The 57,671-nt window shown below is 47.9% G+C and carries 55 protein-coding genes and 1 tRNA gene (2 of these 56 cut by a window edge); 13 read left to right on the top strand and 43 right to left on the bottom strand.

All coding sequences use genetic code 11. The features are described 5' to 3' along the window. Positions 1-2,965 carry the final stretch of an alpha-2-macroglobulin family protein gene (locus IC229_RS17935; protein WP_190888383.1) on the top strand. Its footprint begins 3,095 nt before the window's first position, so the window shows 2,965 of its 6,060 coding nt (coding positions 3,096-6,060); the start codon falls outside the window, past its left edge; the stop codon is at positions 2,963-2,965. Positions 2,966-3,007: 42 nt separating this feature from the next. Here the strand turns inward: IC229_RS17935 and IC229_RS17930 are convergent, their stop codons facing one another. From IC229_RS17930 to IC229_RS17860, 15 genes are all read right to left on the bottom strand, one after another. Next, a complete protein-coding gene (locus IC229_RS17930; protein ID WP_190888382.1) occupies positions 3,008-3,385 on the bottom strand; it encodes a Rid family detoxifying hydrolase in 378 nt (125 codons plus the stop codon). 75 nt (positions 3,386-3,460) lie between these two features. After that, on the bottom strand, positions 3,461-3,796 hold the full coding sequence (locus tag IC229_RS17925) for a phage holin family protein (protein ID WP_190888381.1): 336 nt from the start codon (positions 3,794-3,796) through the stop codon (positions 3,461-3,463). A gap of 96 nt (positions 3,797-3,892) precedes the next feature. Beyond that, positions 3,893-4,510 carry a bifunctional phosphoribosyl-AMP cyclohydrolase/phosphoribosyl-ATP diphosphatase HisIE gene (gene hisIE / locus IC229_RS17920; RefSeq protein ID WP_190888380.1) on the bottom strand — a complete coding sequence of 206 codons (618 nt, stop codon included), beginning with the start codon at positions 4,508-4,510 and terminating at the stop codon, positions 3,893-3,895. Positions 4,511-4,527: 17 nt separating this feature from the next. After that, complete coding sequence (gene trpA, locus IC229_RS17915) at positions 4,528-5,334, bottom strand: tryptophan synthase subunit alpha (protein ID WP_190888379.1); 807 nt, start codon at positions 5,332-5,334, stop codon at positions 4,528-4,530. 68 nt (positions 5,335-5,402) lie between these two features. Further along, positions 5,403-6,602 (bottom strand): tryptophan synthase subunit beta, encoded by a 1,200-nt coding sequence (trpB, locus tag IC229_RS17910; protein ID WP_190888378.1) that lies wholly within the window; start codon positions 6,600-6,602, stop codon positions 5,403-5,405. A gap of 5 nt (positions 6,603-6,607) precedes the next feature. After that, positions 6,608-7,000, bottom strand: coding sequence for a PIN domain-containing protein (locus tag IC229_RS17905; RefSeq protein ID WP_190888377.1), 393 nt, complete (start codon positions 6,998-7,000; stop codon positions 6,608-6,610). Beyond that, positions 6,997-7,203 (bottom strand): hypothetical protein, encoded by a 207-nt coding sequence (locus IC229_RS17900; protein WP_190888376.1) that lies wholly within the window; start codon positions 7,201-7,203, stop codon positions 6,997-6,999. The genes IC229_RS17905 and IC229_RS17900 overlap by 4 nt, the downstream gene beginning before the upstream one ends. A gap of 49 nt (positions 7,204-7,252) precedes the next feature. After that, on the bottom strand, positions 7,253-7,897 hold the full coding sequence (locus IC229_RS17895) for a phosphoribosylanthranilate isomerase (protein ID WP_190888375.1): 645 nt from the start codon (positions 7,895-7,897) through the stop codon (positions 7,253-7,255). A gap of 12 nt (positions 7,898-7,909) precedes the next feature. After that, complete coding sequence (trpC, locus tag IC229_RS17890; RefSeq protein ID WP_190888374.1) at positions 7,910-8,719, bottom strand: indole-3-glycerol phosphate synthase TrpC; 810 nt, start codon at positions 8,717-8,719, stop codon at positions 7,910-7,912. Positions 8,720-8,835: 116 nt separating this feature from the next. Continuing rightward, positions 8,836-9,822 (bottom strand): anthranilate phosphoribosyltransferase, encoded by a 987-nt coding sequence (gene trpD / locus IC229_RS17885; protein ID WP_190888373.1) that lies wholly within the window; start codon positions 9,820-9,822, stop codon positions 8,836-8,838. 38 nt (positions 9,823-9,860) lie between these two features. Further along, entirely contained in the window at positions 9,861-10,427 is a 567-nt protein-coding gene (locus IC229_RS17880; protein ID WP_190888372.1) for an anthranilate synthase component II, read from the bottom strand. Between the two features lie 83 nt (positions 10,428-10,510). Continuing rightward, entirely contained in the window at positions 10,511-11,962 is a 1,452-nt protein-coding gene (locus IC229_RS17875) for an anthranilate synthase component I family protein (protein WP_190888371.1), read from the bottom strand. A gap of 267 nt (positions 11,963-12,229) precedes the next feature. Beyond that, positions 12,230-12,306 (bottom strand) — tRNA-Pro (locus tag IC229_RS17870). A gap of 68 nt (positions 12,307-12,374) precedes the next feature. Continuing rightward, positions 12,375-12,827, bottom strand: coding sequence for a DUF2141 domain-containing protein (locus tag IC229_RS17865; RefSeq protein ID WP_190888370.1), 453 nt, complete (start codon positions 12,825-12,827; stop codon positions 12,375-12,377). A gap of 156 nt (positions 12,828-12,983) precedes the next feature. Next, a complete protein-coding gene (locus tag IC229_RS17860; protein WP_190888369.1) occupies positions 12,984-14,897 on the bottom strand; it encodes a RecQ family ATP-dependent DNA helicase in 1,914 nt (637 codons plus the stop codon). A 176-nt stretch (positions 14,898-15,073) separates the two neighbouring features. Between IC229_RS17860 and msrB the strand changes: the two genes are divergently transcribed. From msrB to IC229_RS17845, 3 genes are all read left to right on the top strand, one after another. Then, entirely contained in the window at positions 15,074-15,481 is a 408-nt protein-coding gene (gene msrB, locus IC229_RS17855) for a peptide-methionine (R)-S-oxide reductase MsrB (RefSeq protein ID WP_190888440.1), read from the top strand. Between the two features lie 195 nt (positions 15,482-15,676). After that, on the top strand, positions 15,677-18,277 hold the full coding sequence (locus IC229_RS17850; protein WP_190888368.1) for a T9SS type A sorting domain-containing protein: 2,601 nt from the start codon (positions 15,677-15,679) through the stop codon (positions 18,275-18,277). 6 nt (positions 18,278-18,283) lie between these two features. Next, positions 18,284-19,573 carry a D-alanyl-D-alanine carboxypeptidase gene (locus IC229_RS17845; protein ID WP_190888367.1) on the top strand — a complete coding sequence of 430 codons (1,290 nt, stop codon included), beginning with the start codon at positions 18,284-18,286 and terminating at the stop codon, positions 19,571-19,573. Between the two features lie 5 nt (positions 19,574-19,578). On the opposite strand, the gene porZ is transcribed toward IC229_RS17845, so the two are convergent. After that, a complete protein-coding gene (gene porZ / locus IC229_RS17840) occupies positions 19,579-21,825 on the bottom strand; it encodes a type IX secretion system anionic LPS delivery protein PorZ (RefSeq protein ID WP_190888366.1) in 2,247 nt (748 codons plus the stop codon). A 3-nt stretch (positions 21,826-21,828) separates the two neighbouring features. Continuing rightward, on the bottom strand, positions 21,829-22,458 hold the full coding sequence (locus IC229_RS17835) for a thymidine kinase (RefSeq protein ID WP_190888365.1): 630 nt from the start codon (positions 22,456-22,458) through the stop codon (positions 21,829-21,831). A 206-nt stretch (positions 22,459-22,664) separates the two neighbouring features. Here IC229_RS17835 and IC229_RS17830 point away from each other — a divergent pair, with 206 nt between their 5' ends. Next, positions 22,665-23,984: a hypothetical protein gene (locus tag IC229_RS17830; protein WP_190888439.1), complete on the top strand. Its 1,320-nt coding sequence runs from the start codon at positions 22,665-22,667 to the stop codon at positions 23,982-23,984. Positions 23,985-24,177: 193 nt separating this feature from the next. Then, positions 24,178-26,262, top strand: coding sequence for a ComEA family DNA-binding protein (locus IC229_RS17825; protein ID WP_223834063.1), 2,085 nt, complete (start codon positions 24,178-24,180; stop codon positions 26,260-26,262). A gap of 15 nt (positions 26,263-26,277) precedes the next feature. Here IC229_RS17825 and IC229_RS17820 read toward each other — a convergent pair whose 3' ends face one another. Together IC229_RS17820 and IC229_RS17815 are read right to left on the bottom strand one after the other, a co-directional pair. Continuing rightward, the gene (locus IC229_RS17820) at positions 26,278-27,024 is read right to left on the bottom strand and encodes an ABC transporter ATP-binding protein (RefSeq protein WP_190888364.1); all 747 of its coding nucleotides are present in this window, start codon (positions 27,022-27,024) and stop codon (positions 26,278-26,280) included. Positions 27,025-27,122: 98 nt separating this feature from the next. Continuing rightward, positions 27,123-27,854, bottom strand: coding sequence for an MlaE family ABC transporter permease (locus tag IC229_RS17815; RefSeq protein WP_190888363.1), 732 nt, complete (start codon positions 27,852-27,854; stop codon positions 27,123-27,125). A 275-nt stretch (positions 27,855-28,129) separates the two neighbouring features. On the opposite strand from IC229_RS17815, the gene IC229_RS17810 reads away from it, so the two are divergent. Further along, the gene (locus IC229_RS17810; RefSeq protein ID WP_190888362.1) at positions 28,130-28,804 is read left to right on the top strand and encodes an SDR family oxidoreductase; all 675 of its coding nucleotides are present in this window, start codon (positions 28,130-28,132) and stop codon (positions 28,802-28,804) included. A gap of 112 nt (positions 28,805-28,916) precedes the next feature. Continuing rightward, a complete protein-coding gene (locus IC229_RS17805) occupies positions 28,917-29,831 on the top strand; it encodes an ROK family protein (RefSeq protein WP_190888361.1) in 915 nt (304 codons plus the stop codon). 27 nt (positions 29,832-29,858) lie between these two features. Here the strand turns inward: IC229_RS17805 and murB are convergent, their stop codons facing one another. Then, the gene (murB, locus tag IC229_RS17800) at positions 29,859-30,884 is read right to left on the bottom strand and encodes a UDP-N-acetylmuramate dehydrogenase (protein ID WP_190888360.1); all 1,026 of its coding nucleotides are present in this window, start codon (positions 30,882-30,884) and stop codon (positions 29,859-29,861) included. A 121-nt stretch (positions 30,885-31,005) separates the two neighbouring features. On the opposite strand from murB, the gene IC229_RS17795 reads away from it, so the two are divergent. Continuing rightward, the gene (locus tag IC229_RS17795; RefSeq protein ID WP_190888359.1) at positions 31,006-31,593 is read left to right on the top strand and encodes an SPOR domain-containing protein; all 588 of its coding nucleotides are present in this window, start codon (positions 31,006-31,008) and stop codon (positions 31,591-31,593) included. Between the two features lie 82 nt (positions 31,594-31,675). Next, on the top strand, positions 31,676-32,788 hold the full coding sequence (gene gmd / locus IC229_RS17790) for a GDP-mannose 4,6-dehydratase (protein WP_190888358.1): 1,113 nt from the start codon (positions 31,676-31,678) through the stop codon (positions 32,786-32,788). A 143-nt stretch (positions 32,789-32,931) separates the two neighbouring features. On the opposite strand, the gene IC229_RS17785 is transcribed toward gmd, so the two are convergent. The 4 genes from IC229_RS17785 to IC229_RS17770 all read right to left on the bottom strand — a co-directional run bounded on the left by IC229_RS17785 (position 32,932) and on the right by IC229_RS17770 (position 37,202). Then, the gene (locus IC229_RS17785; RefSeq protein WP_190888357.1) at positions 32,932-34,455 is read right to left on the bottom strand and encodes a Do family serine endopeptidase; all 1,524 of its coding nucleotides are present in this window, start codon (positions 34,453-34,455) and stop codon (positions 32,932-32,934) included. 398 nt (positions 34,456-34,853) lie between these two features. Continuing rightward, positions 34,854-35,615 carry a ribonuclease III gene (gene rnc, locus IC229_RS17780; protein WP_190888356.1) on the bottom strand — a complete coding sequence of 254 codons (762 nt, stop codon included), beginning with the start codon at positions 35,613-35,615 and terminating at the stop codon, positions 34,854-34,856. A 3-nt stretch (positions 35,616-35,618) separates the two neighbouring features. Further along, positions 35,619-36,869, bottom strand: coding sequence for a beta-ketoacyl-ACP synthase II (fabF, locus tag IC229_RS17775; RefSeq protein WP_190888355.1), 1,251 nt, complete (start codon positions 36,867-36,869; stop codon positions 35,619-35,621). A gap of 93 nt (positions 36,870-36,962) precedes the next feature. Further along, positions 36,963-37,202, bottom strand: a complete 240-nt coding sequence (locus IC229_RS17770; RefSeq protein WP_190888354.1) for an acyl carrier protein — start codon at positions 37,200-37,202, stop codon at positions 36,963-36,965. Positions 37,203-37,439: 237 nt separating this feature from the next. Between IC229_RS17770 and kdsA the strand changes: the two genes are divergently transcribed. Continuing rightward, positions 37,440-38,249 carry a 3-deoxy-8-phosphooctulonate synthase gene (gene kdsA / locus IC229_RS17765; RefSeq protein WP_190888353.1) on the top strand — a complete coding sequence of 270 codons (810 nt, stop codon included), beginning with the start codon at positions 37,440-37,442 and terminating at the stop codon, positions 38,247-38,249. Positions 38,250-38,278: 29 nt separating this feature from the next. Here the strand turns inward: kdsA and IC229_RS17760 are convergent, their stop codons facing one another. From IC229_RS17760 to nadA, 13 genes are all read right to left on the bottom strand, one after another. Then, positions 38,279-39,127: a TIGR01459 family HAD-type hydrolase gene (locus IC229_RS17760; protein WP_190888352.1), complete on the bottom strand. Its 849-nt coding sequence runs from the start codon at positions 39,125-39,127 to the stop codon at positions 38,279-38,281. Positions 39,128-39,203: 76 nt separating this feature from the next. Continuing rightward, positions 39,204-39,884, bottom strand: coding sequence for an SCO family protein (locus IC229_RS17755; protein ID WP_190888351.1), 681 nt, complete (start codon positions 39,882-39,884; stop codon positions 39,204-39,206). After that, on the bottom strand, positions 39,853-40,470 hold the full coding sequence (locus IC229_RS17750) for a toxin-antitoxin system YwqK family antitoxin (RefSeq protein WP_223834062.1): 618 nt from the start codon (positions 40,468-40,470) through the stop codon (positions 39,853-39,855). Before IC229_RS17750 ends, IC229_RS17755 begins: the two co-directional genes overlap by 32 nt. Beyond that, positions 40,427-41,275, bottom strand: a complete 849-nt coding sequence (locus IC229_RS17745) for a YHYH protein (protein WP_190888350.1) — start codon at positions 41,273-41,275, stop codon at positions 40,427-40,429. Before IC229_RS17745 ends, IC229_RS17750 begins: the two co-directional genes overlap by 44 nt. 49 nt (positions 41,276-41,324) lie before the next feature. Continuing rightward, complete coding sequence (locus tag IC229_RS17740) at positions 41,325-41,870, bottom strand: periplasmic heavy metal sensor (protein ID WP_190888349.1); 546 nt, start codon at positions 41,868-41,870, stop codon at positions 41,325-41,327. Beyond that, positions 41,849-42,172 carry a hypothetical protein gene (locus tag IC229_RS17735; RefSeq protein ID WP_190888348.1) on the bottom strand — a complete coding sequence of 108 codons (324 nt, stop codon included), beginning with the start codon at positions 42,170-42,172 and terminating at the stop codon, positions 41,849-41,851. The genes IC229_RS17740 and IC229_RS17735 overlap by 22 nt, the downstream gene beginning before the upstream one ends. A gap of 131 nt (positions 42,173-42,303) precedes the next feature. Further along, complete coding sequence (locus IC229_RS17730) at positions 42,304-42,915, bottom strand: RNA polymerase sigma factor (protein ID WP_223834061.1); 612 nt, start codon at positions 42,913-42,915, stop codon at positions 42,304-42,306. Further along, positions 42,915-43,958, bottom strand: coding sequence for an aminoglycoside phosphotransferase/kinase family protein (locus IC229_RS17725; RefSeq protein ID WP_190888347.1), 1,044 nt, complete (start codon positions 43,956-43,958; stop codon positions 42,915-42,917). The genes IC229_RS17730 and IC229_RS17725 overlap by 1 nt, the downstream gene beginning before the upstream one ends. Before the next feature lie 129 nt (positions 43,959-44,087). Beyond that, the gene (locus tag IC229_RS17720; RefSeq protein ID WP_190888346.1) at positions 44,088-45,461 is read right to left on the bottom strand and encodes a glutamine synthetase family protein; all 1,374 of its coding nucleotides are present in this window, start codon (positions 45,459-45,461) and stop codon (positions 44,088-44,090) included. A gap of 189 nt (positions 45,462-45,650) precedes the next feature. Beyond that, positions 45,651-47,243: an L-aspartate oxidase gene (nadB, locus tag IC229_RS17715; RefSeq protein ID WP_190888345.1), complete on the bottom strand. Its 1,593-nt coding sequence runs from the start codon at positions 47,241-47,243 to the stop codon at positions 45,651-45,653. A gap of 8 nt (positions 47,244-47,251) precedes the next feature. After that, complete coding sequence (locus tag IC229_RS17710; protein WP_223834060.1) at positions 47,252-47,530, bottom strand: type II toxin-antitoxin system RelE/ParE family toxin; 279 nt, start codon at positions 47,528-47,530, stop codon at positions 47,252-47,254. A 40-nt stretch (positions 47,531-47,570) separates the two neighbouring features. Further along, positions 47,571-47,795, bottom strand: a complete 225-nt coding sequence (locus IC229_RS17705; RefSeq protein ID WP_190888343.1) for a hypothetical protein — start codon at positions 47,793-47,795, stop codon at positions 47,571-47,573. Between the two features lie 15 nt (positions 47,796-47,810). Continuing rightward, on the bottom strand, positions 47,811-48,800 hold the full coding sequence (nadA, locus tag IC229_RS17700) for a quinolinate synthase NadA (protein WP_190888342.1): 990 nt from the start codon (positions 48,798-48,800) through the stop codon (positions 47,811-47,813). A gap of 180 nt (positions 48,801-48,980) precedes the next feature. Here nadA and IC229_RS17695 point away from each other — a divergent pair, with 180 nt between their 5' ends. Next, positions 48,981-50,021: a ferredoxin--NADP reductase gene (locus tag IC229_RS17695; RefSeq protein WP_190888341.1), complete on the top strand. Its 1,041-nt coding sequence runs from the start codon at positions 48,981-48,983 to the stop codon at positions 50,019-50,021. Between the two features lie 4 nt (positions 50,022-50,025). Here IC229_RS17695 and udk read toward each other — a convergent pair whose 3' ends face one another. The 4 genes from udk to atpD form a co-directional block, all read right to left on the bottom strand. Continuing rightward, positions 50,026-50,646: a uridine kinase gene (udk, locus tag IC229_RS17690; RefSeq protein WP_190888340.1), complete on the bottom strand. Its 621-nt coding sequence runs from the start codon at positions 50,644-50,646 to the stop codon at positions 50,026-50,028. 123 nt (positions 50,647-50,769) lie between these two features. Continuing rightward, entirely contained in the window at positions 50,770-51,015 is a 246-nt protein-coding gene (gene atpC, locus IC229_RS17685) for an ATP synthase F1 subunit epsilon (RefSeq protein ID WP_190888339.1), read from the bottom strand. An 85-nt stretch (positions 51,016-51,100) separates the two neighbouring features. Beyond that, positions 51,101-51,790: a hypothetical protein gene (locus tag IC229_RS17680; RefSeq protein ID WP_223834059.1), complete on the bottom strand. Its 690-nt coding sequence runs from the start codon at positions 51,788-51,790 to the stop codon at positions 51,101-51,103. Between the two features lie 99 nt (positions 51,791-51,889). Next, positions 51,890-53,416, bottom strand: a complete 1,527-nt coding sequence (atpD, locus tag IC229_RS17675; protein WP_190888338.1) for a F0F1 ATP synthase subunit beta — start codon at positions 53,414-53,416, stop codon at positions 51,890-51,892. A 287-nt stretch (positions 53,417-53,703) separates the two neighbouring features. Between atpD and malQ the strand changes: the two genes are divergently transcribed. After that, the gene (gene malQ / locus IC229_RS17670) at positions 53,704-55,287 is read left to right on the top strand and encodes a 4-alpha-glucanotransferase (RefSeq protein WP_190888337.1); all 1,584 of its coding nucleotides are present in this window, start codon (positions 53,704-53,706) and stop codon (positions 55,285-55,287) included. A 63-nt stretch (positions 55,288-55,350) separates the two neighbouring features. On the opposite strand, the gene IC229_RS17665 is transcribed toward malQ, so the two are convergent. Together IC229_RS17665 and IC229_RS17660 are read right to left on the bottom strand one after the other, a co-directional pair. Beyond that, on the bottom strand, positions 55,351-56,832 hold the full coding sequence (locus IC229_RS17665) for a RagB/SusD family nutrient uptake outer membrane protein (protein ID WP_190888336.1): 1,482 nt from the start codon (positions 56,830-56,832) through the stop codon (positions 55,351-55,353). 130 nt (positions 56,833-56,962) lie between these two features. Further along, positions 56,963-57,671, bottom strand: partial view of a SusC/RagA family TonB-linked outer membrane protein gene (locus IC229_RS17660; protein ID WP_190888335.1) — the 3' portion only. The gene runs 2,429 nt beyond the window's last position; only the last 709 of its 3,138 coding nucleotides appear in the window; its start codon lies off the right edge, out of view; the stop codon is at positions 56,963-56,965.

The raw sequence follows: 57,671 nt of genomic DNA, 5'->3' as shown, positions 1-57,671 counted from the left end.
GCGCGTTACGTTGCCGGTCAGTGAGAAACAGCGGGGGGGCTTTGCCGTTCATTTCGCGATGGTTCAGAACGGGCGACTTTATCAGAAATCGCAAACCATTACGGTGCCGTTCACCAACAAGCAGCTTACGATCGACACCAAAACATTCCGCAGTAAACTTAAACCCGGTGATCGCGAAGAATGGACGTTAACCGTAAAAGGACTGGATAAAACGTCCGCCGAACTGGTTACTACAATGTACGATGCGTCGCTGGATGCTTTTACGGAACTGAACTGGCCTACGTCATTTTATACTACGTATTCGCCATTTTTCTACGGCTGGCGTTCGGGTGGTTTTGGTATACAGTCGGGTAATTCTTTGTTTTATCGGTATCAGCCGGAACCTTCTGTTCCGGTACGTCAATACGACCAGTTAGCCGTAAACGCCAATGGCTCGGGAATAAGGATTCGCGGACGAGGTGCACCCAGAGCAGTGACCGGTGGTGTAGCTAAAAAGGGTCGGGGGAACTATGCGGCAGATGGAGATATGGCTCCGGGGATGGCAATGGCAGCAGCTCCAGAGGCTCAATTGCGTGTCGCGTACACGTCGGAGCCTTACAACAACTCATCGACAAAGCCTGAGCCAGCTATAAATCCGCGCCGAAATTTCAACGAAACCGCGTTTTTCTTCCCGCAACTCCAGACCGACACGCAGGGTAATGTAGTACTTAAATTCACGATGCCCGAAGCCCTCACTCGCTGGCGTCTGCTGACGTTCGCACACACGAAAGACCTGAAAACCGGTACGTTAGAGCGCGAAATCATTACGCAGAAAGAGTTGATGATTACCGCTAACGCGCCCCGTTTCTTACGTGAGGGTGATACTATTCGCGTAACGGCCCGCGTCAATAACTTGAGCGAAAAAACACTGCCGGTCACGGCAAGTCTTACGTTGCTGGACGCTTTAACCGGCGAGCCGATCAGCCAGAAATTGGGCCTGTCGGTGCTTCAAACGAACGTAACAGTTGCGGCTGGACAGGGGCAGGCGGTTGGCTGGACGTTGATTGTTCCGGCTGGGTTGGATGCTGTTACGTGTCGGTTAACGGCGCAATCGGGCAATTTTACGGATGGCGAAGAGTTCTCAGTGCCTGTTCTGCCCAATCGGATGCTCGTAACTGATTCGCAGCCGTTCTGGGTGAATGGAAAGGAAAAGAAAGAATTCCGGCTGAAACCGCTGACCAATCTCAGCCCGGAGTTGCCCGCTAAGCACGAACGACTGACCGTTGAAGTGACGAGTAATCCGGCCTGGTACGCGCTGCAATCGTTACCATATTTGATGGAATATCGCTACGAATGCGCGGAACAGCTATTTAGTCGGCTGTATGCTAATAGTCTGGCGGCTCATATTGTAGGCCGTAAACCCGCGTTTCGAGAGGTAATTGCTACGTGGCAGAAAACACCGCCTAAAAGCCCGTTAGAGGCTAATCAGGAATTAAAAGCCGTTACATTGGAAAACTCCCCGTGGCTGGCCGATGCCCGTTCAGAAACCGAACGGACGGCGAAATTAGGCCAATTACTGGATGCCAATCGGATGGAAAGCGAACAGTTTCAGGCATTCGAAAAGCTGAAACAGTTGCAGACCGAAAGCGGTGGATTCCGCTGGTTTGGCGGTATGCAGCCCAATTTATCGATAACGTTGCACATTCTGAGTGGCCTCGGGCATTTGCAGAAATTGAAGGTAGATTTTCCAGACGCGCTGGAATCGAAAGTGGAGGAAATGCGCGTTAAGGGCGTGCTGTACGCCGATAATGAAATGAAGCAGTGGGTGGAAGAACAGAAGAGACTAGATCAGCAAAAGAAAACGAAGGCCATCGGTAGCTGGTACTTCTCAGCCGCTCAGTTTCTGTACGCCCGGAGTTTCTACCTCGATACGTTCATCGATAAAAATATGCTGGCTTACCTGAAACAACGTATAGCCGACGAGTGGACGAAACAAAGTCTGCAAGGACAGGCGCTTTCGGCTATGGCGTTGTATCGTTTCGGCGATGTCAAAACGGCGGAGGGTATCCTGCGTTCGCTCCGTGAGCGGGCACGGGAATCGGAAGAATTGGGTATGTACTGGCCCGATAACACAAGCGGCTTGTACTGGTATCAGACGCCTATCGAAACGCAGTCGTACATTATTGAGGCTTTTGAAGAAATCAGGCCCGACCACAAAGCTACTGATGATATGAAACGCTGGCTGCTACGTCAGAAACAAACGCAGTCGTGGTCATCGACCAAAGCGACTACCGAGGCTATTTACGCGATTCTGCTACGTGGCAGCGATTGGCTAAATACGGGTGTTACGACGCAGGTTAGTCTGGGCGGGCAATCCATTGAAAGCCGGGTAACGAAATCGGATGCCGTAACTGGTTATCAGAAAGTAACCTACGCAGCCGCCGAGATTAAACCCGAAATGGGCGTAATTCAGCTTTCAAAAACGAACGATGGACCGGCTTGGGGAGCGCTTTACTGGCAACATTTCGAGCCGTTGGATCGAGTGATGCCGGGGAGTGCTGGGTTGTCGGTTCAGAAAACACTCTACGTGCAAAAGGATTCACCGAAAGGGCCAGTCATTACGTCGGTTACACCAAAAACGTCCTTGAAACCGGGTGATCTCATCAAGGTACGGCTCGTTTTAAAAACCGACCGCGTGATGGAGTACGTGCATCTGAAAGACAGTCGGGCGTCAGGTTTTGAACCTGTGGCAGTATTGTCGGGCTATAAATTTCAGAATGGGTTAGGCTATTACGAATCGCCCCGTGACGCCAGCACCGATTTCTTTATGAGCTACTTACCCGTTGGTACGCATGTGTTTGAGTACGAATTACGCGTAGCCCAAACCGGCGATTTCTCAACGGGAGTTGCTACGGTACAATGTTTCTACGCGCCCGAATTTGCGGCCCATTCGGCTGGTGAGCGCGTACGGGTAAGTGCGAAGTAGAGTTGTCGACAAACGGCTTTCTTCGTTGAGTATGGCTATCATTCACATTAAGATAGCGACGGCCTCCAGTTCAATGCCAAAGCCATAATGTAAAGGAGAGCAAGGAACTACGGAGCGGGCTGGCCGGTGTTCGCCAAAAAACTGTGCGTAAAGTCGGTTCACTTCGCTCCAGTGTTCAATATCAGCAATAAACACAGAGGTTTTCAATACGTTCTCCCGTTTACTATCTGAAGCTGTCAGAATTGCATCGAGATTAGCCAGTATCTGTTCTGTTTGCTCGGCAACAGTAGCGTCGTTTAACTTTCGTCCGTCGGGCGTGATGGGTAAAATACCGGAGATGAATATCAGCCCATTATGAATGACAGCCTGCGAATAGTGACCGCCGGGTTTGGGTGCGTCAGGTGTTTCAATAAAGGTCATAGTAGGTAGGATGGTTCAAAACAACAAACGCCATATCGGCGACATGGCGTTTGTTGTTTACTATTGATTAAGATATTAAACAATTGCGTCGATAAGGGCTGTAATTATCGATACCACAATACTGAACAATAGCGCAGCAATAAAGCCTGTTACGTGAAAATTAGGGACTAAGTAGGAGGTCAAATAAACCATCAATACGTTAAGCACCAGCAAAAATAACCCTAACGTAACAATGGTGATCGGAATAGTTAGCACCGTCAGCACGGGCTTAATGAAAGCATTCAGAAAGCCGAGTACGATGGCCACGATCAGATACGTACCCATGCCCCCCGTTACGGAGACGCCTGGAATAAAATAAGCCGCGATCCAGACGGCCACGGCGCTGATTAGAATTCGAATGATTAATCCCATGTAGTGAATGATTTAAATGGTTAGCATTTCCAGAAACAGGTGGCCCGTCAAGCGAAAGGCTTACGTTTCTAGAAATGACAAACTTAACAAAGACCGCTATTGTTTCGCGTGGCGACGCTCTAATACGGCGATAATGTCGTCTAAATCAATATTTTTCTGTTCGAGCAGCACGAGGAAGTGAAAGAGCAGGTCGGCTGCTTCGCCTTTGAACAGATCGTCGTTCGAATCTTTAGCCTCAATAACTAATTCGACGGCTTCTTCACCGACCTTTTGCGCAATCTTGTTGACGCCCCGGTTGAATAACGTAGTAGTATACGATTTCTCGGACGGGTTCACTTTTCGGTCGTGAATGATACTCTGAAGGTAATTCAGAAACTGACCTTTGCCTGCGGTATTTTGATTGACTTCATCAAAACACGTATCAGCGCCAGTGTGACAAACCGGACCGGCGGGATTGGCTTTGATGAGCAACGTATCACCATCGCAATCGACCCGGATATCCTGAACGTGCAGAAAATTAGTGGACGTTTCGCCTTTGGTCCAGAGTCGTTGTTTGCTACGGCTAAAAAACGTCACTACGTTCTCGGCAACCGTTTTATCATAAGCCGACCGATTCATGTACCCAAGCATCAGCACCTTGCCCGTTTGAGCATCCTGAATCACAGCGGGAATAAGCCCATCGGGCGATTTATCGAAATTTATATCGGAATTCATGACGCAAAGGTAATCCACTACGCCCGAATCGACTGCACAAACTCGCGAATGCTCTCGGCAGACGTACCATTTTCCGTTAAATGCCGGATGAAAGCAGTTCCTATAAAGGCTCCGTTTGAATACTGGCTAGCTGTATCGAATGTTTGATGGTCCTTAATTCCAAAGCCAATCAGGTGTGGGTTACGCAGGTTCATGGCTTGAATACGTTCGAAATAATCGCGCATGGAATCGCTTACTCCCTTTGTCGAGCCGGTAATACTGGCCGAGGAAACCATGTAAATAAATCCATCAGACTCTTCGTCAATTTTGCGAATGCGGCTTTCGGACGTTTGGGGGGTAATGAGGTTCACATTTATAATGCCATATTCCCGGAACGTAGCGGCATAGTCGGACAAATACAAATCAAGCGGCAGATCAGGGATAATAACACCATCGACGCCCACTTCCTGACATTTCCGGCAGAAGTTTTCAACCCCAAACTGAAGCACCGGATTGATATAACCCATCAGCAGAACCGGCATCCGAACCGGATCGCTGGACCGTTCCTCCCGGAAGCCTTCCAACTGCGCAAACAGCGTCTTCAGCGACATGCCGTTTTCCAGCGCTTTACCATTGCTTTGCTGAATGATTTCGCCATCAGCAACCGGGTCGGAATAGGGCATACCGATTTCTACAAAATCAACCCCGGCGGCCTGTAAACTACGTAGTATGGATAACGTATCGTTAAGATTGGGAAATCCGGCCGTGAAGTAAATGCTTAATAGCCGTTCGCTTTTTTGTGCGAATAAATCGGTAATGCGATTTTGAGTAAGTTCCTGAGTCATGATGTAACGCGGACATCTTGTCCGCATAGTCATAGTAGCTACAGTGCGGACAAGATGTCCGCGCTACCCTAGAGATGTTTTGAATATGTAGCTAAATCCTTGTCGCCACGCCCTGACAGACAAACCACCACTACGTCTTCTGGCTTGAGATTCATCTTCGATAAAGCGGCCAGTGCGTGGGCCGATTCCAGCGCCGGAATAATGCCTTCGAGTTTGCTCAACTGAAAACCAGCCTGTAAAGCGTCGTCGTCGGTAATGGCGTAAAAATCACCACGGCCTGAGTCGAACAGGTACGCATGTAGCGGACCAATACCCGGATAATCCAGGCCGGCAGAAATGGAGTAGGGCTCAATAACCTGTCCGTCTTCGGTCTGCATCAGAATAGTGCGGCTGCCGTGCAGGACACCGGGTTTACCCAGCGCCGTTGTAGCCGCCGAGTGTCCCGACGTAACACCCTGACCCGCAGCCTCCGCTGCCACTAGACGTACCGAGGGCTCATGTAAATAATGGAAAAAAGCGCCAGCTGCATTACTGCCCCCGCCTACACAGGCCACTACGTAGTCAGGATTCTCGCGACCCGTTTTGGCAAGAAGTTGCTTCTTAATTTCCTCGGAGATAACCGACTGGAAACGGGCAACCATGTCAGGGTAGGGGTGAGGCCCAACCACCGAACCGATGATGTAGTGCGTGTCGACAGGATTGTTGATCCAGTGGCGCATGGCTTCATTGGTAGCATCTTTAAGCGTCTGGCTTCCGGAGGTAGCAGGAACAACCGTAGCGCCAAGCATCCGCATCCGGTCAACATTGGGTTTCTGACGTTCCATATCGATGCTACCCATGTAGACGATGCACTCCAGCCCCATCAGCGCACACACGGTTGCCGTAGCCACGCCATGCTGACCGGCGCCGGTTTCGGCCACGATCCGTTTTTTACCGAGTCGTTGAGCCACCAGAATCTGTCCAATCGTATTATTGACTTTATGCGCACCTGTATGACACAAATCCTCGCGCTTAAGATAAACCGTCGCGCCAACCTGTTCCGAAAGTCGTTTGGCCAGAAACAAAGGGGTTGGCCGACCAACGTAATCCTCCAGCAACTGCCAAAATTCGGCCTGAAATTCGGGATCGGCGATGATGTTGAGGTAGTTCTGCCGTAATTCTTCTACGTTTGGGTACAGCATTTCGGGAATAAACGCGCCACCGAAATGTCCGTAAAATCCTTTATCAGATACCTCAAATGAGGTTTGGGGTTCGAGCGTGGTTTGCATAATTATCAGTGCTTAACTAAGCGTAATCCTAACGTTGGGAGATGATCGAAGTCGTTATCGGTGGTGTGGAGTTCCATATCCAGGTACAAAGCCGTCGCTGGTATCCAAATATCGTTTTTGCCCATGTTTCGGGCGGAGGTTCCTAGTGAATACCCTTGTAGCTTCCCTTGGCTATACGCATCTATTTCGGCATAATACCTTATTAAGTCATTTGTTATGTCGACAGGTGGATATTGCTCGACCATATCGCGCATAAAATCTAGCTTTTGTGCGCCCCAGTCTGCTTTGAGCGCAAAGGCTTCCAGTTCACCAATGACAACAATAGCCAATATTGTTCTGGCTGGTGGTAGCGTTTTTTGCCGAATGTGCCGTATTAATAAATTAGTCTCGTAAATCATGCACCCCGGTCACTTTCAGCCAGGAGTTCATCCATCCGCCGATTCTCTTCTTCTGTAAAATCTGGAAATTGGCGAGTAAATGGAGTCTTTGGTATAACTGCTTCGAAGAAACGCTCAACACCCCATCGTTTGATATCTCCAGGTTTATAGCTCTGCCCTCTCCTTAATGGAGGAATTTCATCAAGTTTCTTTCTCGTTTCCATCAGCGTTGTTGTTTAGTTGGTTAACAAGACTAGCGTGGCAAAAAGTTGATTACACCGTTTCTTCCTCCTCAATCGGACGAACCCGGTTAATCAGTTCTTTCACTTTTGCTACGTCTTTCACGCCTGGCGCCGTTTCTACCTGACTGTTTACGTCGACGCCGTAGAGTTTCATGCCTTTCAACGTATCAAGCTGGCTTAGGTTATCCAGGCCGATGCCTCCGCTGATGAAAAACGGCTTTTCGTTATCGTAGCGGTTCAGGATGTTCCAGTCAAACGTAACGCCGTTGCCGCCAGGTTGGTCGCCTTTAGCGTCGAACAGGAAAAAGTCGCACTGGGCTTTAAAGTTGTTCAGCATCGAAAAGTTAAACGATTCATCGACCCGAAACGCTTTGATGATATTGATGCCCCGGTTGCGCAGGCTGCGGCAATACTCCGGCGTTTCGGTACCATGCAACTGAACGTACTGAAAATCATATTTCTTAACGGTGCGCAGAATATAGTCGGGACTAGCGTTTACAAACACGCCAACTTTCCGAATCGATCGGGGTAGGGCCTTAACAACGGCTTCGTCTAACTCCTCGCCAACAAAGCGCGGTGACTGGTCATAGAAGATAAATCCAACAAAGTCAGGACCAAGGGCGGCAATCTCTTTCAGGTTGTCAGCATCACGCAGACCGCACACTTTGATTTTCATGGCTCGTACAAGTTAAATTGACAAAGTATTGTTTAGGTTAAATTCGGAAACCAATTTCGCCAATGCCTGAGCTGGATCGTCGGTTTTCATGAATGCTTCACCAATCAGAAAACCATCGAAACCGGCTCGGAACAACGTGCGCATGGTTTCGGCATCGTGCAACCCGCTTTCACTGATTTTGGCAAACGTATCGGGAATGCGCTCAACCAGACGTAACGACGTATCAATAGACGTAGTAAATGTCTTCAGGTTACGGTTATTCACACCTACTAAATCAATATTTGGGGTAATGCTACGTTCCAGTTCTTCTTCATCGTGAACCTCCAGCAGCACCTGCAAGCTCAAATCATGCGCCTGCATGCTTAACTCTGCTACTTCCTCGGGCGTCAGGCAGGCAGCAATGAGGAGCACTACGTCGGCACCCCAGGCTTTGGCTTCCAGAAGCTGGTAACGGTCAATAATGAAATCCTTACGTAGTATGGGCGTTTCTGGATTGGCGATTCGGGCTGCCTGTAAATCAGCGGGTGTACCGCCAAAAAAAGGCTCATCGGTAAGTATTGATAACACGGCCGCGCCAGAACGAACGTATCCCTGCGTGGTTTCCGCTACGTCGGCCCGATCGTTAATAATGCCTTTTGAGGGAGACTGGCGTTTGAATTCCGCAATGATACCCGTTGAGCGAAAACTCTGAACGGCGTCGCGTGCCGATAGGCAATGCCGCATAAAGTGAGGCATTTGCTCCAGGGCGGTTATTGGCGTGGCTTCCCTGCGCTGAGCTACTTCGATTCGTTTCTGGGCAATAATTCGATCAAGAATCGTCATTTTTTAGATGAATGAATAATGAATAATGTCTAATGAATATTGAATTCTCAGCAAACCTTGTTACTAGAGAAGTCAATTTCAGTATGCATTATTCATTACCCATTTTGCATTATTCATTATCCGATCAGTTTCTTAAAACTTGCCAATGCCCGGCCACTTTCCAGCGACTCTCGGGCTACATGTACAGCTTCTTCCCGAGTAGAGGCTTTCCCGGCTGCCAGCAACGCCATTGCCGAGTTGGCTAAAACGGCTTGTTTCTGGGCAGGGGTTGCTTCGTCGTTCAATACGTTCATGAATATCTGGGCTGATTCATCGAGTGTATGACCACCTGCCAATGCGTCTGCTTCCAGCGTAGTCATTCCTAATTCGCTCGGTTCCAGAATCTGCTCGGTCTGATTGCTGATGACTTTAAACGGACCCGTCAGCGAGATCTCGTCGTAGCCGTCCAGCGTATGCAGAATCATGAAACGTTTGTCGGTTTGCTGATAAAGGTACGCATATAATCGCGCCAATTCAAGGCTGAACACCCCAACGAGCTGTTTTTGAGGCTTTGCCGGATTGATCATCGGCCCTAATACGTTGAAAAATGTCTTTACGCCAAGATCCTTCCGAATCGGTGCTACGTTCTTCATGGCCGGATGAAACAGGGGTGCATGGAGAAAACAAATACCCGCCGTTTCCATTTTACGCTGTAACTCGCCCACATCATTAGTGAACTTGTAGCCAAGCCGTTCCATGACAGTCGACGAGCCCACCAGCGACGATACGCCGTGATTGCCATGTTTGGCAACGTGTTGGCCAGCCCCGGCTACCACAAAAGACGACAGCGTTGAGATGTTAAACGTGTCTTTCCCATCGCCCCCGGTGCCACAGAGGTCCATCGGATCATAAGCAGACAAGTCGACGGGCAGGCAGAGTTCAAGCATGGCGTCGCGGAAGCCTTCGAGTTCTTCCAATCGCAGGCTTCGCATCATGTAAACGGTTAGAAACGAAGCGATTTGGGCCGCGTTGTATTCGCCACGACCAATGCCAAGCAGCACTTCGCGCGCCTGATCTTTAGTAAGATATTTGTATTCAAAAAGATGATTTAAGATTGCTTTCATGGGTGTTTGATTGTGTAGAGACAAGGCATGCCTTGTCTCTACAGGGCTAACCAATTCTGAATCATTTTCACGCCGTTTTCGGTCAGCACCGATTCGGGGTGGAATTGTAGCCCCCGCACATCATAACGGGTATGTGCCAGACCCATAACTCGACCCTGTTCGTCGATGGCCGTGATACGTAGCTCATCGGGAATTGAGTCGGGAACGACGGTCCAGGAGTGATAGCGACCCACGGTTAGCTCGTCGGGAATGTCGGAAAAAAGCTTTTCAGACCGATCGGTGATACTGGCTTTGTGGGCAACGCCATGCAATACGTCACCGAGGTTTTCCAGACGAGCGCCGTACACTTCACCGATGCCCTGATGACCGAGACAAATTCCCAAAATACTTTTCGTAGGACCGTATTCACGTACCAAATCCTGCATGATACCTGCTTCGGATGGAATACCCGGCCCCGGCGAAAGCATGATTTTGTCGTATTGCCCAACATCTTCAATCGCTATTTTGTTGTTCCGAATCACATCCGGTTTCTGCCCCAACTCGCGCAGTATATACACCAGATTATATGTGAACGAATCGTAATTATCTAAGACTAAAAGTTTCATTTTTTGAATGTAAAATGGTCAATGTTAAATGAATAATGGCTAGCGATGGACTTAAGTATGCATTAACCATTATACATTATTCATCAAATAGATTTCGCCTGTTCGAGAGCCGTTCGAAGAGCGGCCAGTTTATTATGCACTTCCTGTAATTCGCTTTCCACCACCGACTTCGCCACGATACCGGCGCCAGCCTGATAATACAACGTATTGTCTTTGCTCATAAACGTCCGAATCATGATGGCGTGATTAAACTCGCCGTCGAAACCCATGTAACCAATGCTGCCCGAGTAAAAACTGCGGCTTATATTTTCATAACGGTCTATCAACTGCATGGCCATGTGTTTGGGTGCTCCTGATAACGTACCGGCCGGGAAAGTTTCGGCTACAATTTGCAGTGGATCAGCGTTTTCTGTCAAATCGCCGACTACTTTCGAAACGAGGTGAATGACGTGCGAATAGTATTGTACTTCCTTAAACGTCTCGACATTCACTACGTCGCAGTTGCGGCTGAGGTCGTTACGTGCCAGGTCAACCAGCATTACGTGCTCGGCCGATTCTTTCGGATCATCATAGAGTTTTTGTGCTAACTCGGCATCGTGAACGTCGTCGCCCGTGCGCCTGAACGTACCAGCGATAGGGTAAATAGTTGCCTGTCGATTTTTGATGACAATCTGCGATTCGGGTGATGAACCGAATAATTTATAGTTGCCGTAATCGAAATAAAACAGATATGGCGATGGATTCAGCGAACGTAGCGCCCGATATACATTGAATTCGTCGCCCTGAAACGGCGTCGAAAACCGGCGCGACAGGACAATCTGGAACACATCGCCCCGTTGACAGTGGTCTTTTCCTTTCTGAATAATAGCCCGAAATTCATCGTCGGTAAAGTTCGACTGTTCGGGTCCGGCTGGGCTGAACGAATACGTTGGATAGTTTCGGCTCGTAATCAGGTCGCTGATGTAATCGAGTCCATCCGCCGTTTCGGCATTTTCGGATTCCGTTACGTTATCTGGCAGATAGCTGTGCTCGAAAAGATGAAGCTCGTCTTTGAAGTGATTGATTGCCAGAACGTAACGATAAACGGTAAAAACAGCCGCCGGAATCTGGTTCTCAGTCGGAATGGTAGCCTGTAACGTAATATCCTCGAAGCCCTGCACCGACGGATAGCCGAAATAGCCAAACAAGCCGTTGGTGATAAACGAAAACGGCGATTTCTCGTGCTTGAAACTATCCTTAAACGTCTGCAACGCTTCCCGCATGGCCTGTACGGGTAGTTCACGCGTTTGTTCAGGCTGGCCCGGTAATTGAGTGGTTAGCTGACCTCTATCGTAAGAAAACCGCGCTACCGGATCGAAAGCGATGTAAGAAAAACTATTGTCGTTGCCGTGATAATCCGAGCTTTCGAGCAGGATGCTGTTCAGGAAACGGTCGCGGATGCGCAGGTAGATGCTTACGGGCGTGATGATGTCGGCCAGCATCCGTTTGTGGCGGCTGATAACGCTGTAGGTGGGAGTTTTTAAGTCGATAGTCATAAGATTATAGTCAATTAGGCCCCAACAGGCTCCGGCTGTCGGTTTAGTTACTGAGTAAATCGCTATAGCGATTCCGACAGCCGGAGCCTGTCGGGGCCAAACCAAAAAAATAAGGCTCACCGGGATGACGGTGAGCCTTAGGAAATTGTGTTGGTAAACAACAATAGCGGCAACCCTCATCCCAACGTAGGAGAGTGCCACCACCAAATCATGTTTACCGTATTATTCATGTCTTTCGTTTGCTATATCTGGTATCAAAACCTTCTTTGGTCGGGGTGGCGGGATTCGAACCCACGACCTCTACGTCCCGAACGTAGCACGCTACCAGGCTGCGCTACACCCCGCATTGAGGCCACAAATATAAAGCGTTTGTTTTATTCCGAACAAGAGCCGCCAATTTTTTCTATAGAAATTACATTTCCAGCATACCAATGCGAATGCTTTTATTCTCGTTCAACTCGAATGACGATTGGTCGAAATCAGGCGGGCCCATGAGCATCGTTATGTTCGAAAAACCAAATGGTTCGGCGGGGATCTGTCCTGAAAAATCCAGTTTGTTGTTTGCGTTTAAATCCTGATATAATCGAACGGCATAGCGACCGGGAGCTAACCCTTCGAAGACAACGCTGATTTCGCCTGATGGTGTTACGTCGACTGTTTTTGTTTGTTTGGATTCGCCCCGGAAGCTAGCTGGGTCGACGGCTAAACCGATATATAATTTCCCAGTCCGATTGTTCACATTGTGGATAACCATCGTTAGTGAATAGGCTTTAGTTGCGGTAGCTGACGTAGCAGGCGTAGTTTGTTGAGCGATAGTCAGATTTGAAAAAAATACCAGTAAGCCGAGGGCGATAAGCGTTTTCATTGTTTGCGTTGTTTTTGGTTCGACAGCACAAACTTATAGCGTTCAAAAATGAGCCAGCAACCTTAAGGGACAAACAGCAAGAGTATGGGGTAAATGGTACGTTTGGGACTATAAACAAGCTTTTTAGGGCTGTTTGGAGCTATTTAGAAAAGCGGTTTATCCCAAATTCAGCGTCAAATTGCCGCTTTTGGTATACCGGATTTCTTCTTCAGCCAGCATCTGCCTCACAGTTTGCGCGAGCGAGTTGGCATCGATTTGGGCGAAGTGATGGGCGAGTTGCTTCGGCGATACGCCGGGGCCATTGGCCAGTGCTACGTATTCGCGAACCTGCTCCCGGAAAGCCGCCGTTACGTTCTCAGCCTTCTTTTTCTTCTTCAAACAGTTGTCGCAGATGCCGCAGGCTTCGCCTGGTTTTTCACCGAAATACGCCTGCAAAAGTCGGGTGCGGCATTGCGTGGCATGTTCGGTGTAAATGGTGGCGGCCTGCACTTTACGTAACGCCAGCTCTTTCCGACGGTTCAATTCTGCTACGTTCACCGGAAGCGATTTCGCATCGAAACGGGGCGTCAAATACGTAAGCTGTGGCTTGTCTTTCTGCTTTTCGTAAATCACTACGTTACGTTGGTGAAGCTGCTCCAGCATAGTCTCGATTTCGCCCTGATTCATGAGATATGTTCGGGCCAGCGTAGATTCTGAAATGGTAACGAAATCGGTAAATAACTCGCCCCCGTACAAACGTAACAACAGTTTCAGAAACGAATCGAAGCGGGAATTCATCACCTGAAACTCGTATAATTCGCGGTTATCAAGCACGATAGCCAGCCGCGACGGATGAAAGAAATTCTCAGTCAACTGAATAAATCCTTCCAGTTGCAACTGCTTCAGGGCGTAGTGAGCTTCCTGCGGAGGCAGGCTGAACGTAGCCGTAAACGCGCCAATATCAAAATCATAACTGCTGAACTCACCACCGCCGACGGGAACAGCCGTGTAATTCGCCACCGCCTGATAAACCCGACGTAGCATCTCGACGGGCTGATAAAGCTGTTCGGTTCGGAAACGTAAATTTTCTAAATCGCTGGGTGTGTAGAGCATCACGGCGTATGATTTCTGCCCGTCGCGTCCGGCACGGCCCGCTTCCTGGTAATACGCTTCGAGCGAATCCGGTACGTCCAGATGCACAACCGCGCGCACATCGGGTTTGTCGATGCCCATCCCAAAAGCATTGGTGGCTACTATTACCCGTGTTTTATCCTGAATCCAGGCGTCCTGTTTGTCGGCTCGTTGTTGGGTTGTCAGACCGGCGTGGTAATAATCGGCTGAAATGCCTTGTTTAACGAGCCACTGCGCAATCTGCTGGGTTTGCTTCCGGCTGCGCACATACACTACTGCACAGCCCGGTACGTTGTGCAGGATACGTAGCAAACGGGTTTCTTTCCCCTCTTCCAAAACCGCTGAGTAGGACAGATTCGGCCGCGCAAAAGTTTGTTTGAAAATCTGCGGTGTTCGTAAAATCAGTTTATCGACAATATCGGCTTGTACGTCGGGCGTTGCTGAAGCCGTCAGCGCAATAACGGGCGTATCAGGAATAAGCTGTCGAAACTCCGCGATTTGCAGATATGGCGGACGAAAATCGTAACCCCAGGCCGAAATGCAGTGCGCTTCGTCGACAGCCAATAGGTTGACCGTCATTTGTTTGACACGCTCGATAACGATTTCCGTACGAAGCCGTTCGGGCGATACGTAGAGAAATTTAAGATTGCCGTAGATGCAATTGTCGAGTGTCGTATCAATTTCGCGGTAATGCATTCCGGAGTAAATTGCAGCTGCCGGAATACCCCGCTTACGTAACTGCTCCACCTGGTCTTTCATCAGAGCGATGAGGGGCGTAACCACAATGCAGACGCCCTTCAAGGCCAATGCCGGTACCTGAAAACAAACAGATTTACCACCACCTGTCGGCATCAGCACCAGTACGTCCTGACGAGCCAGCACAGCATTCACTACGTCTTCCTGCTGCGGCCGAAAGGTCGAGTATCCCCAAAATTGCTGTAAAATCTGCCGGACAGTCAAGGTAATCAGTTAATTAGTAGTCAGTCGTCAGTCAATCGGCCAATAGTTCTTTTCTTTCATCTGCTGATGACTATTGACTAACGACTATCGTGCAAATTTACGGCGTAGAAAAGACAAATCGGAAACGTAGTGGTTTACGTTTATATCGACAGATTCAATCAGGCGAACCAAAAGTTATGCTTCAGAAAGTTATAAAATCAGATGAAGAGTGGCGGCAGCAACTCACGCCCGAGCAATACCGGGTAACCCGCACCAAAGGAACCGAACGGCCTTTCACGGGCGAATACTGCGAAGCGCACGACCCCGGCATCTATGCCTGTGTATGCTGCGGAACCGAATTGTTTGAGTCGACAACCAAGTTTGAATCAGGAACGGGCTGGCCGAGTTTTACAGAACCCATTGAAGAAGAGCGGATTCGGTTGGAAAAAGATTTCACTTACGGCATGATTCGGGTGGAAGTGCTGTGTAACGTCTGCGATGCGCATCTGGGACATGTGTTTAATGATGGTCCAGCGCCAACCGGAATGCGCTACTGCCTGAATTCGGTATCGTTGGTATTGAAGCGTACGGCTGATGCGGAATGAGTTCTTGACTAAAACAGGCTTGGAAATGCCGATTTAATTAAATTGTTCCCCATATTGCTTTGTTTAAGGACGTAGCTGGGACACAGAGATGCACGGCGGTTCGCAGAGATTCACTGAGGATTATTCTCTGTATATCTCTGTGACTTCTCCGTGCATCCCTGTGTCCCAATAAAAATACGTAGTAAGATTTGCAGCATGAATCATTGGATGTTGAGGGGTATTCTGGTCGTTGTTTGGTTCATTGTAGCGGTAAACAACGTAACAGCGCAAAAATCCGGCGGAACTGTGCCGTATTCTGTAATTGGCACTCCAGCCTACGGCCCCCGAATTGTGTATTACAAGGACGAACGTAACGCGCTCACTACGGTTCCGGCTCCAGAAAGTATTCTTAAAAATAAAGAGGCAAATGGTCGACTTGCCGCACCCACAGCCCAGTTTATTGTTACGTATAACAACTTTACAACCGAGGCAAAACAGGCTTTTCAGTACGCAGTAGATATCTGGTCTACTCTGATCAGCTCGCCCGTGCCAATTCGGATTCAGGCAAACTGGGGTTTTCAGACGCCTAACGTACTGGGTTCGGCCGGGCCAGGGTCGTATCGGTATAATTTCGATGGTGGTCAGCGAGCGAATGCATTTTATCCGATTGCACTGGCTGAGAAAATTGCCCGACGGGAACTCAATGCACCCGAAGAAGCCGACATCATTGCTGATTTCAATCGAAATAATGACTGGTATTTTGGCACCGACGGTAAAACGCCCAAAGGTCAGACCGATATGGTAACCGCCGTATTGCACGAACTGGCGCACGGACTTGGCTTTATTGGATTCTTTACCGTAGTCGGCGACAATGGTTTGTACACGCAGGCACTTGCGTCCATATACGATCAATTCATCGAAACGGGGCAGGGGAAGCGATTAGTTACGTCGACGAAAGAGTTTCCAAATGATTCGGAGGAATTGAAACTTCAGTTGGCCGGGCATAATCTGTTTATCAACGGCAGTACGTTAAAACAATCAACTGGCGACCGGGCAAAAGTGTATGCTCCTTATAATTTCGATCCGGCTGCCAGTGTTTATCATCTGAATGAAGACACGTATCCGCCCGGAAACATCAATTCACTGATGACGCCCCTATTGGCTCAGGCCGAAGTTATCCATTCGCCGGGACCAATTGTGATGAACTTTCTGGCCGATATGGAATGGAAAACGACCTCTGTTCTGCATGAGCCAATTATTGGTAGCGAAGATCCTGCCGACCTCGTTTTTAGCACCCGGATTATCAGCGATACTACGTTGACACCCGGTTCAGTACGGCTGTATTATCGGAAAACGCAGCCAACGGCCAAAGATTCGGTTTTTACCACCGTTACGCCTACGCAGGTAGGAACCACCAGCGAATATCGGTTTACACTTCCGGCTGCACAGTCACAGGGTGATATCTGGTATTATTTATCGGCGAAAGACGTAGCAGGGCGAACGTTTACTAATCCGGGCAGGCTCATTAACGGTACGCAACTGCTCTATCATACGCAATCAGGCCCCGATAACGTAGCACCGACGATTCAGTACGTTCCTACCAAAAACGTTATGTTCGCTACCAACGCCGTTGATAGCTTACCCATCTATGCACGTATCAAAGACAATCGGGCGGGCATCAGCGCGGCATATGTGGAGTATAAAATCAATGGCGTAGCGCAACCCAATCTGAATCTCAAATTCACCAAGATCACCGTTAACGGCTTTACGTACGATAGCATGTATGTGAACCGAATCAATTTTCCGGCAAATTCGCTGAAAGCGGGCGATAAAATCACGTATCGGATTGTAGCTGTGGATATGTCGAAGGCGAAAAATCAGGTATTTAACCCGGCCAATGGATTTTACGAACTTCCGGTACTGGCGCCCCGTGCTGCTCGGGATCAGTACGTTACTACGTTCAGCGACGCTACGTCGGCCAGTGATTTTATTGGGTACGGATTCAGTGTCACTACGGCAGCTGGTTTCAGCGATCCGGCCATCCATTCCGAACATCCGTACCGAAATGGGGCCGATTTTAAGGCGCAGAGCAATTACGAGTACGTCCTGTTGTCGCCGATACGTATCAAAGCCAATCCTGACAGTGCTGTAATACGTTTCGATGAAATTGTGCTGATAGAGCCAAGCGAACCGGGTAGCAAATTAGGCGATGCTAATTTCTATGATTATGTACTTGTGGAAGGTTCATCCAACAACGGACAGACCTGGAGGCCGTTGGTTGATGCATACAGTTCGCGGGATAAAGCGGAATGGTTAAATGCCTACAAAGCTAGTATCGTAGCCGATAACTCGACCACTGCCGGAACTCCAGCGTTGTACCGAAGGCGCGAGATTCCTTTACTCAAACAAGGAAGCGCCTTTAAAGCGGGCGACCAGATTTTGATTCGCTTTAGAATGTTTGCCGATCAACTGTCGTACGGGTGGGGCTGGGCTATCGACAATTTGCGCATTCAGGCGGCTCCTCCAGCTATTGTGCTAGCCGAAGAACCAACACGTAATGCTACGTTTTCGCTGTATCCCAATCCGGTCAATGGGGGTTCGGTACGTATTGTTGCCGATTTGCCGAACGTAGTGTCTGAAGTAAATCTGAGGCTGATTGGTCTGTCGGGACAAGCTATTCGGCAGCAGACATTGAAAGTAAGTGGTTCTCGAATCAATGATCTGTTCGACATGGGCCAGTTGCCAACAGGGCTTTACTTTCTGCAATTGAAAGCGAATGATCTGGTAATCACCCAAAAAGTTTTGGTTGCTGACTGATGATGTATGAAAGCACTACTCTCAGTACTTATTCCACTTCTACTTGTTGGCTGCTCCCCCGCCAAACGTATCAGCCGAACACTACGTATCCAACCCACTTACACCGATCATTTTACGGGCGTAGCACTCTATGATCCCGTCCGTAAAAAGCATCTGATTCAGTATAATGCTGATAAACCGTTTACACCAGCGTCAAATACTAAACTATTCAGTTTCTATGCTGGTCTGGTTTCACTACGTGATTCGTTGCCAGCACTACGTTACGCCGTACGGAGCGATTCGCTGATTTTCTGGGGAACGGGCAACCCGCTTCTGCTTCATCCTGATTTGCCCGATACATCTGCACTGGCGTTTCTGCGGAAGCGCCCTGAACGCTTATTTTTCTCCGCTGAAAACTATAAAGGGCCTCGTTTCGGAGCGGGTTGGGCCTGGGATGATTATAATGACGATTATTCGGCTGAGCTGGCGTCGATGCCCATTTACGGCAACGTGCTACGTTTCCCTAAAGGAAAATTACTGTCGACTCAGATTAAGCCGCGTCAGTTTGCCGATAGTACTAGCGTACTTCCTGATAGCAAAATAGGTAGTGGCGTCCGTCGGATGGAATTTGCGAATCGATTTACGCGGTTGACAGATGTACAAAAATCTCAGCAGGACGTACCGTTTCGCTGGTCGCCGGGTCTGGTCGCTCAGTTACTGAGTGATACGTTACATCGGTCGGTGGTCCTTGTTAATCTGCCAGTTCCTGAAAATACAAAGTTGCTACGTGGTTCTTCTGCCGATTCGCTCTACAAACGTATGTTGCATGTGAGTGATAATCAGTTTGCTGAGCAGGTATTGTTTATGATTTCGGCGGAACGTAGCGCGTCCATGCTGGAACCGGGCGTTGAGTTACGTCGCATTGCGGATAGCCTTCGATTGACCACGCCGGAAGGACGTAACGCGGCTCGATGGGTCGATGGGTCGGGGTTGTCGCGCTACAATGTGTTTACGCCGAACGTATTGATTGATTTACTAATAAAAATTTATGCCCTCGTTCCTCAACAACGCTTGTTTACGTTGTTGCCAGCCGCCGGTCAATCGGGTACGCTACGTAACATGGATATGCATGGAAAACCTTACGTTTTTGCCAAATCGGGTTCCATGACAGGTGTGTATAATCTCAGCGGATACGTATTGACGAAGCAGAATAAATTACTCTATTTCAGCATTATGCACAATAATTTTACGCAACCGGTGAGCGAAATGCGGCAACGAACGGCAGCATTACTGAAAGAAATTCACGAGCAGTTTTAAATTGACTACCGTACCACCGCCAGCTTTCCGGCCAGACTTTCTGATCCATCGGACGTAACGGTAACAACCAGATAAACGCCTGTCTGAGCGGGTCGATTTCGGTAATCACGGAGATTCCACGTAGCGGTGCCCCCCTGCGAACGGGTTTCATACACTAACTGCCCGCCCGCATCCAGAATTTTTACGGTGGAATTATCCGTAAGGCCGTTAATACCTACCGTACCTGTAAAATCAGGCCGAACAGGATTGGGGAATATGGTCAGTTTATTGAGGATTTCGGTGGGCTCAGTCGCTGGTCCACGATACGAAATAATGCCATTTGGCGTCTGCATGAACACCATTCCGCTGACGGGCTCAACAGTCACTGACGATACGTAGTTGTAAGGAAGAGGACTCGTAGCGGTTGTAAACGTTTCGAGCAGTTGCGAACCATCTGCCGCAACCCGATAAACCCCATTCGGTGTACTCATCCATTTCCGATTACCCCCATCGACGGCAATTGAAAGGATATTCTCGTTGGCCAGCAACCGACGTCGGTTTATAATAGGTGCTTGTGCATCGACTATTGCGTCGAAAGCGCCAGCCGGATTATCAAAAACCATTGGCCCCAGGCTGGTACCTACCCAGATAATGCCAAGTTTGTCTTTTACTAACGTCTGCACCTCGTTTGTCAGTAATCCCCCTTGCCCACGTGTTGTGGTCAGGTAACGGCTGCGGCTGTTTTGCGGATCAACAACCAGAATACCCGTACTGGATAGATTGAGCCAGAGAAACCCGTTATCGTCGGCGACAACCTGTTTTACATAGAGTTGACTAACAAACGGAAACGACTGGAACTGCCCATCCGGCCGCCGAACGTGGAGAGTGGCCTGAGAAGAGTTAGGTATATATGTCGTTATCCACAGATTGCCTTCAGGATCAGTGCCTAAGCTGGTAATGTTTATCGGAATACTGGCAGGTAACGTAACACGGGTTGGCACTCCACCGTCGCTATAACTCCACAAACCAGCTTGCGTGTCGGCCAGATAAAGTTTTTGTTCTGTGGGCAGATAGGTGGCTGTGGAAAACCCAAACGTACTAGCCGATAACGGCAAATTCTGCCATCGGCCCGTTGGTATGGATAACTGCTGAAGCGATGGCTGTGTACCCAGCCCTAAAAGCGTATTTGGATAGGCATACAAGGACGAAAAAGAGTCACTTAAAGGCCCTTCTGGTACGATACGTTGGAACGTGCCATTGTTGCCAAACAGCAGCCCGTTACGGTTATCAGCCACCCAAATCGTATTGCCATCCGCCACGACTTCGCGTGGGTCAGCTAATAAATCTCCCGAAAACGGATTCGCACCGGGCAACGTAACAGATTTATCGGTAGCCAGAATCAACCCGCCTGGACTAGGAAACTGTCGAACAATTATAGTACTCAGTGGCCGAATTAACGTCCATTTTCCATTCTGACGTTCGTAAACGCCTTCGCTACTGACACTGGCCTGTAGTTTGCCTTCGCTGGTGGCCAGCGAAATAGCACCTTTACCCGGCAACGTAACAGACCGCCAGTTGGCCGGGTCGGCGATATTCACGGAAGGTGACAGACGTACCGAGCGAATCTGATACATATTACGGATTTCGCTGGCGGGAGGAATCAACGCATATAGGCTATCGTTAGCGACGGCCGTTTCTGCGGTAATATAAATGGGAGATCCAGTCTGCGGGGTGAAATACGTATCGCGAATCTCGTCTTTAATTAGGTCGAGCACAACGACGCCGAAACTGGCGCTTATATAAGCTGTGTTGCCAACTCGATTGATGTGGCTAATGCCGACTGGCCCCAGCGACGTTACAACCGTATTTACATTTTTAATTGCGCCCGGCTCACCCGTTGCCGAAACCGTCAGAAAATCCAGATTGCCGTTCTGATAAGCAATAAGTAGACGATGTTGGTCGGCCAGATACAACAATCGTCTGATAGACATCTCACTGAAACCCTGCGATTTACCTAAAACGGTCGTTTCGTTCGTGGTTTTGTCGTAATAGAAAAATCCATTTTGACTGGCGGCATAAATTTTGTTTTCGACCACCGCAACCGACTGCCCCGACAAATAACTCACATGCGTTTGCCACGTACCAAGCTGCGCGAATGATGAATGATGAATGATGAATGATGAATGGATGAGAAAGGCAACGTACCAGAACCGAAGAAAATATTTTTCAGTCCAGCCCTGAAACTTTCTTTTATAAGTTTTACAATTCATCATTCATCATTCATCATTCACAACGTCTTCATACGCCCATTCCTTGCGTCCGGCTTCGGCGCCGAGGTTAAAACAACGGCGGCAACGGGCTTCGTAGCTGTCGGTTTCGCCCAAAAGCACGCGCTCTTTCGACGGAACAAGCCGGTATGAGTATTGAGCAATATCGCCACAAACCACACAGATGGCATGCACTTTCGTTACGTATTCGGCAATGCTCATCAGTTGCGGCATACAACCAAACGGCTTGCCTGCGAAGTCCATATCAAGCCCGGCAATGATAACGCGCTTGCCCTGATTCGCCAGCGTATTGACTACTTCGGTTATCTCTGAATCGAAAAATTGGGCCTCGTCGATACCAACTACATCACAATCACCGGCTAATGTTAAAATTTGGCCCGCTGTTTGCAGTGGGGTTGAATGAATAGTATGCGCTGAGTGCGAAACGATATTTTCTGCGTGATATCGGGTATCTAAACCAGGCTTGAAAATCTGGACGTTCAACTTCGCTATTCGGGCCCGCGTAAGCCGCCGGATTAACTCTTCGGTTTTCCCCGAAAACATCGATCCACAGATAACTTCAATCCATCCGGTGCGAAGATGGGGTGGTTCACGGCGTCGGGTCGGTTCAATAAACATAGCGATAAATAAGTAACTCCAGCGATACGACTAAGCTAACTGACTTAACCATGATTAACCAAGACGAACATTGTTTTATTTACCCACATGGATTGCCCGTAAGAGGATTAAATCATGGTTTGCAGCCCGCAGCATTTGATTTCTTCAATGAGAAAGGGCGGTTTGTGCCCGAAAGCTATATATTTACAAAACAAAGGCTTTTCCTGATGTCGAACAAGTTTAACGCAAACGCGCTCACCGAATACAGCAAGTCCTACGCCCGTCGGATAGCCGCTGATTTTTACCAGCAGCATGCAACGATTAATGGCCAGCAGATTCTCAAACTGACGCCAATTAGTCAAATTAACTTGTTCATTATTAGTAGTTTGTCGGATAAGTGGCAGGCTGATGCCGAAAAATTTCGTAGTCCTTATTTCGATTTTACAGATGCCGATGTTCAGGAAGCGCTACAGAATTTTATGAACGTAGTGTCGCAGCACATTTCGGTGCGTCGTGAACACCTCGAACCGCTCCTGGCCGATGCTACCCGTCGGGCGATTATCATGGTTTTCGATCCCAGAGCTTACTTCGATGATGTGCTCCGGGAGCAGCCTGAATTTACGGTAACAGCGTCGGCGCTGAAGCAAATTGTTCGGTATACAAAAATCAATCAGTTCATTCCGCAGCACATTATGCAGCGCATGAACGGCCGGCCATTTGTGTACGTAAATCAGGCATTGACCTATCTGGATGAGGCTCTTACGCAGCGTGGGCACGAACTTGAACATTACGATAAGTTTGTGGCGCTGTTCTCGGAGAAGTTACCAATGAACGTATCGGTACTGCTACGTAGCCACGTACCAGATAGCATTCCAACAAACCCGGCCCGGTCATTCTTCGACACCGCAACCTCAAATGAGACGGCTATTCCTCCTGCACCATTAGTGCCGGTAGAGTCTGTTCCTGAGAGTGTTACGCCCGCTATTCCGCCCCAGCCTACTCAGTTCGAAAAAGCAGACGTAACGGAAGAACGTAGTATACCGATTGAGCGGCCGCTTCAGGATGTCGACTATAATTCGAGCGTGATTGGCACAAAATTCCTGAATGGCGAAGCCGGTCCCAAACCTGTTGCGCCTATCAGCCAGCCGTCAGAAATGCCGACGGGAGCACTTACACCATCTGCTACGTCGGAGCCAACATTCCCGACCGATACGTCTGCTACGGTGAGCGAACCTGCTACGTTAAATGATACGTTGCGGGAAACAGCTCCGACTGAAACGGCAACCGTTGCTGAGAAATTTAACCGGGCACCGATTGAAAGTGTGGCCCGCAGTATTTCGTTAAATCAGAAATTCCGGTTTATCAATCAATTGTTCAACGGTAATTCAGGTGCTTATAATCAGGCAGTTGATGAAATCGATAAACTAAATAATTACGGCCAGGCCCTCGACCTGATTTCGTATCGTTACGCATCGCAATATCTCTGGGACATGAGCAGCGATGAAGTGAGCGAATTGGTTGAAATTCTCAAGCGTCGATTTGCTTAAAGATTTATTCTCCTTTCGAGAGAGTTACGAATGCCATTACTCCAGGTAATGGCATTCGTCGTTTGAAACCCGTTCGACTACAAAATGTATCTTTTGGTGAAGGCATCCGTCTAAGGGATGCCTTTGTTGTTTGTTTCGTCCACAAGCGAACAAGCTTTGGTGAGGGTAGTTTCACCTAATCTCAACAGATTCATTGCGAACCGTTTGCTTCCTGATTCTGGCTGGATGGCTGGCCTGCCTGCGTGCTTTTTCGCAGAACAGACCTATTTTTCAGCAAGATGCTGCACTAAGTCGCTATTTGCAGGATTTATTTCCAGTACAAACAGAGGGAGTCGATTATGAATCTGTATTTGACGCGCTGACTCAACTTTACGCTCAGCCACTTGACATCAACAAAGCCACGCGCGACGAGCTGGCGGCAACATACTTATTGACCGAACAACAACTAAACAGCCTGATAACGTATCGCGCAGATTTCGGCGATTTATTAGCCATCTATGAGCTTCAGGCAGTGCCCGATTTTGATGTGGCTACCATTCGAAGGCTAATGCCGTTTATAACTGTGAGTGTTACGTCTGGAATTTTTGGGAAATTTGCTACGTCCACCGATAACTATCTGATTCTTCGCTACGAACGAGTCTTGGAAAAGCAAAAAGGCTTTTCGGAAGCTACGCCTGATAAAAATGGTAAACTGCCCAATCGTTACGTTGGTGGACCGAATCAGTGGTACGTTCGGTATCGATACAGCAGACCCCGCGCGTTCAGCTTCGGTCTGACGCTGGAAAAAGATCCCGGTGAACGCCTAATTTGGCAACCATCGGCGAATCAGTACGGTGCTGATTACGTATCGTTTCACGCACAACTACAAAACCGTGGTAAATGGCGCTCAATCATTCTGGGCGATTATCAGGTGCAGGTTGGGCAGGGATTGGTACTATCTGCGGGTTTTGCACTGGGCAAAAGTGCCGAAACTGTACAAACGCTACGTCGTCCGACGTTGGGTGGTCGCCCCTACACCTCGCTCACCGAATCGGGCTATTTTCGTGGGGCCACCGCTACGTATGCCGTCACCCCAACCATCGACGTAACACTTTTGCTCGCTCGTAATCGGCGGGATGCCAATACAGCTGAAGGTGATACAGAAGAAAGTTCGATTGCTACGTCTTTTCAAACTTCTGGCCTGCATCGCACACCATCAGAAATTGCCGATAGGGCTAGTTTGACGGAAACAAATCTGGGAGCGCATCTTCTTTATCACAATCGGCATCAACTGCAAGTAGGACTGACCGCGCTACGTACCCTATTCGATACGTTCGTTCGTAAGCGCGATTTGTCGTATAATCAGTACGAGTTTACCGGAAAGCAGAACGTAGTGGTTGGTTTGCATGGCAGCTACATCTGGCGCAACTGGAATCTGTTTACCGAAATGGCTCGAAGTGCAGGTTCGACAACAAATTCGGGTGGATTAGGATTCGTGGGTGGTACGTTGGTGAGTTTAACTAAAAAGCTGGATGCCTCCCTGGTGCTACGTCATTACGACCGTAATTTCCACGGTTTTTACGGGAACGCATTCAGCGAAGGAGGACGTAACGCCAACGAAACGGGCGCATATTTTGGACTGAAATACAGCGTTTACCGGAAACTAACAGTAGGTGGATTCATGGATTTCTTTCACTTCCCGTGGCTGCGATATCTGGTCGATAAACCATCAAAAGGATTCGATTATTTGCTTCAGCTACGTTATACACCGAACAGACAAACGGCTTTCTCCTTGGTGATACACGACGAACATAAAGAGAAAAACCTGCCCGGCGACAAAGCGAAGAACGTAGTAGAAACTACTCGAAAAAGCTACGTACTGAATGTTGATTATAGCCTTCGGCGTGGGCTGTCGCTACGTTCGCGAGTGCAGTGGGGAAGTTTTCAATATGCTGGACAATCGCCTAAACGCGGCTTTACGTTGGTTCAGGACGCTACGTTCGAGTATCGGCGATTGAGTTTGAGTGGTCGGATGGCGTTGTTCAGTACGGATGATTACGATAGTCGGCAGTACGTTTACGAACGCGATGTGCTTTACGCCTTTTCATTTCCGGCCTATTTCAACCGAGGAATTCGGCATTACGTAATGGCTCAATACACGCTAAATCGTCACCTCGATGTATGGGTTCGTTGGGCCAGAACCGACGTAACGAACCAAGATTTTGTCGGCTCCGATCTGGATCAGATTGATGCTCCGCACAAATCAGAAGTGAAAATGCAGGTTCGGTGGCGGTTGTAAAGGCATGCCTTCTCTCTACTTTTCCATTTCGCGAATGAGCTTGTTCGCGTTGATGAACTCGTTCAACTCTTTGACGTCGGAGTGGATGAGCGAATTACTATTTCCTTCCCAAACCTTTTTGCCCTTGTGGAGAAACATGATTTTCTCGCCGATCTCCATCATTGAGTTCATGTCGTGGGTAATAACTACAGTTGTAATCTGATATTCTTCGGTGATTTCGGAGATAAGTTGGTCAATCTTTATGGACGTCAGTGGATCAAGACCGGAGTTGGGTTCGTCGCAGAATAAGTATTTTGGATTCAGGACTATGGCACGGGCAATACCAACGCGCTTTTTCATCCCGCCACTAATTTCAGAAGGCATTCGGTCGCCCGCGTCGCCTAGTCCGACGCGCTGTAAACACTCCTGCGAACGGTCAACTTTTTCCTTTTCCGATAAATCCGTCAGCATATCGAGCGGAAAACGTACGTTCTGAAGTACGGTTTTCGAGTCGAACAAAGCGGAACCCTGAAAAAGAACGCCCATTTCGCGCCGAATGGCTTTCTGATCTTCAAGATCACCCGTCAGAAAGTTTCGACCATCATAAAGCACTTCGCCCTTATCGGGTTTAACGAGACCAATCATGCATTTCAGCAGCACGCTCTTCCCGGTACCACTTGTCCCAATGACCAGCGTTGTTTTCCCCGGCTCGAACGAACCGCTGATGCCCGCCAGCACATGCCGGTCGCCAAAGGTTTTTTCTATATTCTTGATTTCAATCATGTTATAAAGAGCGAAAGAGCGAAAGAGCGAAAGAGTGTTGGCTCTGGAAATTCGCCCCGCTTCGGCGTTCCGATTTCACTCTTTCACACTTTCGCTCTTTATGTTAACAGCATCTGTGTCAGAACGAAGTCGGCGGCAACGATGGCGATACAACTATTGGTTACGGCTGATGTCGATGCGGCTCCCACTTCCAGCGCACCCCCGCGCACGTTGTAGCCCTGATAGGCCGAAATGGTTGACACCAGAAAGGCAAATACGACTGTTTTGATGAGTGCGAACGTAACGCCGAACGGTTTGTAATCCACACGCAGCCCCGTTACGTAATCTTCGGAAGAAATTACTCCGGCCAACGTACCGGCGATATAACCGCCCAGAATCGCCAGAAAGCCCGCCATAATTACCAGCAACGGAAACATCAGTACTGAAGCAATCACCTTCGGCAGCACCAGATACGAACTCGAATTGATGCCCATAACTTCCAGTGCATCAATCTGTTCGGTGATTCGCATGGTGCCTAATTCGCCAGCGATGTTTGAGCCAACTTTGCCCGCCAGTACAATGCACGACAGCGTAGGAGCCAATTCCAGAATAGAGCTGTCGCGGACGATAAGTGCGATGATGTTTTTAGGTACAAACGGGTTGGTCAGGTTATAGGCCGTCTGAACGCAGGTAACCGCACCAATAAACGTATTAACCAACGCGACAATGAAAATAGAGCCGACACCGATTGATGTACATTCATTGAGGATAAGACTCATGTATACGCGCAACTTTTCCCGATTACGGAAAAGCGTACCCAGAAAAATAAAATAACTACCTAATCGTGACATAAAGCGTGTAGCGAGACGAATCAGGAAGTTTTTGTCATGCTGAGGAACGAAGCATCTTAACGTTCCATTATCCTCGAACTAGGATGCTTTAAGATGCTTCGTTCCTCAGCATGACAAAAACACTCCTTTGTGAGCTTGTGCCCGAACTATTAAACGGCTTCTTTATTCGGGAGAACCCCCGTAAAGATAGAATGGTTTCTGACGTAACTTGCGCCAAACACGAAACCTTATAAAAACAGGACGTATTGGGCCAAAAAATGGCCGTTTTCTCAAGTATGAATCCATTAATTGTTGTGACGGGCGGCACCAAAGGTATTGGTCTGGCAGTGGCCGAACGATTTGTTGCGGAAGGTTTCGACGCGGTTATCTGCGCTCGATCTATTGCTAACGTAACGGGCGGTGGTCTGCTTCCCTTTGCCGCCGATTTATCGACCAGAACCGGCGTAGATAAATTACTGGGCTACATCAAATCGCTCAGCCGGCCGATCGAAATGTTGCTGAATAACACCGGTATTTTCCTGCCAGGGCAGATTCATAACGAAGACGAAGGTACGTTTGAAAAACTCATGAGCACCAACGTAGCCAGTGCCTATCATCTCACACGCGGGCTCGTGGGCGATATGATGGCGCGACGGCAGGGTCATATTTTTATGATGTGTTCGACGGCCAGCATTACGGCTTACACAAATGGCGGTTCGTACTGTATTTCAAAATTTGCCTTGCTGGGTATGAGTCGCGTGCTACGTGAAGAATTGAAGCCGTATGACGTAAAAGTAACGGCGGTTTTGCCCGGTGCTACGTTAACAGCCAGTTGGCAGGGAACGGACTTACCCGAAGAACGTTTTATGAAACCCGGCGACGTAGCAGACAGTATTTGGGCCAGTTATTCGCTGTCGAAAAGCGCTGTGGTTGAAGAAATTCTGATACGTCCGCAGTTAGGTGATATCTAGCAATCGCCATAAACAACTAGTCATGAATGCAATTGACTAGTACTCTTTCGTATCTTGCGCTCCATTTCATTGAATCCTAACCGAATTAATCGAAAACTGATAACTGCAAAGAATGGCTTCCGTTGAGTATTTGGGTATTGACGTGGGTGGAACAAACGTCAAAATGGGCATTGTTGATGCGAATACCGGTAAAATTTCCAATTTCTATAGTCATGATACCATAAGCTGGCGCGAATCGGGACATTTTATCGACCGTTTTGGCGACGCTGTTGCCTTGCAGTTGCTGAGTAACAAAGACGTTAAGAAAGTGGGAATCGGTTTGCCAGGGATGCTCAATCGCGAACGTACCGTACCCCTTGAAATTACGGCCATTCCGGAAATCAACGATCTTCCTATGGTTGCGTTGTTAAGCAAACGATTTTCAGGAATAGAATTTTTCCTGGCCAATGATGCCAACGCAGCCGCTCTGGGCGAATATTATTTTGCCGAGGAAAAAATTACTGAGAATTATATTTTCATTACGTTAGGTACTGGTGTCGGCGGAGCGGCCATCATCAACAAAAAAATCTTTACCGGTGGCGATGGCAATGCGATGGAACCCGGTCACATCCCGTCGCGAAATGGGCGTGTGCTTGAACGTAACATCGGTAAAGTAGAATTGCTCCAACTCGCCAACGAACGTCGAAAAGGCTACAAAGGCAATACACATTTGCTCGATGATGGTAGCATCTCAACCACAGGATTGGTAGCTGCCGCTGCCGTAGGTGATGAACTGGCGCTGCAAATCTGGAAAGAAGTGGGCGAAATGCTGGGAGAAGGGCTGGCTGCACTCATTAAAATTCTCGATATCAAACAAGTACTGATTGGTGGCGGTTTATCGGCGTCATTCGATTACATCATGCCTGCTGTCAATGAAACCCTCGATTACTGGCTGAATGCATACTACAAAAACGGTCTGAGTATCAAACGGGCTACGTTGGGTAACGACGCCGGGCTGCTCGGCGCAGCTTCGCTTTGTTTCGACTAATGTCTGATGTATGGGCTTAGCCCATACTCAAATCAAATTCACTTCCGGGGAAATAGCTATTCCAAATGTAGTAGCTACCGATTCCTGTATGCGTTTAGCGAGGGCCATGATTTCGTTGCCAGAAGCATGGCCATAATTAACAAGAACCAGGGCCTGTTTGGCATGTACGCCCGCGTCGCCCGACCGATATCCTTTCCAGCCAGCCTGTTCGATAAGCCAACCGGCTGGCACTTTCACCAGTGTGTCGCCTATGGGATAGCCGGGTAGTTCTGGAAACTGTTCTTTTAACGTATCAAACTGATTTTTAGGGATTTCTGGATTTTTGAAGAAACTACCTGCATTGCCAATTTGAGCCGGGTCGGGAAGTTTGCTACGTCGGATACGAATAACGGCTTCGCTAATTGCTTTGATAGATAACGTATCGTCAGTAATTCCCATCTGAGTCAGCGTTTCCTGAATGGCACCGTAGCGCGTGTGGAACGTAGCACGTTTATTTAACTGAAACGTAACACTGGTGATGATGTATTGATTTTTCAGTGCCCGTTTGAATATACTTTCCCGGTAACCAAACGCGCAATCGGCATGAGCGAACGTCCGCTTTTCGCCGGCTTGCCGGTCTATGGCTGTCAACGATTCAAAAACCTGTTCCAACTCAACGCCGTAAGCCCCAATATTTTGCATTGGTGCCGCGCCGACCGTGCCGGGAATGAGCGACAGGTTTTCGAGACCAGCGAAATTTCGGGTTACACAATACTGAACCAGTTCGTGCCAGATTACGCCCGCGCCGGCTTTCAGGTAGATATGGTCATCGTCTTCGCGGACAACGTCGATGCCCTGAATGTTCATTTTAACAACTAATCCATCGAAATCCTGACAGAGCAGTACGTTGCTACCACCGCCGAGAATTAATTTCGGCTTATTCTGATACTCGTCCAGTTGCAGTAAAGTCTGTAAATCTTCCTCAGAATGGATATCAACCCAGTATCGCGCAGTGGCTTCAATTCCGAACGTATTATACGATTTGAGCGATACGTGGCTCTGTATATTCAGCATAAGATGCACGTAGTAGGAATTCAAAATTAACCAAATACCGACAGGCTTTCATAACAATGACGACATTGGTACGTATTGAACAGACAAAATGGCTAATTTTACACCATATTCGACTATAACAATGCGAGGCAGGTTCAGTAACGTTTGGGTATTGAGTATCTTACTGATGGCGGGTTGTGCCAGCAGTCGACCTGCTGCTACGAGCCGAACGGTGGATTACAACAGCTACAACGAAGATTTATCGTCGGTACGTCCAGTGTACACAAACAGCACGGCGAACCCCGCGACAACAAGTCGCCCTTCGTCACCGACGGCCAGTACAACGACAACTCCGCCACCTCGCCGGACCGAAACCCGGAAGCCGACCGCTATAGCCGAAGCTATGCACATCAACCGGAAGCTCGATTTAGTACTCGATACAATGGCTACTCAAAATCGGACGATACGTTACGCTCCTGGCTTTCGCATTCAGGTTTACGTGGGTAATCAGCGACAGGAAGCTGAAGCTGCTAAACTGCTAATTACGCAGAATTTCCCTGAATTGAATCCTTATCTGAGCTACAGCCAGCCTACGTACAAACTGAAAGTAGGGGATTTTATGCGACGAATTGACGCTGAACGGTACTATACGTCTATTCGTAAATTGATCACGTCTTCGCAGTTGCAAGCCGATAAAGTAGACATTCGGCGGAGCCTGTTAATAAAATAAGTTATAAAATTCAAGTGGTCAAGCTTACCTTTGCTACGTTTTGTACAATTTTAGGCGTGAGTGTTGGCTCGTGTAGGACATTATGAAAAAAGCAATTATTACCGGGGTTACCGGACAGGATGGAGCTTATCTAGCCGAATTACTATTAGACAAAGGCTATGAAGTTCACGGGATCAAGCGCCGGAGCTCCCTCTTTAATACGCAGCGGATTGACCATATGTATGAAGATCCGCACGAGAAACATATTCGTTTCAAGCTCCACTACGGCGATTTGTCGGATTCGACCAATATCATTCGCATTATTCAGGAAGTGCAGCCCGATGAAATTTATAACCTCGGGGCCATGTCGCACGTGCGGGTTAGCTTCGATGAGCCTGAATATACGGCGCAGGTTGACGGAATCGGTACGTTACGTATTCTGGAGGCCGTTCGTCTGCTCGGCTTGACTCATAAAACTCGTATTTATCAGGCGTCGACGTCGGAGCTATACGGTGGTGTGCAGGGCCATGCGCAATCAGAAACAACGCCTTTTTATCCGCGTTCGCCGTATGCCGTCGCAAAATTGTATGGTTACTGGATAACCGTCAACTACCGCGAAGCGTACGGTATGTATGCCTGCAATGGAATTTTGTTTAACCACGAATCTCCGCTACGTGGCGAAACTTTTGTGACCCGTAAGATTACGCGCGCTGTGGCACGTATCGCCCTGGGCTTGCAGGATAAGGTTTATCTGGGCAATCTGGATTCGCTACGTGACTGGGGTCATGCCAAAGACTACGTTGAGGCCATGTACCTGATCCTGCAACAGGAAACTCCCGAAGATTTCGTCATTGCTACAGGCGTAACTACCAGCGTTCGCGATTTTGTGAAGATGGCGTTTGCTGAAATCGGTGTAGAGCTGGAGTTCACTGGGGAAGGTTCCGACGAAGTGGCTAAAGTAGTAAGTGCCTCGAACTCTGATTATAAGGTGGAAGTTGGGCAAACGGTCCTTTGCATTGATCCACGCTATTATCGTCCTACTGAAGTTGATTTGCTCTTAGGCGATCCAGCCAAAGCCATGGCCAAATTGAACTGGAAGCCAAAATATGATTTGAAAGCACTGGTTCAGGATATGATGTCGGCGGACGTTAAACTGTTCCGTCGCGACCAGTTTCTTGCCAAGAGTGGGCATCAGGTGTTGAATTATTTTGAGTAGAGAGAAATTATTTGATGAATAGATTGACGAATGCCATAACCCGAAGTAATGGCATTCTTTTTTTACTACGTAACACGCAAAATGGAAAAGGGCTGACTTGGAAATAATCCAGTCAGCCCTTTTTTATGCTTTACGCTTACGCCTTACATAGGTACAGCGTAGTAGTACATCCGCGAACTATTAGGGTACATGCCAATCAGCATTAGACCTTCGCCTTCTTTAACGGCGGCAATAATATCCTGTAAATCCTTCGTTGACTTGACGCTTTTCGTGTTGGCTTTCACAATAATAAAGCCTTCTTCAACATCGGTATCGGCTAATTTGCCATCCGTGATTTTCGAAACCCGAACACCACCGCTCACACCAAGCTGTTTGGCTTCCTGAGACGACAGCGCTTCGAAGTTGGCACCCAGCGAATTCAGCGACGTAGCAGCAGCTGTAACCTCAGATTTCTTGATCACATCACGACCACCATTGCGGTTACGAAGTTCAACTTTGAAGTCGCGTTCAGTGCCATCGCGATTAACCGTTACGGTTACAATATCACCCGGACGACGACGGCCGATGATTTCACGCATTTGAGCGTCAGAATCAAGGGCTTGGCCTTCCATTTTAACGATAACGTCACCTTTCTTCAAACCGGCAGCTTCGGCTGCGCCTTTACCAACGACTTCGTTAACATAGATACCGCGACCTACTTTGGTGCCTTTTTCTTTGGCCAGCGTGCTGTTCAACTCTTGTGGCAGAATGCCAATATAACCACGCTGTACGTTACCGTATTTAAGTAGGTCAGCCGATACTTTTTTCACGAGCGAAACCGGCACCGCGAAACCATAACCACTGTAATAACCCGTTTGGGAAGCAATAGCTGAATTGATGCCAACCAGTTCGCCACGGAGGTTTACAAGGGCACCGCCTGAGTTACCTGGGTTGATGGCCGCATCCGTCTGGATGAACGATTCTACTGGTGAATCAGGTTTTTCTTCATTCCGATTGATATTCTGATCGAGGATACCAATCCGACGACCTTTCGCGCTAACGATACCAGCCGTAACGGTCGATTCCAAATCCAGCGGGTAGCCAACCGCTAACACCCATTCGCCTAATTTGAGGCCGTCCGAATCACCCAACGTAATGAAAGGTAGGTTGTTAGCATCTACTTTAATAACGGCCAGGTCGGTAAGAGGGTCGGTACCAATAACTTTAGCTTTGAAGCTACGCTTATCGGTCATAATTACCTCCACTTCGTCGGCGTCCTGCACTACGTGGTTGTTCGTTACGATATAACCATCTTTGCTGATGATAACGCCCGAACCCGACGCTTGTCCTTGTTGACGGCGGGGTTGGCGCTGATTGCCACCGCCACCGAACTCATCACCAAAAAACTCCCGGAAAATATCGGGGATCTGTTGCTGACGTACCGTGCGGGTCATCGTTGTACGAATGTGCACAACAGTTGGCGTTACAGCTTCGGCTGCCGTCGAGAAATCCCCGGGAACAGCCGTCGGGCCACCGGGTAAAGAAACCAGCCGATTTGTGCTGGCAGGAGCAGGGGTCGATTCGTTAAAGATTACATCCCGGTTGTTGAAACCCAACAGGTTGTAAGCAGCCAGCGTGATTACGCTCGACAAGAGCATCAGCGCTAATAATTTCCAGTTGCTTTTCATGGTTTAATGCGAGAAATCTAATTGCTTTTTTGTGTTAGTAACAGCTGTTTCTGTCTGTTGGTATAACGGAAAGCGCATTCCGAAAAATTCGACTCGCGTCTGACCTTAACAAAATTTAACAGGTCATTGTTAAAGGGCCTTCAAGTTAATAAAAAGCCTGAAAGATTCCTTAACTGACTTTTTGATTAAGGATAGATTTACAGACGTACTATCTTACGTCAAACAACGTACCAATGAGAAAAGCGATATACGTTTCAGCCATTTTGGCATAGAAACAACGTAGCATCACCATTTTCTAGCCAAAATGACGTAGTGATTATAGCGAAGGCGCTACGTAGTGAGCACCAGAAATATGCAACTGCTACGTAGCAAACCGCAGAAATAATGAGGAAATAGCCCTACTTGATAGCCAATAATTCGAACGCTTTTTCAGCGGCTGCCTGTTCGGCTTTCTTCTTGCTGTAGCCGCTACCAGTGGCAAAAGGTTCTTCGTTGACGAGCACCTGAGCGATGAACTCGCGGAAGTGGCTGTTCCCTTTCTCAGAAACAATCTCAAAGCGAATTTCTTTGCCTTCGCGCTGGGCCCATTCAATCAGTCGGCTTTTGAAGTTGCCGTTATTCTGCACCACGGACTCGATATCGTAGTGTGAGAGAAGATGTTTGAGGATAAACCGACGGGTAAAGCTGAAGCCTTTGTCCAGGTAAATAGCACCAACCAGCGCTTCGAGCGCATCGCCATACATGGATGTACGAGCGGGCATGCTACGTGTCCGGCTTCCGTCGAATTCAATCAGTTGATCGAGGCCAATTTTGCGGGCAATGCCGTTCAGCGTTTCCCGGTTGACGATTCGGGAGCGAATTTCGGTGAGAAAACCTTCGTCTTTGTAAGGGTATTTTTTAAATAGAAACTCAGCAATGACCATCCCAAGTACTGCATCACCCAGATACTCAAGCCGCTCGTTCGATTCCCGAAAACCTTCAATAGCCGTAGCTTTCGACGCTGACGTATGACGTAGCGCCAGTTGATATAGGCCAAGATTTGATGGGCTTGACCCAATGATATGGCCAATGGACCGGCGTAAATTTTTACGCGGATCTTTATTCCCGGACCGGAACCAGTCGAAAGGATTGAAAAAGCTACGTGGCAAAGCGATTTGCACGACTCAGCTAAGTTTACGGAAAATGACGATGGCGTTGTGACCTCCAAAACCAAACGCATTGCTCATGACGGTCGTTAAGGGCCGTGCCTGAGCGGTATTGAACGTTAGGTTGAAACGAGAGTCAATTTCGCCGTCTTCGGTAAAATGATTAATCGTTGGTGGTACAATCTGGTGCTCAATGGCCTTGATGCACGCAATTGCTTCTACTGCGCCAGCAGCGCCCAATAAATGCCCGGTCATGGACTTCGTTGAGCTGATATTCATCTTGAAAGAATGCTCACCAAACAACTGATGAATAGCTTTCAGTTCCTGCGGGTCGCCAATGGGCGTAGACGTACCGTGGGTATTAATGTAGTCAATAGATTCTGGAGCGATGCCTGCATCGTTCAGGGCGTCCTGCATCGCTAAAAAAGCTCCTAGCCCTTCAGGATGGGGGGCTGTAATATGGTAAGCGTCCGAAGACATTCCACCACCAATTAATTCGGCGTAAATTTTAGCGCCACGAGCCTGGGCATGTTCGTATTCTTCCAGAATAATGGAACCAGCTCCTTCACCCATCACAAAACCATCACGATCTTTATCGTAAGGCCGCGACGCAGTTTCGGGCGAATCGTTACGTTCCGATAACGCCCGGTTGGCGTTAAAACCACCGATACCAGCTTTCGTAACAGCAGCTTCGGAACCGCCGACAACACACATATTCAACCGACCTAACCGGATGTAGTTGAAGGCGTCGATGATGGCGTTATTGGTAGATGCACAGGCCGAAACCGTTACGTAGTTCGTTCCACGAAAGCCGTATTTCATCGAGATTTGCCCCGATGCACTGTCGGCAATCATGCGCACAATAAAGAAGGGGTTGATACGTGGCGTACCGTCGCCTTTGGCGTACTCAATCATCTCGTCCTCAAATGATTTGAGCCCGCCGATGCCAGAACCCCAGATAACACCAACTTTATTTCTGTCGAGCGTTTCGAGGTTGAGGTTGGCGTCCTGAACAGCCTGTTCGGTGGCAATCAGCGCGTAATGGGTAAATGCGTCCATTTTGCGCGCTTCCTGACGAGGAATGTATTGCGTTACGTCCAGCCCTTTCACTTCGCAGGCGAATTGCGTACGAAACTTGCTGGCGTCAAACTTCGTAATGGGACCGGCCCCGCTTACACCAGCGGCTAAGTTGTTCCAATAAGTGGCTACATCATTGCCAATAGGTGTCAATGCACCGAGGCCGGTCACTACTACTCGTTTGAATGTCATACAGCTGTACTGCGTAATGGAAATAGAAAAACAACGCTGAACATGAATTTGTTAACGTTGGCTTTCAGGAACTTAATGGCGTTGGGCAAATGCTTACTTACCAATGTGTTTTTCAAGATATTCAATGGCTAAGCCAACCGTAGAGATTTTCTCAGCTTCGTCGTCGGGGATAGGCAGATTGAATTCTTTTTCGAATTCCATAATCAGCTCTACCGTATCCAGCGAATCAGCACCCAGGTCGTTGGTGAAGCTTGCTTCCGGCGTTACTTCTGACTCCTCAACGCCTAGTTTCTCTACAATGATTTTCTTAACTTTTTCTGCAATGTCCGACATTTTCGTAGTCTGTTCGTGTTAAAAAACTGCGCAAAGAAACGGATTTACCTTTGTATTATCAAACAATTTTTTAGGGTATAAGGCGTTGGGGCAACCAGTTAAAGGTAATTTAAAATTATTGAAAATCTGGTTTTTGTTCTAATAACAGCAATTTGTTGGGCGCTCATAAATTGATTATTGGTTGAAAGCAGTTCGCTTGTTTTCCGCACCTTTGTACCCTGAATTAGACGATTACTCATGCAAATCGATAAGCTGAAACATACTACCGGAAACCAGTTTTTTCTGATGGCCGGCCCCTGTGCAATCGAAGGCCGCGACATGGCGCTGCAAATCGCCGAACGTATCGTTACCATTACTAATAAACTCGGTATCCCCTACATTTTCAAAGGCTCTTACCGAAAAGCAAATCGAACCAAACTTAACTCATTTACAGGCATTGGCGATGAAAAAGCCCTGGCTATCCTGAAGGAAGTTGGCGATACGTTCGACGTACCAACCGTAACCGACATTCACGAATCGGAAGAGGCCGCGATGGCTGCCCCTTTTGTAGACGTATTACAGATTCCAGCGTTCTTATGTCGGCAGACGGAACTGCTGGAAGCGGCTGCTAAAACTGGTCGTGCGGTCAATGTGAAAAAAGGACAGTTTCTATCTGGTGAAAGTATGGGGTTCGCCGTCGAAAAAGTAAAAACGACCAATCCGGCTGCTACGGTTTTCCTAACAGATCGGGGCAATTCATTCGGCTATGGAGATTTGGTGGTTGATTATCGAAATTTACCGGCTATGCAGTCATTTGGTGTGCCTGTGGTAATGGATTGTACCCACTCATTGCAACAGCCAAATCAAAGTTCAGGCGTAACGGGCGGGAAACCTGCTCTGATTACCACCATCGCCAAAGCCGCCATTGCCGTTGGCGCCGATGGGCTTTTTATTGAAACGCATCCTAATCCTTCTGAGGCCAAATCTGATGGAGCGAATATGTTACCTCTGGATCAGTTAGAAAGTCTGCTGGAGAGACTCGTTCGGGTACGGGAAAGTATTTTGTAAAGTGTTGTAGCCTGGACGTCCAGGGACAATCATTTAATAACGACCGACTTACAAACGTAAGTTGGAATAATACCCGTGCTACGTATCTGTACCTCTACATCCTGCGGCTGCGTATTACCCGTAAGAACGAGCACCGTATCCAGGCCGAATTTATTTCCGCCCAGAATATCAGTTTTCAACGTATCACCCACCATCAAAATGTCGCGTTTGCTTACGTGCGATACGTTCTCCAGTCGTTCGTAGGCAAACATAAAAAGCTGTGCATCGGGCTTGCCAAACCGAATAAACTGCTTCCCAACGATACCTTCGATCATTTTAGCGACGGCCCCAATGGCAATGGCAATGCGATTTTTTGAAACGGGATACGTAGCATCGGTATTGGCAACAATCACCGGGATGTTACGTCTACGTAGCAAATTGACGGTTTTGGTTAAGTCAGTGTTCCAGTCGAAACCTTCGTCATCAAGCAGTACGAGGGCGTTTATATCGTCAATTTCCTTAAGATCCACCTGGCTGATGGGTAAGGTTTTCAGTCCCGATGTTTCGAGATAATGCGCTGATTTCTCCGTTCCCAAATAAGCTACCGTACCGTCGTGGACTTTTAAATCGAGGTATTCGCGAGCCAGCATTCCCGACGAAATGATACGTTCGGGCGTAATGGCATAGAAACCCTGTCGGTAGTACGATTCGGCTAGTTCGCGGGGGCCACGCGATGCATCATTTGTCAGTACGTAGAATTCTTTGCCATTTTCTCGAAGCCAGTTGAAGGTTTTTTCGATACCCGGCAAAATACCCTCCGAGTTTTTCAGCACGCCAAATGCATCGAAGAAAATTACCTTATAATCAGAGGCTATGGTTTTAAAATCGGCAAGTTGCATGGGCGAATAAACAGGTGCAGAGGAGGGTCACACCAATAGATTATTCGTAAAAATACGATTCATGCCGAATCTTTAATCAGTTTTCTTTCAAGAGTATACTGATATCAGTAATAAGTTTATCGATATCGAGCGAGATTGTGCCGTTATAAACACCTCGAATCCTGCGATTTTGGTCGACTAGAATCAGGTGTTCGGTATGCAGAAATTCAGTAGAATCTTTCGTAAAACCAATGGCCTCTTCGGCAAAATAGGATCGACGCGCCAGATCATAAATTTTGCCCCGCTCACCAGTAAGCAAGTGCCATTTATTATCCATAACTCCTTTTGTATCAGCGTATCTACGTAGCCGTGTCACTGAGTCGAGCCAGGGCGTTACGCTGTAGGAGAGCAGCACTACGTTGGGTTCATGCTTAAACGTATCCTGCACCGTTTTGAGCAGATTAGTCATTTTAGGGCAGATGCTGGGACAGGACGTAAAGAAGAAGTTTGCTACGTGAACCTTATTAGTTACCGTTTTCTGAGTTACTACGTTATTAGTCTGATCGCGAAATGAAAAATCGGCGACGTAGTGCGTAATTTTTTGCGCTACGTCGCCGGAATTATTCACCCATATAGGTGTAAAATCGGGCGTGTTGTAATAGGGAACAGTTTCATCTACAGAAACCTGTTCCGGCTGCTGAGTAATCTGAGAAATGGCCAGACTGCCCATTAGCAGGGCTAATAGATTAATGCCCAACAGTGATCGAATCCCAAACATTGACACAATTTTTAACTCCTGTAAATCCATATGTTCGACCACTGCGAACTACATAATTCATTTTTAAGCTGCCGTCGGCGAACCACTGCCGTTGTGAGCCTTCTTCCTGGCCCAAATGGTAATTCCCATCGAATACTAATTGGCCACTCGCTAACCATTCTTTCCGATTGCCCTCGTACATATCGCTCCGAAAATGATACGTGAAGGCCGGTTTTCCTGATTCAAACCAACCGCGCTGCTTACCTTCCTGCCAGCCATTTTTGTATTGTCTAACTTCTTTGAGCTTTCTATTCACGTGCCAGGAACGGTGCTGACCTTCGGCTTTACCCTCGTAGAAAGCGCCAACGAACGTAGTGTCACCAGACGTAGAAAGCGCGAATTGCCAGCCGTTGAAAGGGCTATTATTCAGCCATAAAAGCCCTTCGCTACGTTGCCAGCCCGCTTGATTGGCGTTGGCAAAGACAGAAGGAATCGTGCTACGTTCGGTCGTCTGTTGCTGACACTGACAAAGCATCAGCAACAGACCAACCATCCAGAATAGCTTACTGTGAAACGGTTCCTGATTTGCCATAAAATCCGCTGCCATTGAGGTATGGGTCTTCCGACGTAATGTGGTAGTGATAAATGCCGTTGGGGTAATCGGTCGTAGCGTGCGTGTGGCCGTGGTATTTATCCAAACTGGCGTTGGTAACGGTTTTGCCATTTTCGGTAGGGCCATAGACCGGAAAACCATCCAGCAGAAAACCTAGTAATACGTCTTTCCCTTTGGCTTTGGTCAGATACGTTGGCTCAATGTGATAGTGATATTGCCCTTGCTGCTGCGGATGCCCCCCGTACTGATCGAAACTGTCGATTTCGTTAGTTAAGGGGGCACTCATCGCTGCATACTGATTAAAAAACGGCACGCCGTTCAACGAAACGCCGATGGGGCCACCCGGTGTTGACGCATGCGACGCATCGACTGCGGGATTCATCGGAATTTTGAACGTAAGATTGCTCTGTCTAATCCGGTTTGGGTTCAGATTGAACTTAGTATTAGTGCCATTATAAGCTTCATATAACGCACTGGCCCAGGTTGTGCCCTGATAATAAGGGCTTTTATGATCGGGCAGACTCGTAGTCTTAATGACGATGTTGGTGCCTTCGACGTAGATTTCAGTAGCCCCATAAATTTTCTTGTAAACGTCAGGGACACCGGTGCCAACCGAAGTAGCCGTTGTTGAACTGGTTGAGCCAGACGTAGTGGTTCCCGATGACGTAGTACCAGACGTAGTAGTGCCTGACGTAGTGCCGCTAGAAGGCTTCACGGTATCAGTACCTTGCTGACAGGCAATAAACGTAATAAACCCAAACGTAACGGCTAACGTAGTGAATAAGTGGGAGCGATTCATGATAATTTGCTAGTTAATTATCGGGTTAGACGATGCTCCTCGATGATTCCTACGGGTGGGGCGGAAAATTTTCAGGCGGCCCATCAGGACGACTTTCCGGCGGCCCACCGTTGCTAGGTCCACGACCTCGTTGGGGTTTGCCGAATAAGCGGGCGAGATCATCTACCAGTTTGTTATAATCAGCTTGTTGATCAGGACGGCATAGCGCTTTAATCTCTTGAAAGTGAGCGAAATTTAATTCAGCGATACGTCGTTGAACGTCGGCAATTTGTCGAACCAAGGTATTCGTTTTAGAGGAATCAGACTGGAAAGCGGCCAGTAGTTTGTAATACGTCTGAAACAATAGAACCGATTCGTCATTGAGCTGCACTGTTTGTTCGTGATGTCGGTCAGCCATTTTTCTGTACTGCCGTTGCTGCTCCTCGTCGAAATGAAGCCGCTCAACAATAAGTCGGAAAGGGCCACCCATGGGCGGGTGCTCATGACTGATAGACAGGGGCTGCCGCTCTGATTTGAGAACCAGAAAGCCAATCGTAAACAGGTTCAAAATGAGTAATCCCACGACGGCGATAGTCAGTAGTTTTGTTCGCTCCATAGGCTATAGGGCTGGTTCGTAGCCGGATAAAGCTGCATTTCAGATACTACAGTGCTCAATTCGACCTCATCGGCATCGGCAGGGCTTACCTGCTGACTCACTACGCGCCAGTTCAGCAATAATAAGAGTGCAAACGACGTAGCAGTAAGCCATACCGTTCGGGCGGGAAGGTAAACCCTCGGAGCGGCTTCAAACAGACGATGGCGGATTTTGGCGTATAAAAACGGACTCGGGTCGGCTCGTTCGATACCGTCCGCGATACGTAGTACGTCATTAATCCATTTTTCTTTTTCCGGTTCCATATTGATTGAGACGACAATTTAAGAGGATTCCTACGGGTGATGGTTAAAAAGGCCCAAACCGGCTCTGGCTGTTTGATATACGGCAACGAATTAACCTTCGTTTAAAACAGCCAGAGCCGGTTTGGGCCTTTTTAACTGTCCGCAACTAATGATTTATACACTGCCAATAACTGTTTCTTCAGGTTTTCGTTGGCGCGTTGCAAAAGTGACTCAACGGCCCCAACGCTCGTCGACATAACCTGAGCAGCCTCGATGTTGCTAAGTCCTTCGATTCGGGTAAGAATATAAGCCGTTTTTTGTTTTTCGGGAAGGGTATCAATCGCCTGAAACAGTCTGGCGGCATTTTCCTGATTTTCGAGCGCGACTCCCGGATGAACAAAATCGGGCGGGTGATGAACAACTTCACCAGTGTCGCGGTCAAATAGACTGGTCAGGAAAGCAAATCGCTTTTGACGTTTCTTCTGCTTTATAAAATCCAGCGATTTATTGACGGTAATGCGGTAAATCCAGGTCGTTACGTTTGCATCGCCCTCAAAACTACCTGCCGACCGAAATACGTCAATAAACACCTCCTGCGTGATTTCTTCGGCATCTTCCCGTGAGCGCACGTAGCTGAGCGCCGTATTAAAAACCCGACTTTTCGTGATTTCGTAGAGTTGCCGAAAGGCGGGTTCATTGCCTTGTCGGATTTGCTCAAGCAGCAGAAACAGATTCTTTGGGTCGTTCATTGCTGAACGGAACATCAGGAAATACCCAGCGCCTTCAGAATTTTATCTGCATCGAACTGCTCAATCGAGGGGAAGTAAATTTCATAAGCTTCCCGTTGCAGTTTGGTAGCGTAGGTACGGTGGAAAAAATAACGACCGTATTTTATGACGTAGTTGAGTATAAAAAACCGGTACGCTTCGGGCAGAAACCGAATTTCGTTTTCAGTCAGTGGAAAAACGGTGTGGTATTCTTTTAAAAAGAGGAGAAACCGGTCTTCCATCAGGGTAGTAATGACGTAACTGAATACCGTTCGGTCACCCACACTCGATACTACCCGGCTGAAAAAGTAAAAATCCATGACCCGGTAACTGATTCGGAACCAGTCGTAATCCCAGCGTGAGAATAGCTCAAAATTGGACGTAACGGAGAAATTGCCAATGTTCCAGTCGACAAAAACGGGCATGGTTTCAACCGTTTTGGCCACCAGTTTTTGCCGGTTTGTCAGAAACAGTTCGCACTGGTGCTTCAATTCTTCTACGTGCATACGGTGCTCAAACTGACCGACTTCGGTTTCTAAAATGTCGAGCAAATCCCAGATATCGGAACGTAGCGTTTTACTCGACTTCGGCAATACGGTACTTACACGGGAACAAGCTTTATGAAATTTGGCAATCTGCCGACCCAGCATCTGAATATGATGATCCTCCAGCCGACGGGGTAATTTCTGCTGAATACGTATCGGGTTATAAAACACAACCCACGCATCAATAAAAGCGTCTTTGTAGCGATACGTAAACACTTGACCATCACGTATTAGCGACTTGGCCAGTACGTTCTCAAACGGATAAAGCAGGTTGTTGGCCAGCGCGTGAATAATGCGATGGTCTTCCAGAAAATGCTCGTGCTTACCGAAATACGATAGTTTGGCAATGATGTGGTCGCCATCCTCAAACCGAACCCGGAAAACGTGGTTGGTAGAAACCCGCGCACTAATGTCCTCAATAGTGTGAATCTGGATGGTGTTATCGAACTCCGCCCAGGCTTTTTTTATAATCGTTTGGTAATCAACGAGACGCATTTGATTCTATTTGTGTAGAGACAAGACATGCCTTGTCTCATAACCGGATGGCCCGCGCCAGATGGTTTTGGCTAACGCTAGGCTATTGCTGACGCATATGAGACACAGCATACTGTGTCTCTACAAACATTATATAATTTCAAAATACCGCTTCAACTCCCAATCACTGACCTGGCGAAGATATTGCCGCCATTCCCAGTCGCGGGTGCGAGTAAAGTGGTCAACAAATTCGGTTCCAAACAGTTCGGCCGCCACCGGTGAATTAGCCATTGCCCGGGTCGCTTCTTCCAGATTGGTCGGTAGAATGCCGTTACGTTTATCAGCGTAACCATTGCCCACCGAAGCCGGAATATCGAGCGTCAGTTTGTGCCGGATGCCGTATAAACCCGACGCCAGCGAGGCCGCAATGGCTAAATATGGGTTTGTATCAGCTCCCGATACCCGATGCTCAACGCGGGTATAAGCTTCCTTATGGTTCAATACCCGAAGCGCCGTTGTTCGATTATCTACCGACCACGTAATGGTAGTGGGCGCCCAGGCACCTTCAACCAGCCGTTTATAGCTATTGATAGTTGGCGCAAACATGGGCGTAATGTGCGGAAGGCAATACAACTGACCAGCCATAAATTGCCGCATCAGTTCACTCATGCGGTTCGGCTGTGTATCGTCGAAAAACAGGTTTTTTGTCTTCTCTGGATTCCATAAACTCTGGTGGATATGCCCGCTGCAACCCGGTAAATCGGCATTCCATTTTGCCATGAACGTAGCCACTACGTTGTGCCGGTACGCTATTTCTTTCACCGCTGTCTTAAATAAAGCGGCTTTGTCGGCGGCCCGGATAACCTCATCGTGCATGATGGCGGCCTCATATACGCCCGGTCCTGTTTCAGTGTGAAGCCCTTCGAGCGGAATATCGAACTGAGCCAGCAAATCGAACAGGTCGTGGTAGAAAGCACTTTCGAGCGAGGGACGTAGTATGGAATAGCCGAACATCCCCGGTGTGAGCGGCTCCATATGCTGAAAGTTCTTTTCCTGAAGACTATGGGGCGTCTCGCGAAAATTGAACCACTCAAACTCCTGCGCAAACTCAGCATGATAACCCATTTCCTCACATTGACTAGCTACTCGTTTGAGCAAGCTACGTGGACAGGAAGCTAAAGCATAATTCGTTGGCGTTCCATTGGCAGGTGGGCTGAAATCAGCGACGAAAAACGGAATATTATCCTCCCAGGGAAGTTGCCGGAATGTCGATACGTCGATACGCACGGGTGCGTCGGGATAGCCCGAATGCCAGCCAGTAGTACGTCCGTTATCGTAAGGCATATCAGCCGAATCCCAGCCCCACACTACGTCGCAGAACCCGAAACCATCCGTTAGCCCGTCCAGAAACTTCTGTCGATGGATGATTTTGCCACGTAGCACCCCGTCGATGTCCGTAAATGCATACTTAATTTTGGGGCTGGCGCTCTGGTTGATGAAGTCAATAATATCCTGGTGGTTCATGCTATGTCTTGTATTGCCGCTACGTATTCGTGCCGCCCAAAGGTACTGACTTCTATTATGAGAGCAGTGAAGTAAGCGGCTGAAACTGCCTCTGGCTGTTTCGCAACCGATAGGCTGCAAAAAGGCGTGGTAAACTATACAATGTTTTTGCAACGTTCCGTTGCCGAACAGCCAGATGCAGTTCGTGCCTTATTCCGCTTTTACGTTATCCAGATTAAAATGCAGGCCCGTATTCTCGCGCCGGGCCATCGCCATTTTGATAACGAGATAGGCCACTTCAATCATGTTACGTAGCTCGCAAATGGGAACGGACACTTTCGATTGCCGATATAGTTCTTCATGCTCCAGATAAATCAGTTCAAGCCGGTCCATGGCGCGTTTTAACCGCCTATTGGTACGTACAATACCAACGTAGTTCGACATAATGGATTCCAGCTCCTTTTTCATCTCCGTAACCAGCACTAATTCCTCCTGATGTGTAGTACCCGCGTCATTCCATTCAGGAATATTGTCAGATAAAACAGCCTGATCTAGCAGTTCAACGGTTTTTTCGTAGGCACGATGCCCAAACACAACGGCTTCGAGCAACGAATTGGAAGCCAGTCGATTGGCACCGTGTAAGCCTGTACAGGAACATTCGCCTACAGCATATAAAAACTGAATGTTTGTTTGCCCCCACTCATTCACACGTATGCCTCCGCAAAGGTAGTGCTGCGCCGGTACCACTGGAATGTAATCTTTTCGTAAATCCAGGCCCAGCTTGTCGCGGCAGTAAGCGGTGATGGTCGGAAAATGCTCGACGAATTTCTCGTAATCGCAGTGCGTTACGTCCAGATACACGTGCGAATCCCCCGACTTTTTCATTTCAGAGTCGATAGCGCGGGCTACTACGTCGCGGGGAGCTAGTGATAAGCGCGGATCGTAGTTTTCCATGAACGTAGCACCTTTTTTGGTACGTAGCACACCGCCAAAACCGCGTACTGCTTCCGAAATCAGGAAGTTAGGTTTCTTGCCGGGTTCATACAAGGCTGTTGGGTGGAACTGGATGAACTCCATGTCCTTGCAAATCCCTTTTGCCCGATACGCCATGGCAATGCCATCGCCGGTAGCAATGTTGGGGTTTGTTGTGCTCTGGTAAATATTACCGATACCACCCGTAGCTAACAAGGTCGTCTTCGCCATAAATCGCTCAACCTGTCCCGTTTTGGTATTCAATACGTAGGCGCCAAAGCATTTGTTATCAGTATCGTACCGGTGAACGGTTTCGCCGAGTTGGTGGCGCGTAATGAGTTCAACGGCGTAGAAATGAGTGAAAATCTCAATGGATTTTAGTGAATTGGCTTTTTCAAGTAAAGCCCGTTCAATTTCGGCTCCCGTAATGTCTTTGAAATGCAGAATCCGGAAATCGGAGTGACCACCTTCCTTGGCTAAATCGTAGTCAGTACTGTCGTGTTCTTTGTCAAAGCGAGTGCCATAATCGATCAATTCACGAATACGGCCAGGGCCTTCGCGCACAACGATTTCCACGATATGCCGATCGCTCAGGAAATCGCCGGCCACCATTGTGTCTTCGATATGCTTCTCAAAAGAGTCATCTTCCGACCAAACGGCGGCAATACCACCCTGGGCATACTTGGTATTCGTTTCGTCGGCCTGCACCTTCGTGATAACGCCAATACGTACATTCTGACCAAGTTTTTCAAAATGCATGCCCAGTTTGGTGGCATAAGTCAGGCCCGCGATACCGGAGCCAATAATCAGAAAATCAAATTGATGGGGCATAGAAATAATTACAGGCCTGCGTTTTTCAGCCGTTGCTCAATTTTTTTATCTGTCAACGTAGCGTATTCGCTCTTGTCATAAACAGCAACTATAAAGACCTGTTCATTGACAATCTTGACACACGTTATTACTCTGGCACCCCCACTTTTGCCTTTCTGTTTAGTTTTTATAGCAAGACGAACTTTATAACCATCTTTGCCAAGTGGTTCGCCTTGTTGAGGGGAAACTTCTAGAGAATCTAACAATTCAGAAAAGTCAGTTTTAAACGAACGATATTTCTTTTTCAATTGCCGTACATTACGTTCGGCATCATCGGTGACAATAATCTCAAAGCTCTTCGAGTAACTGCCGTGCCGATTTGAGTTTAATTTTTCCGTCAAGATGCGCTTTTACCTGACGAGCGCTCCGTTCAATCCGATCAAGCAGTTCTTCTTCTTTCTGCTTAGCGGATGTCTCCTTTACCGCGATAGTCTTAATCTTCATCACCTTGGCGAACTGCTTTATCAGACGAAGTTCATCAGGTGTCTGGGGCTGCAATATGATTTGTTGCATGACTTTTCTAAAATTTCATTTGCTCAACTCCAACATGCGTGCCACTGATTCATAGGCCTTCAAACGCACATCTTCCGGAACGATAATTTCGGGTTGCTCATAAAGCATGCAGTTGTACACTTTTTCGAGCGTGTTCATTTTCATGTATGGGCATTCCGAACAAGCACATGTATTGTTCTGACTGGCGGGGGCCGGAATAATTTTCTTGTGCGGAGCTGCCTGCTTCATTTTGTGCAGAATACCCGCTTCGGTGCCAACAATGAATGTTTGTTCCGGACTATCGACTACGTATTTCAACAAGGCTGTAGTCGAACCAACGTAGTCAGCTTCGCTCAGAATATGCTCCTGACATTCAGGGTGAGCAATGAACTTGGCTTCAGGATATTGTATCCGTAGCTTATGCAGTTTTTCGAGCGAAATATCGATGTGAACAATACAAGCGCCATCCCAGAGAACCATATCTCGACCCGTCTTTTTCGAAATATAACGCCCCAAATTGGCGTCAGGCGCAAAGATAATTTTCTGTTCTTTGGGCAGACTTTCCACAATTTTCAGCGCGTTCGACGACGTAACGATAATGTCGGACAACGCCTTTATATCGGCTGAGCAATTGATATACGACAGCACAATATGATCAGGATATTGCGCCTTAAAGGCGGCAAACTTGTCAGCAGGAGCCGAGTCAGCGAGTGAACAGCCGGCGTTGAGGTCGGGAATAACTACTTTCTTCTGGGGCGACAGAATTTTAGCGGTTTCGCCCATGAAATGAACCCCACAAAAAACAATCATATCGGCGGGCGTAGCGGCCGCTTGCTGGCTCAGACCAAGACTATCGCCTATGTAGTCGGCTAAATCCTGAATTGACCCATCGACGTAGTAATGTGCTAGAATAACCGCGTTCTTTTCTTTTTTTAACCGATTAATTTCGGCCACCAAATCAATGTCTTCGTCAACCGGTTTATTTACGTATCCCACGCGCTGAACTTCTTCCAGGAGTGCTTCCATTAGTTGTGTAGTTGCTTTATCTAATAACAATGAAGCTGGCGGAAAGTCACAGTATCAACATTTTTCGTCAAAATAGATGATACTACGTCAGACCGCGCGGGGCGAATTTGGGGAAACGTTTTCGGCTTTCAAACAACCTTTGTTAATTGATGTGTTTTGATAGCAAGTAATTGCCAGTTCATGACCGACGATTTTCTGAAACTACGTATCACACGTATCATCTCCGAAACGGCTGATACCCGAAGCTATTTCCTGGAAACAGTGGACGGAAAAACCGTTACGTATCGCGCAGGCCAGTTCTTAACCCTGATATTGATTCACAATGGACATGAAGTCCGACGATCATATTCACTTAGTTCAGCGTCTGACGAAGAATTACAATTAACTATTAAGCGCGTTCAAAACGGTGAAATCTCACGCTACCTGCACGATACGTTACGTGTGGGCGACCTACTGACTAGTTTGTTGCCCGCTGGTCGGTTTACGTTTGATGATAGTCAGCCGGGGGACGTAGTGTTGCTGGGCGCAGGTAGCGGTATAACTCCCTTGTTCGCGTTGCTAAAACAAATTTTACGTACTGAATCGACCCGGCGCGTTACGTTGCTGTACAGTAATTCAAACGAACGTAGCATTATTTTCAGGGACGACCTGGCCGTTGTGGAAAAACAATTTGAGGGAAGATTTCGACTATTCCATCTACTGAGCAACCCGCCTGCCGATTGGAGTGGCTTGCGAGGGCGGTTAAACAACGTATTACTCGAACGCTTACTTCCTCAATTAATCGGTACGTCAGAACCAGAAACGCTTCATTTCTACGTTTGCGGTCCCAGCGATTACATGCGTATGGCACAGTTTACGCTTGTTTTCAGCGGCTTCCGACCGGAGCAGATTCGACGAGAAAATTTTGTAGTCGAAACCGTTGTACTGGCACCACCGCCCGCCATTGCCAAAGACCAAACGGTTTTGCTACGTTTCCGGGGAAGAGAAATCGAAATTCAGGTGCCAGCTTACAAATCAATCCTACAAGCGGCTCTGGACGAAGGTGTGCCGTTGCCGTATAGTTGCCGGGGTGGACGGTGCTCTACCTGTGCTGCCCGTTGCCTCTCCGGCAAAGTTCACATGACAATCAACGACGTATTAACTCAACGCGACCTATCCGAAGGTTGGGTATTAACCTGCACTGGTTATCCTGAAAGTGAGGGGGTATTGATTGACGTGTAGCGCGTTACTCGACCTTCGTCTTCAAAAACGCCATTAATACGTCCAAACCTTTTTTATAGTGGTTATTATTCGGGATAACAATATCAGCTTCGTCTTTATGGGGTTTCACGTATTCCTGATAAGCCGGACGAACGTGATATTTCCATTGGTAATGGATCGTCTCTTCTGTAAGCCCCCGCTCGGCCTGATCGCGAATCAGGCGTCGGTCGAGTTTAATGCGGTTTTTGGCCGTTATATACACCTTCAAATCCAACTGACTGGCTACATCTGAAAAATGAAAAACGAATAAACCTTCAACAATGATAATCGGCGTAGGTCGATACGTTAGCGTTCGGGGGATGGCATTCGGGTTATTAAATGTGTATTCTGGCGTTTTCACGATTCTTCCGGCATGTAACTCGCTTAAATGTTGGGCGAACAGCTCGTGGTTGATCGTAACGGGCAAGTCGAAATTATAAATACCGTTTTGATCCTGCGGAATATGGTCGAGAGTTCGATAATAGTTATCCTGCGAAATAAGACAGATTTGGTCTTCGCTAAATCCATTCAGTACGTCCTTTAGAAATGACGTTTTGCCGGACGCACTGCCGCCGGTAATACCGACGATGAAGGGTTTGGTAGCCATGATGAAGTAAACGTAACGAAAAAGTAGGCGAAAATTAAAGCAGGAAAATTTGGTATCTAATAACCAAAAAAAGCGACTCACTTACAGCAAGTGAATCGCTTTTTAACAAAAATAGACATTTATTCAGGCTACTATAGCTTCAGCCAGCACTAATACTTTGTTTTGAAGTATTTCCACTACGCCACCGTCAACAGTGAACGTTTCCTGCCCAGACGCTGTCTGAACGATAATTGGCCCACGATCCAGAGTGCTTACCATCGGTGCGTGGTTGTTCAATACCTGAAACTGACCTTCGCTACCCGGAAACGTAACAGCACTAGCTTCGCCGGAAAAGACCTTACGGTCGGGAGTGATTATATCTAATGTCATATTATTCAGTGATGAATGATGAGTGATGAACGATGAGTTTATACGCGTCAGCCACTTATAACTCATCGTTCATCACTCATCACTTTTATAAAGCTCCTTTAATCAAATTAAGCAAACTGCTAACTTCGGTTTTGACAACTGGTTCGGCCGCTTTCGCCACTAAACCACCCTGGTTAAGTTTACCAACGGTAGACAGCGCTTTGGTTATCAGCGACTGACCTGACGATTGAGTACCTCCGCCTAATCCCGATAATGCACTACCGATGCCTGACAAGCCACTAGTTAACTGGCTACCTTTACCGAGCAACGAGCCAGCCGCTAAAAGTCCTTCAAGTTTACTGCCGCCGGAGGCTAGTTTGGCTAAACTGACAGCTTTTCCCAGCACACCATTTCCTAAGGCACCATCTGGAATTAATGGGAGCAATGCTTTTAGTTTGCTTGCCTGGGCCAGTAATTTGTCTTTAAAGGACGTTTTATCCGTTTTAGCCTGCGCTTCCAAACCAGCAATACCAGTCTGAAGTTCTTGGGTAGAAGTAGCTTTGTCGCCCTTATTAAGTGCAGCTACTGCGTTGTCTAAATGAGTCGTGGCAGCGTCGCCCTGTGCCAACGTAGCAGAAACGCCAGGAGTAATTGACGTATCCTGAATAGCACCCAAAACTTTCTTTGGCTCCTCTACAGATAGAGACGTTGGCTGAGTTTCCTGCCCAAATGAACGTAGTGCCACTAAACTGAATAACAGACAGGCCATTCCCAAGTCAAAACGAATAGTTTTCATAAAATCGGTTTTTATGCTTTAAAAACGATTGAGACTTGGGAAAGGGGCATTGGTCTCAGAAAAAGTAATGTAATGCTCCGAAACCAATGCCACACTACGTTATTGACCTGCTTCTTTCAGCAATTTCTCACCTTTCACGATGGCGTCTTCAATCGTACCAACTAGGTTGAAGGCCGCTTCAGGAAGGTGATCGTATTTGCCGTCGATGATTTCGTTGAAGCCTTTGATGGTGTCTTCAATTGGAACCAGTACGCCTTTCAGACCGGTGAATTGTTCAGCTACGAAGAACGGCTGCGACAGGAAGCGTTGTACACGACGAGCGCGGGCAACTACCAGTTTGTCTTCTTCAGAAAGTTCTTCCAGACCCAGAATGGCGATGATGTCCTGCAATTCTTTATAGCGTTGCAGAATTTGCTTCACGCGCTGAGCGGTGTTATAGTGCTCATCACCCAGAACTTCAGCGCTTAGAATCCGCGACGTTGAATCGAGTGGGTCAACAGCGGGGTAGATACCTAACTCCGAAATTTTCCGGCTCAATACAGTTGTTGCATCTAAGTGAGCAAACGTAGTAGCTGGAGCAGGGTCAGTTAAGTCATCGGCAGGTACATAAACGGCCTGTACCGACGTAATAGAACCACGTTTGGTCGAGGTGATACGTTCCTGCATCACACCCATTTCGGTAGCCAGCGTAGGCTGGTAACCCACGGCCGATGGCATCCGACCCAACAGAGCCGATACCTCCGAACCCGCCTGCGTAAAGCGGAAAATGTTATCGACGAAGAAAAGAATATCACGGCCAGCACCTTCGCCGTCACCATCGCGGAAGTGTTCAGCAATGGTCAATCCCGACAAGGCTACCCGAGCACGGGCTCCTGGTGGCTCGTTCATCTGACCAAATACGAATGTGGCCTGGCTTGCCTTCATTTCTTCCAAATCAACTTTGGTCAAATCCCAGCCGCCTTCTTCCATCGAATGCTTAAAACCTTCGCCGTATTTGATGATACCGGCTTCAATCATTTCGCGGAGCAGGTCATTTCCTTCGCGGGTACGTTCGCCCACGCCGGCAAATACCGACAGGCCCGAATAGGCTTTCGCGATGTTGTTGATCAACTCCTGAATTAATACGGTTTTGCCCACACCGGCACCACCGAAAAGACCAATTTTACCACCTTTTGCGTAAGGCTCCAGCAGGTCGATTACTTTAATACCCGTGAAAAGTACTTCGGTCGACGTAGCAAGATCTTCAAATTTTGGAGCACCCCGGTGAATTGGCAGGCGAGCGCCGATCGATGCTGGCTGAGGAATACCGTCGATAGCCTGTCCTACTACGTTAAATAGTCGGCCACGGATACCTTCGCCAGCGGGCATTGTGATTTGCGTACCAAGGTCAATTACGTCCAGACCGCGATATAATCCGTCTGTCGAGTCCATAGCAATGGCCCGAACCCGGTCTTCGCCAAGGTGTTGCTGAACTTCCAGAATTACCTCCTGACCGTTGGTTTTCGTGACTTTGAGCGCGTCTAGAATGGCGGGAATCCGAGTGCCTTCGCCCTCGAAACTCACGTCCACAACCGGCCCGATTATTTGCGTAATCTTACCTATATTGACTGCGGTTGCCTTACTCATTTGTATATGGTATTGCTTGATTGAAATGTTGCCCTTTGTTTGGGACTGCAAAATTAGGAGAAAAACAGCGTAAGGTCAAGGAAGCTCTTTGTCATTTTCTAGTCATTTATGAACCGAAGGGGTTTGGCAATAAGGTTTTTACGAGAAAAGCTAAACAAAATCAGCCCGGAGCGGATTTGTACAAAAACAAGTCGATAGTCTGCAAGCGTCAGTTAGTAGTGGTTTACTCCATGCCATGACAGGCGCTCACAGACGACTATAAACCACTGACTGACGACTTTTTTTGCATGCTTCAACAACGTTCCAGCGGATTACTCCTTCATATTACATCGCTGCCTTCAGCACATGGCGTCGGCGACTTAGGGCCTGAAGCCTATCGGTTTGCTAATTTCCTGGAAACTTCGGGACAAACGTACTGGCAAATTTTGCCGCTTACCCCCGTTGACCCTGGTTCTGGTTTTTCTCCCTACAGCAGCCCATCGGCTTTTGCTGGCAATATACTTATGATTAGCCTGGAGAAACTGGCCGACGAAGGATGGCTTAAAAAAAGTGACCTGCTCGTGTTCAACGAAAAACCGGTTCAGGACGTAACCGTTACGTCGCCTACTGCTACGTCGGGTAATGTGGATGCTGGTGTGTTGGCCGGGCCATTGGTGCTGGCTCCATCTACACTTCATGCGGCCTGGATAAAAAAACGACCACTGCTCCAAAAAGCGGCCCAAACGTTTCTACGCGAAGCAAATCCTGCGCAACGTAGTGATTATGACCGATTTTGTGCCTGGCAGGCTGATTGGCTAAACGATTATGCTTTGTTTACGGCTTTGCAGGAAGCAACTGGCGAACCAACCTGGGTACGTTGGCCCGAAGAACTTGTTCGGCGCGATCTGGCTGCGTTGGCGCGTGAGGCAAAAACACTGCACGATTCGATCGAAGTTGTAAAAGTGATGCAGTACTTTTTTCTGCGGCAATGGAATGAACTGACGGCTTATTGCTACCAGAAGAAAATACATATTATTGGGGATATTCCGATTTACGTTCAGTTTAACAGTGCTGATGTCTGGGCGAATCCAACATTATTCAAACTGGATGCTAATTTTCAGCCGCTCTTTGTGGCCGGTGCACCACCCGATTATTTCAGCGAATATGGGCAGCGTTGGGGTAACCCGATTTATGACTGGCCCGAACACGAACGTACCGGATTTGCCTGGTGGATGCAGCGATTACGTCATCAGATGTCGTTGTATAGCCTGACCCGACTCGACCATTTTTTAGGATTTGCCGAATACTGGGAAATTCCGGCCAGCGAACCGACGGCGCGGGTAGGGGAGTGGGTAAAAGCGCCCATCGAGGCTTTTATGCACGCCATGCACCGGCAGTTTGTCAATTTACCAATCATTGCCGAAGATTTAGGGGCGAAAGCGGCTGATATTCAGCCCTATTTGCGGCATTATGGTATTCCTGGAATGCGGGTAATCCAGTTTGGTTTTGGGCACGATATGCCTACCTCTACGTATGCTATCCATAATCATACTGAAAACTTTGTCGTTTACTCCGGAACGCACGATAATAACACTACACTTGGCTGGTTTCGTGAGTCCGATGAAATTCACCGTAAACGTATCGATAATTATCTTGGCTTTAAAGTCACCGAAAAAAGCGTGGTCGACCAGATTTGCCGCCTGACTATGCAGTCGGTCGCCCGGTTAGCCATTATGCCTGTTCAGGATATTCTGAACCTGGATGAAACCCATCGGATGAATACACCTGGTTTGGGTGGCCGAAGCTGGCAATGGCGATTGCAATCGGATCAACTAACCAATCGGGTAGCCAAAAAGCTGCTGCAACTAACTCGAATGACGGGGAGGGGTTAATCCAAAAACGAAAGCGGTCCCAAGATATCTCGGGACCGCTTTACCACGTTTAAATAAATCCAATTAATAACCTGGATTTTGTTTCAAATTGGGATTTAGCGATAACTGGTCTTTTGGAATTGGGAACAATTGACGGAAATCCTGGGAAGCAGGCTTTAAGCGCCATGCCTTAGTATATTGTCCGAAGCGGATCAAGTCCTGTCGACGATGTTGTTCCCATGCCAATTCACGACCACGTTCAGCCAGAATTTCATTTAAATTTAGCGTAGCAGACGTGTAATCTGGCATACCTGTCCGTGCACGAACACTGTTGAAAAGACTCACAGCTGCTGCTACGTTGCCTAACCGGAAATTAGCTTCACCTGACATCATCAATACATCCGCTAACCGGTAGATTACAAAATCGTTATCCTGACTCGTAAACGTATTGTTTGCCTGGATTTGATACTTCTGGCTACGGGCGCCCGCCAAACGGCCATTAGCCCCCGCATCAAACACGAATGATTCAACTTCCGGTCTGAATACCATAGGCAGTGCATCGTCCATCAGCGGTTTACCTGCCGCATCATACTGTTGCCCTACAATCCACTGTTTTTTTCGAGCGTCTTTATCATCAAAGGAATTGTAGAACTCAGTTACCGTTGCCCAGCCATTCCAGGGAGCCGTTCCCAAGTTATAGGTTAACTGGTTCAGGTAATGCAGCGTTTTCATCTGTACGTTCATACCTTCCCGTTTCGATTTATCGAAGGGCGTTGCCAGAATAATTTCCTTGGAACCCTGGTTCTGCGTAACGAAGTTGGCGAAATAATCTCCAGCAAGCACGAATTTTCCTGACTTAATAATATTATCACAACGAGTGATACAGTCAGCCCAGCGGGGGGTACCAGTATAAACCTGTGCGTTCAAATACATTTTAGCCAGGATCATATCAGCTGCCCACTTGTTCATACGGCCATAATAAGCACCACCTGATACATCACTAAGGCTTGGATACACCGCCAAAAGTTCTTTTTCAACAAAAGCGAATACCTCAGCACGAGTGTTTTGCTTTGGGGTTGCCGCAGTCACTGCGTCAGAAATGATGACATTACCAAACAAATCCATAGCCTGATAATGGAAGAAAGCTCGTAAAGCCCTTAATTCAGCTTTAGTGTTTACATCCGTGATCGATCCTAGCTGTTGGTTAATACTGGTAATATTGTTGTAACACCAGGTCCAGGGGCCATTGAACTGACCATTATCCGTAACAGGGTCCCAGGTATGCTGATATAACCGTTTCCAGTTATCGCTATCTTTCCAGTCACCACCCCGCGTCGGCACAATCTGCTCGTCTGTGGTCGTGTTTAGGTTGGACATATTTCCATAATAGTCACCCAGACCATTATAGAGTGGCCCAATCAAAGCCGCCTGCTGTCCAGCCGTGCTGCCAAACGTACCACTGGTTGGAATGACATCATAGGTTGTCTCAGACAGATCGGTGCAGGCTTGGCTTGCCAGCACCAGCGCCGAGCAGCCCAGAAGCAATTTTATATTTATTTGTTTCATATAAGTTTTTGATAATTAACTAGTTACAGCGCTTATTTGTGAATGAACTATGTACGCTGTGTTAACTAAAAAAGTTTTCACGAGCCGGATATTTTTTTATACTATATCCGACTTGTGAACTACAACCAGTTTAGAAGGTCAGATTAAGACCCAACTGGAACGTGCGTGTTTTGGGGTAAACAACGTTTCCATAGCCACCCCCATCCAAACCAACGGCATTAGGCGCTTGCTGAATTGCACCAACATCGTTCGTTTGTAAATCAGCTTTTACCTGTAGTTCAGGATCTATGCCTTTGTATTTAGTAATGATAAACAGATTATTACCACCAGCATAAATTCGGGCGTTCGTGATGTACTTGCTGGCTGGCAGTGGGATGTTGTAGCCAATCTGCCAGTTATCGAACCGCACAAATGAACCACTTTCAAGCCAGTTTGACGTCAGTACGTTCACGCCATAGTTTTTAGGGTAGTCCGTTACACCTTTCAGCATATTAGTTTCCAGGATTGACCCTGGAATTAACAGGTTCGACCGTATGGCATTCAGGATGGTGTTACCAAACGTTCCGCGTAACTGGAAATATACATCGAATCCTTTATAACGGAATGTGTTGATAAACGAGGCATTCAGGAACGGTTGTGGATTACCCTGTTTGACATAGTTTCCTGAAGCGACCCCCGCAGCCGCATCTGCCTTCCCTACCTCCGTTACCGGCGTATCTCCAGATCCAGCTTTCAATAATGGCTGACCGTCTGATGAGTAGCTACCCGTAAACGTAGGCACATTATTAAATTCTCCCAATGGCTGGCCAGGTACCAGATAAGACGCAAACACGTCGGAC

Origin of the sequence: Spirosoma profusum (genome assembly GCF_014699005.1) — a bacterium.
Taxonomy (GTDB): Bacteria; Bacteroidota; Bacteroidia; order Cytophagales; family Spirosomataceae; genus Spirosoma; species Spirosoma profusum.
The sequence above is the reverse complement of the archived record's forward strand: the minus strand, read 5'-3'. Positions and strand labels throughout refer to the sequence as shown.

What these genes read in the sequence shown, in the direction of transcription:
- udk (WP_190888340.1), bottom strand. Translation starts at nt 50,646, where the DNA reads ATGGCTACCAAACCCTTCATCGTCGGTATTACCGGCGGCAGTGCGTCC.
- trpC (WP_190888374.1), bottom strand. Translation starts at nt 8,719, where the DNA reads ATGACGATTCTTGATCGAATTATTGCCCAGAAACGAATCGAAGTAGCT.
- IC229_RS17905 (WP_190888377.1), bottom strand. Translation starts at nt 7,000, where the DNA reads ATGATTTACGAGACTAATTTATTAATACGGCACATTCGGCAAAAAACG.
- IC229_RS17900 (WP_190888376.1), bottom strand. Translation starts at nt 7,203, where the DNA reads ATGGAAACGAGAAAGAAACTTGATGAAATTCCTCCATTAAGGAGAGGG.
- porZ (WP_190888366.1), bottom strand. Translation starts at nt 21,825, where the DNA reads ATGATGAATTGTAAAACTTATAAAAGAAAGTTTCAGGGCTGGACTGAA.
- nadA (WP_190888342.1), bottom strand. Translation starts at nt 48,800, where the DNA reads ATGGAAGCACTCCTGGAAGAAGTTCAGCGCGTGGGATACGTAAATAAA.
- IC229_RS17880 (WP_190888372.1), bottom strand. Translation starts at nt 10,427, where the DNA reads ATGAAACTTTTAGTCTTAGATAATTACGATTCGTTCACATATAATCTG.
- IC229_RS17760 (WP_190888352.1), bottom strand. Translation starts at nt 39,127, where the DNA reads ATGCAACTTGCCGATTTTAAAACCATAGCCTCTGATTATAAGGTAATT.
- IC229_RS17810 (WP_190888362.1), top strand. Translation starts at nt 28,130, where the DNA reads ATGAATCCATTAATTGTTGTGACGGGCGGCACCAAAGGTATTGGTCTG.
- nadB (WP_190888345.1), bottom strand. Translation starts at nt 47,243, where the DNA reads ATGCCCCATCAATTTGATTTTCTGATTATTGGCTCCGGTATCGCGGGC.
- IC229_RS17720 (WP_190888346.1), bottom strand. Translation starts at nt 45,461, where the DNA reads ATGAACCACCAGGATATTATTGACTTCATCAACCAGAGCGCCAGCCCC.
- malQ (WP_190888337.1), top strand. Translation starts at nt 53,704, where the DNA reads ATGCTTCAACAACGTTCCAGCGGATTACTCCTTCATATTACATCGCTG.
- trpB (WP_190888378.1), bottom strand. Translation starts at nt 6,602, where the DNA reads ATGCAAACCACGCTCGAACCCCAAACCTCATTTGAGGTATCTGATAAA.
- IC229_RS17895 (WP_190888375.1), bottom strand. Translation starts at nt 7,897, where the DNA reads ATGAAAATCAAAGTGTGCGGTCTGCGTGATGCTGACAACCTGAAAGAG.
- IC229_RS17770 (WP_190888354.1), bottom strand. Translation starts at nt 37,202, where the DNA reads ATGTCGGACATTGCAGAAAAAGTTAAGAAAATCATTGTAGAGAAACTA.
- IC229_RS17805 (WP_190888361.1), top strand. Translation starts at nt 28,917, where the DNA reads ATGGCTTCCGTTGAGTATTTGGGTATTGACGTGGGTGGAACAAACGTC.
- murB (WP_190888360.1), bottom strand. Translation starts at nt 30,884, where the DNA reads ATGCTGAATATACAGAGCCACGTATCGCTCAAATCGTATAATACGTTC.
- IC229_RS17795 (WP_190888359.1), top strand. Translation starts at nt 31,006, where the DNA reads ATGCGAGGCAGGTTCAGTAACGTTTGGGTATTGAGTATCTTACTGATG.
- IC229_RS17745 (WP_190888350.1), bottom strand. Translation starts at nt 41,275, where the DNA reads ATGAATCGCTCCCACTTATTCACTACGTTAGCCGTTACGTTTGGGTTT.
- IC229_RS17705 (WP_190888343.1), bottom strand. Translation starts at nt 47,795, where the DNA reads ATGCAACAAATCATATTGCAGCCCCAGACACCTGATGAACTTCGTCTG.
- kdsA (WP_190888353.1), top strand. Translation starts at nt 37,440, where the DNA reads ATGCAAATCGATAAGCTGAAACATACTACCGGAAACCAGTTTTTTCTG.
- IC229_RS17735 (WP_190888348.1), bottom strand. Translation starts at nt 42,172, where the DNA reads ATGGAACCGGAAAAAGAAAAATGGATTAATGACGTACTACGTATCGCG.
- IC229_RS17695 (WP_190888341.1), top strand. Translation starts at nt 48,981, where the DNA reads ATGACCGACGATTTTCTGAAACTACGTATCACACGTATCATCTCCGAA.
- trpA (WP_190888379.1), bottom strand. Translation starts at nt 5,334, where the DNA reads ATGACTCAGGAACTTACTCAAAATCGCATTACCGATTTATTCGCACAA.
- IC229_RS17785 (WP_190888357.1), bottom strand. Translation starts at nt 34,455, where the DNA reads ATGAAAAGCAACTGGAAATTATTAGCGCTGATGCTCTTGTCGAGCGTA.
- IC229_RS17875 (WP_190888371.1), bottom strand. Translation starts at nt 11,962, where the DNA reads ATGACTATCGACTTAAAAACTCCCACCTACAGCGTTATCAGCCGCCAC.
- IC229_RS17850 (WP_190888368.1), top strand. Translation starts at nt 15,677, where the DNA reads ATGAATCATTGGATGTTGAGGGGTATTCTGGTCGTTGTTTGGTTCATT.
- IC229_RS17725 (WP_190888347.1), bottom strand. Translation starts at nt 43,958, where the DNA reads ATGCGTCTCGTTGATTACCAAACGATTATAAAAAAAGCCTGGGCGGAG.
- IC229_RS17755 (WP_190888351.1), bottom strand. Translation starts at nt 39,884, where the DNA reads ATGTTTGGGATTCGATCACTGTTGGGCATTAATCTATTAGCCCTGCTA.
- IC229_RS17865 (WP_190888370.1), bottom strand. Translation starts at nt 12,827, where the DNA reads ATGAAAACGCTTATCGCCCTCGGCTTACTGGTATTTTTTTCAAATCTG.
- trpD (WP_190888373.1), bottom strand. Translation starts at nt 9,822, where the DNA reads ATGAAAGCAATCTTAAATCATCTTTTTGAATACAAATATCTTACTAAA.
- fabF (WP_190888355.1), bottom strand. Translation starts at nt 36,869, where the DNA reads ATGACATTCAAACGAGTAGTAGTGACCGGCCTCGGTGCATTGACACCT.
- IC229_RS17845 (WP_190888367.1), top strand. Translation starts at nt 18,284, where the DNA reads ATGAAAGCACTACTCTCAGTACTTATTCCACTTCTACTTGTTGGCTGC.
- IC229_RS17820 (WP_190888364.1), bottom strand. Translation starts at nt 27,024, where the DNA reads ATGATTGAAATCAAGAATATAGAAAAAACCTTTGGCGACCGGCATGTG.
- IC229_RS17930 (WP_190888382.1), bottom strand. Translation starts at nt 3,385, where the DNA reads ATGACCTTTATTGAAACACCTGACGCACCCAAACCCGGCGGTCACTAT.
- gmd (WP_190888358.1), top strand. Translation starts at nt 31,676, where the DNA reads ATGAAAAAAGCAATTATTACCGGGGTTACCGGACAGGATGGAGCTTAT.
- IC229_RS17730 (WP_223834061.1), bottom strand. Translation starts at nt 42,915, where the DNA reads ATGTTCCGTTCAGCAATGAACGACCCAAAGAATCTGTTTCTGCTGCTT.
- IC229_RS17750 (WP_223834062.1), bottom strand. Translation starts at nt 40,470, where the DNA reads ATGGCAGCGGATTTTATGGCAAATCAGGAACCGTTTCACAGTAAGCTA.
- IC229_RS17680 (WP_223834059.1), bottom strand. Translation starts at nt 51,790, where the DNA reads ATGAAAACTATTCGTTTTGACTTGGGAATGGCCTGTCTGTTATTCAGT.
- msrB (WP_190888440.1), top strand. Translation starts at nt 15,074, where the DNA reads ATGCTTCAGAAAGTTATAAAATCAGATGAAGAGTGGCGGCAGCAACTC.
- IC229_RS17830 (WP_190888439.1), top strand. Translation starts at nt 22,665, where the DNA reads ATGTCGAACAAGTTTAACGCAAACGCGCTCACCGAATACAGCAAGTCC.
- IC229_RS17665 (WP_190888336.1), bottom strand. Translation starts at nt 56,832, where the DNA reads ATGAAACAAATAAATATAAAATTGCTTCTGGGCTGCTCGGCGCTGGTG.
- IC229_RS17815 (WP_190888363.1), bottom strand. Translation starts at nt 27,854, where the DNA reads ATGTCACGATTAGGTAGTTATTTTATTTTTCTGGGTACGCTTTTCCGT.
- IC229_RS17925 (WP_190888381.1), bottom strand. Translation starts at nt 3,796, where the DNA reads ATGGGATTAATCATTCGAATTCTAATCAGCGCCGTGGCCGTCTGGATC.
- atpC (WP_190888339.1), bottom strand. Translation starts at nt 51,015, where the DNA reads ATGACATTAGATATAATCACTCCCGACCGTAAGGTCTTTTCCGGCGAA.
- atpD (WP_190888338.1), bottom strand. Translation starts at nt 53,416, where the DNA reads ATGAGTAAGGCAACCGCAGTCAATATAGGTAAGATTACGCAAATAATC.
- IC229_RS17835 (WP_190888365.1), bottom strand. Translation starts at nt 22,458, where the DNA reads ATGTTTATTGAACCGACCCGACGCCGTGAACCACCCCATCTTCGCACC.
- IC229_RS17740 (WP_190888349.1), bottom strand. Translation starts at nt 41,870, where the DNA reads ATGGAGCGAACAAAACTACTGACTATCGCCGTCGTGGGATTACTCATT.
- hisIE (WP_190888380.1), bottom strand. Translation starts at nt 4,510, where the DNA reads ATGAATTCCGATATAAATTTCGATAAATCGCCCGATGGGCTTATTCCC.